This window comes from Streptomyces sp. NPDC033131 (assembly GCF_055578365.1).
Genome location: NZ_JBVIPA010000011.1, coordinates 168,799 through 224,322 on the forward strand (window position 1 = coordinate 168,799; position 55,524 = coordinate 224,322).

The 55,524-nt window shown below is 71.5% G+C and carries 51 protein-coding genes and 3 pseudogenes (2 of these 54 cut by a window edge); 26 read left to right on the forward strand and 28 right to left on the reverse strand.

Going from position 1 to position 55,524, the window contains the following annotated elements:
- From pcaDC to ACZ5XS_RS16945, 3 genes and pseudogenes are all read left to right on the forward strand, one after another.
- Window positions 1–331: the 3' portion of a bifunctional 3-oxoadipate enol-lactonase/4-carboxymuconolactone decarboxylase PcaDC gene (pcaDC, locus tag ACZ5XS_RS16935; protein ID WP_468651951.1), read on the forward strand. 797 nt of this gene lie to the left of the window's left edge; 331 of the gene's 1,128 nt are visible here — the last part of the coding sequence; the start codon falls outside the window, past its left edge; its stop codon occupies window positions 329–331.
- Window positions 332–563: 232 nt separating this feature from the next.
- The gene (locus ACZ5XS_RS16940; protein ID WP_468651953.1) at window positions 564–2,204 is read left to right on the forward strand and encodes a nuclease/transposase family protein; all 1,641 of its coding nucleotides are present in this window, start codon (window positions 564–566) and stop codon (window positions 2,202–2,204) included.
- A 64-nt stretch (window positions 2,205–2,268) separates the two neighbouring features.
- Window positions 2,269–2,793 (forward strand): annotated as a pseudogene (locus tag ACZ5XS_RS16945) (SDR family NAD(P)-dependent oxidoreductase); the annotation flags it as partial.
- A gap of 137 nt (window positions 2,794–2,930) precedes the next feature.
- Here the strand turns inward: ACZ5XS_RS16945 and ACZ5XS_RS16950 are convergent.
- Entirely contained in the window at window positions 2,931–3,563 is a 633-nt protein-coding gene (locus ACZ5XS_RS16950; protein ID WP_468651955.1) for a TetR/AcrR family transcriptional regulator, read from the reverse strand.
- Between the two features lie 52 nt (window positions 3,564–3,615).
- On the opposite strand from ACZ5XS_RS16950, the gene ACZ5XS_RS16955 reads away from it, so the two are divergent.
- The 3 genes and pseudogenes from ACZ5XS_RS16955 to ACZ5XS_RS16965 form a co-directional block, all read left to right on the forward strand.
- Window positions 3,616–4,380: an SDR family oxidoreductase gene (locus ACZ5XS_RS16955; RefSeq protein ID WP_468651957.1), complete on the forward strand. Its 765-nt coding sequence runs from the start codon at window positions 3,616–3,618 to the stop codon at window positions 4,378–4,380.
- Between the two features lie 62 nt (window positions 4,381–4,442).
- Window positions 4,443–4,991, forward strand: coding sequence for a recombinase family protein (locus ACZ5XS_RS16960; RefSeq protein WP_468651959.1), 549 nt, complete (start codon window positions 4,443–4,445; stop codon window positions 4,989–4,991).
- A gap of 44 nt (window positions 4,992–5,035) precedes the next feature.
- A pseudogene (locus tag ACZ5XS_RS16965) lies at window positions 5,036–5,301 on the forward strand (3-oxoacyl-ACP reductase); the annotation flags it as partial.
- 160 nt (window positions 5,302–5,461) lie between these two features.
- Here ACZ5XS_RS16965 and ACZ5XS_RS16970 read toward each other — a convergent pair.
- Window positions 5,462–8,143, reverse strand: a complete 2,682-nt coding sequence (locus ACZ5XS_RS16970) for an ATP-binding protein (protein ID WP_468651961.1) — start codon at window positions 8,141–8,143, stop codon at window positions 5,462–5,464.
- A gap of 276 nt (window positions 8,144–8,419) precedes the next feature.
- Between ACZ5XS_RS16970 and ACZ5XS_RS16975 the strand changes: the two genes are divergently transcribed.
- Window positions 8,420–9,478, forward strand: coding sequence for a DUF2510 domain-containing protein (locus tag ACZ5XS_RS16975; RefSeq protein WP_468651963.1), 1,059 nt, complete (start codon window positions 8,420–8,422; stop codon window positions 9,476–9,478).
- A gap of 190 nt (window positions 9,479–9,668) precedes the next feature.
- On the opposite strand, the gene ACZ5XS_RS16980 is transcribed toward ACZ5XS_RS16975, so the two are convergent.
- Window positions 9,669–10,283, reverse strand: a complete 615-nt coding sequence (locus ACZ5XS_RS16980) for a TetR-like C-terminal domain-containing protein (RefSeq protein ID WP_217236582.1) — start codon at window positions 10,281–10,283, stop codon at window positions 9,669–9,671.
- A gap of 212 nt (window positions 10,284–10,495) precedes the next feature.
- Here ACZ5XS_RS16980 and ACZ5XS_RS16985 point away from each other — a divergent pair, with 212 nt between their 5' ends.
- Together ACZ5XS_RS16985 and ACZ5XS_RS16990 are read left to right on the forward strand one after the other, a co-directional pair.
- On the forward strand, window positions 10,496–11,293 hold the full coding sequence (locus ACZ5XS_RS16985) for a phosphatase PAP2 family protein (RefSeq protein ID WP_468651966.1): 798 nt from the start codon (window positions 10,496–10,498) through the stop codon (window positions 11,291–11,293).
- Window positions 11,290–12,276 (forward strand): DMT family transporter, encoded by a 987-nt coding sequence (locus ACZ5XS_RS16990; protein ID WP_468651968.1) that lies wholly within the window; start codon window positions 11,290–11,292, stop codon window positions 12,274–12,276. Before ACZ5XS_RS16985 ends, ACZ5XS_RS16990 begins: the two co-directional genes overlap by 4 nt.
- Before the next feature lie 18 nt (window positions 12,277–12,294).
- Here ACZ5XS_RS16990 and ACZ5XS_RS16995 read toward each other — a convergent pair whose 3' ends face one another.
- Entirely contained in the window at window positions 12,295–13,110 is an 816-nt protein-coding gene (locus tag ACZ5XS_RS16995) for an LURP-one-related family protein (protein WP_468651970.1), read from the reverse strand.
- Window positions 13,111–13,174: 64 nt separating this feature from the next.
- Window positions 13,175–15,226 carry a phosphocholine-specific phospholipase C gene (locus ACZ5XS_RS17000; protein ID WP_468651972.1) on the reverse strand — a complete coding sequence of 684 codons (2,052 nt, stop codon included), beginning with the start codon at window positions 15,224–15,226 and terminating at the stop codon, window positions 13,175–13,177.
- A gap of 165 nt (window positions 15,227–15,391) precedes the next feature.
- On the opposite strand from ACZ5XS_RS17000, the pseudogene ACZ5XS_RS17005 reads away from it, so the two are divergent.
- Window positions 15,392–15,548 (forward strand): annotated as a pseudogene (locus tag ACZ5XS_RS17005) (MFS transporter); the annotation flags it as partial.
- Window positions 15,549–15,585: 37 nt separating this feature from the next.
- On the opposite strand, the gene ACZ5XS_RS17010 reads toward ACZ5XS_RS17005, so the two are convergent.
- Genes ACZ5XS_RS17010 through ACZ5XS_RS17045 form a run of 8 tightly spaced genes read right to left on the reverse strand, consistent with a single transcriptional unit; the run spans window position 15,586 to window position 24,385 of the window.
- Window positions 15,586–16,518: a sugar phosphate isomerase/epimerase family protein gene (locus ACZ5XS_RS17010; protein WP_468651974.1), complete on the reverse strand. Its 933-nt coding sequence runs from the start codon at window positions 16,516–16,518 to the stop codon at window positions 15,586–15,588.
- A complete protein-coding gene (locus ACZ5XS_RS17015; RefSeq protein WP_468651975.1) occupies window positions 16,515–17,126 on the reverse strand; it encodes a tRNA-specific adenosine deaminase in 612 nt (203 codons plus the stop codon). The genes ACZ5XS_RS17010 and ACZ5XS_RS17015 overlap by 4 nt, the downstream gene beginning before the upstream one ends.
- A gap of 14 nt (window positions 17,127–17,140) precedes the next feature.
- The gene (locus ACZ5XS_RS17020; protein WP_468651977.1) at window positions 17,141–18,667 is read right to left on the reverse strand and encodes a GMC oxidoreductase; all 1,527 of its coding nucleotides are present in this window, start codon (window positions 18,665–18,667) and stop codon (window positions 17,141–17,143) included.
- A 56-nt stretch (window positions 18,668–18,723) separates the two neighbouring features.
- Window positions 18,724–19,854, reverse strand: a complete 1,131-nt coding sequence (locus ACZ5XS_RS17025; RefSeq protein WP_468651979.1) for an ROK family transcriptional regulator — start codon at window positions 19,852–19,854, stop codon at window positions 18,724–18,726.
- An 8-nt stretch (window positions 19,855–19,862) separates the two neighbouring features.
- Entirely contained in the window at window positions 19,863–21,290 is a 1,428-nt protein-coding gene (locus ACZ5XS_RS17030) for a carboxylesterase/lipase family protein (RefSeq protein WP_468652074.1), read from the reverse strand.
- A 5-nt stretch (window positions 21,291–21,295) separates the two neighbouring features.
- The gene (locus ACZ5XS_RS17035) at window positions 21,296–22,177 is read right to left on the reverse strand and encodes a carbohydrate ABC transporter permease (protein WP_468651981.1); all 882 of its coding nucleotides are present in this window, start codon (window positions 22,175–22,177) and stop codon (window positions 21,296–21,298) included.
- Entirely contained in the window at window positions 22,174–23,076 is a 903-nt protein-coding gene (locus ACZ5XS_RS17040; protein WP_468651983.1) for a carbohydrate ABC transporter permease, read from the reverse strand. Before ACZ5XS_RS17040 ends, ACZ5XS_RS17035 begins: the two co-directional genes overlap by 4 nt.
- Before the next feature lie 7 nt (window positions 23,077–23,083).
- The gene (locus ACZ5XS_RS17045; protein WP_468651985.1) at window positions 23,084–24,385 is read right to left on the reverse strand and encodes an extracellular solute-binding protein; all 1,302 of its coding nucleotides are present in this window, start codon (window positions 24,383–24,385) and stop codon (window positions 23,084–23,086) included.
- A gap of 290 nt (window positions 24,386–24,675) precedes the next feature.
- Between ACZ5XS_RS17045 and biuH the strand changes: the two genes are divergently transcribed.
- From biuH to ACZ5XS_RS17080, 7 genes are all read left to right on the forward strand, one after another.
- Window positions 24,676–25,410, forward strand: a complete 735-nt coding sequence (gene biuH, locus ACZ5XS_RS17050) for a biuret amidohydrolase (protein WP_468651987.1) — start codon at window positions 24,676–24,678, stop codon at window positions 25,408–25,410.
- 121 nt (window positions 25,411–25,531) lie between these two features.
- On the forward strand, window positions 25,532–26,272 hold the full coding sequence (locus tag ACZ5XS_RS17055; RefSeq protein ID WP_468651989.1) for a cysteine hydrolase family protein: 741 nt from the start codon (window positions 25,532–25,534) through the stop codon (window positions 26,270–26,272).
- Window positions 26,273–26,471: 199 nt separating this feature from the next.
- Window positions 26,472–28,181: a regulator gene (locus ACZ5XS_RS17060; RefSeq protein WP_468651991.1), complete on the forward strand. Its 1,710-nt coding sequence runs from the start codon at window positions 26,472–26,474 to the stop codon at window positions 28,179–28,181.
- A gap of 94 nt (window positions 28,182–28,275) precedes the next feature.
- Window positions 28,276–28,692 (forward strand): AtzH-like domain-containing protein, encoded by a 417-nt coding sequence (locus ACZ5XS_RS17065; RefSeq protein WP_468651993.1) that lies wholly within the window; start codon window positions 28,276–28,278, stop codon window positions 28,690–28,692.
- 191 nt (window positions 28,693–28,883) lie between these two features.
- Window positions 28,884–29,951 carry an aromatic ring-hydroxylating dioxygenase subunit alpha gene (locus ACZ5XS_RS17070; protein WP_468651995.1) on the forward strand — a complete coding sequence of 356 codons (1,068 nt, stop codon included), beginning with the start codon at window positions 28,884–28,886 and terminating at the stop codon, window positions 29,949–29,951.
- Window positions 29,948–30,118: a hypothetical protein gene (locus ACZ5XS_RS17075; RefSeq protein ID WP_468651997.1), complete on the forward strand. Its 171-nt coding sequence runs from the start codon at window positions 29,948–29,950 to the stop codon at window positions 30,116–30,118. Before ACZ5XS_RS17070 ends, ACZ5XS_RS17075 begins: the two co-directional genes overlap by 4 nt.
- Window positions 30,115–31,050 carry a PDR/VanB family oxidoreductase gene (locus tag ACZ5XS_RS17080; protein WP_468651999.1) on the forward strand — a complete coding sequence of 312 codons (936 nt, stop codon included), beginning with the start codon at window positions 30,115–30,117 and terminating at the stop codon, window positions 31,048–31,050. The genes ACZ5XS_RS17075 and ACZ5XS_RS17080 overlap by 4 nt, the downstream gene beginning before the upstream one ends.
- On the opposite strand, the gene ACZ5XS_RS17085 is transcribed toward ACZ5XS_RS17080, so the two are convergent.
- Window positions 31,001–31,819 carry an IclR family transcriptional regulator domain-containing protein gene (locus tag ACZ5XS_RS17085; protein WP_468652001.1) on the reverse strand — a complete coding sequence of 273 codons (819 nt, stop codon included), beginning with the start codon at window positions 31,817–31,819 and terminating at the stop codon, window positions 31,001–31,003. The two genes, ACZ5XS_RS17080 and ACZ5XS_RS17085, sit on opposite strands and share 50 nt — an antisense overlap.
- A 160-nt stretch (window positions 31,820–31,979) precedes the next feature.
- On the opposite strand from ACZ5XS_RS17085, the gene ACZ5XS_RS17090 reads away from it, so the two are divergent.
- Genes ACZ5XS_RS17090 through ACZ5XS_RS17105 form a run of 4 tightly spaced genes read left to right on the forward strand, consistent with a single transcriptional unit; the run spans window position 31,980 to window position 35,327 of the window.
- Complete coding sequence (locus tag ACZ5XS_RS17090) at window positions 31,980–32,948, forward strand: ABC transporter substrate-binding protein (protein WP_468652003.1); 969 nt, start codon at window positions 31,980–31,982, stop codon at window positions 32,946–32,948.
- Window positions 32,945–33,718 carry an ABC transporter permease gene (locus ACZ5XS_RS17095; protein WP_468652005.1) on the forward strand — a complete coding sequence of 258 codons (774 nt, stop codon included), beginning with the start codon at window positions 32,945–32,947 and terminating at the stop codon, window positions 33,716–33,718. Before ACZ5XS_RS17090 ends, ACZ5XS_RS17095 begins: the two co-directional genes overlap by 4 nt.
- Complete coding sequence (locus ACZ5XS_RS17100; RefSeq protein ID WP_468652007.1) at window positions 33,715–34,494, forward strand: ABC transporter permease; 780 nt, start codon at window positions 33,715–33,717, stop codon at window positions 34,492–34,494. The genes ACZ5XS_RS17095 and ACZ5XS_RS17100 overlap by 4 nt, the downstream gene beginning before the upstream one ends.
- Window positions 34,495–34,514: 20 nt before the next feature.
- Window positions 34,515–35,327: an ABC transporter ATP-binding protein gene (locus ACZ5XS_RS17105; RefSeq protein ID WP_468652009.1), complete on the forward strand. Its 813-nt coding sequence runs from the start codon at window positions 34,515–34,517 to the stop codon at window positions 35,325–35,327.
- Window positions 35,328–35,377: 50 nt separating this feature from the next.
- On the opposite strand, the gene ACZ5XS_RS17110 is transcribed toward ACZ5XS_RS17105, so the two are convergent.
- From ACZ5XS_RS17110 to ACZ5XS_RS17140, 7 genes are all read right to left on the reverse strand, one after another.
- A complete protein-coding gene (locus ACZ5XS_RS17110) occupies window positions 35,378–36,073 on the reverse strand; it encodes a GntR family transcriptional regulator (protein WP_468652011.1) in 696 nt (231 codons plus the stop codon).
- A gap of 102 nt (window positions 36,074–36,175) precedes the next feature.
- Entirely contained in the window at window positions 36,176–37,177 is a 1,002-nt protein-coding gene (locus ACZ5XS_RS17115; RefSeq protein ID WP_468652012.1) for a proline racemase family protein, read from the reverse strand.
- A 37-nt stretch (window positions 37,178–37,214) separates the two neighbouring features.
- The gene (locus ACZ5XS_RS17120) at window positions 37,215–38,111 is read right to left on the reverse strand and encodes a dihydrodipicolinate synthase family protein (protein ID WP_468652014.1); all 897 of its coding nucleotides are present in this window, start codon (window positions 38,109–38,111) and stop codon (window positions 37,215–37,217) included.
- Between the two features lie 74 nt (window positions 38,112–38,185).
- Entirely contained in the window at window positions 38,186–39,583 is a 1,398-nt protein-coding gene (locus ACZ5XS_RS17125; RefSeq protein WP_468652016.1) for an FAD-dependent oxidoreductase, read from the reverse strand.
- Complete coding sequence (locus tag ACZ5XS_RS17130) at window positions 39,576–39,878, reverse strand: (2Fe-2S)-binding protein (protein ID WP_468652017.1); 303 nt, start codon at window positions 39,876–39,878, stop codon at window positions 39,576–39,578. Before ACZ5XS_RS17130 ends, ACZ5XS_RS17125 begins: the two co-directional genes overlap by 8 nt.
- A complete protein-coding gene (locus tag ACZ5XS_RS17135; protein WP_468652019.1) occupies window positions 39,875–41,026 on the reverse strand; it encodes an NAD(P)/FAD-dependent oxidoreductase in 1,152 nt (383 codons plus the stop codon). Before ACZ5XS_RS17135 ends, ACZ5XS_RS17130 begins: the two co-directional genes overlap by 4 nt.
- A 139-nt stretch (window positions 41,027–41,165) precedes the next feature.
- Window positions 41,166–41,837 carry an MmyB family transcriptional regulator gene (locus ACZ5XS_RS17140; RefSeq protein WP_468652021.1) on the reverse strand — a complete coding sequence of 224 codons (672 nt, stop codon included), beginning with the start codon at window positions 41,835–41,837 and terminating at the stop codon, window positions 41,166–41,168.
- A gap of 224 nt (window positions 41,838–42,061) precedes the next feature.
- Here ACZ5XS_RS17140 and ACZ5XS_RS17145 point away from each other — a divergent pair, with 224 nt between their 5' ends.
- Together ACZ5XS_RS17145 and ACZ5XS_RS17150 are read left to right on the forward strand one after the other, a co-directional pair.
- On the forward strand, window positions 42,062–42,718 hold the full coding sequence (locus tag ACZ5XS_RS17145) for a helix-turn-helix domain-containing protein (RefSeq protein ID WP_468652022.1): 657 nt from the start codon (window positions 42,062–42,064) through the stop codon (window positions 42,716–42,718).
- 32 nt (window positions 42,719–42,750) lie between these two features.
- On the forward strand, window positions 42,751–43,281 hold the full coding sequence (locus ACZ5XS_RS17150) for a toxin-antitoxin system, toxin component (RefSeq protein ID WP_217236623.1): 531 nt from the start codon (window positions 42,751–42,753) through the stop codon (window positions 43,279–43,281).
- A 71-nt stretch (window positions 43,282–43,352) separates the two neighbouring features.
- Here the strand turns inward: ACZ5XS_RS17150 and ACZ5XS_RS17155 are convergent, their stop codons facing one another.
- On the reverse strand, window positions 43,353–44,393 hold the full coding sequence (locus ACZ5XS_RS17155) for an alpha/beta fold hydrolase (RefSeq protein WP_468652024.1): 1,041 nt from the start codon (window positions 44,391–44,393) through the stop codon (window positions 43,353–43,355).
- A 233-nt stretch (window positions 44,394–44,626) separates the two neighbouring features.
- Here ACZ5XS_RS17155 and ACZ5XS_RS17160 point away from each other — a divergent pair, with 233 nt between their 5' ends.
- The gene (locus ACZ5XS_RS17160; RefSeq protein ID WP_468652026.1) at window positions 44,627–44,866 is read left to right on the forward strand and encodes a hypothetical protein; all 240 of its coding nucleotides are present in this window, start codon (window positions 44,627–44,629) and stop codon (window positions 44,864–44,866) included.
- Between the two features lie 33 nt (window positions 44,867–44,899).
- On the opposite strand, the gene ACZ5XS_RS17165 is transcribed toward ACZ5XS_RS17160, so the two are convergent.
- Window positions 44,900–45,709: a 4'-phosphopantetheinyl transferase family protein gene (locus ACZ5XS_RS17165; RefSeq protein WP_468652028.1), complete on the reverse strand. Its 810-nt coding sequence runs from the start codon at window positions 45,707–45,709 to the stop codon at window positions 44,900–44,902.
- Window positions 45,706–46,566: a metallophosphoesterase family protein gene (locus tag ACZ5XS_RS17170; RefSeq protein WP_468652030.1), complete on the reverse strand. Its 861-nt coding sequence runs from the start codon at window positions 46,564–46,566 to the stop codon at window positions 45,706–45,708. Before ACZ5XS_RS17170 ends, ACZ5XS_RS17165 begins: the two co-directional genes overlap by 4 nt.
- Window positions 46,567–46,883: 317 nt before the next feature.
- Here ACZ5XS_RS17170 and ACZ5XS_RS17175 point away from each other — a divergent pair, with 317 nt between their 5' ends.
- A complete protein-coding gene (locus ACZ5XS_RS17175) occupies window positions 46,884–48,071 on the forward strand; it encodes an ATP-grasp domain-containing protein (RefSeq protein WP_468652032.1) in 1,188 nt (395 codons plus the stop codon).
- Between the two features lie 57 nt (window positions 48,072–48,128).
- Here ACZ5XS_RS17175 and ACZ5XS_RS17180 read toward each other — a convergent pair whose 3' ends face one another.
- The 4 genes from ACZ5XS_RS17180 to ACZ5XS_RS17195 all read right to left on the reverse strand — a co-directional run bounded on the left by ACZ5XS_RS17180 (window position 48,129) and on the right by ACZ5XS_RS17195 (window position 54,661).
- The gene (locus ACZ5XS_RS17180; protein ID WP_468652034.1) at window positions 48,129–49,379 is read right to left on the reverse strand and encodes an alpha-L-fucosidase; all 1,251 of its coding nucleotides are present in this window, start codon (window positions 49,377–49,379) and stop codon (window positions 48,129–48,131) included.
- 77 nt (window positions 49,380–49,456) lie between these two features.
- The gene (locus ACZ5XS_RS17185; protein ID WP_468652036.1) at window positions 49,457–52,516 is read right to left on the reverse strand and encodes an alpha-mannosidase; all 3,060 of its coding nucleotides are present in this window, start codon (window positions 52,514–52,516) and stop codon (window positions 49,457–49,459) included.
- A gap of 34 nt (window positions 52,517–52,550) precedes the next feature.
- Complete coding sequence (locus ACZ5XS_RS17190) at window positions 52,551–53,888, reverse strand: 6-phospho-beta-glucosidase (protein ID WP_468652037.1); 1,338 nt, start codon at window positions 53,886–53,888, stop codon at window positions 52,551–52,553.
- Window positions 53,885–54,661: a DeoR/GlpR family DNA-binding transcription regulator gene (locus tag ACZ5XS_RS17195; protein ID WP_468652039.1), complete on the reverse strand. Its 777-nt coding sequence runs from the start codon at window positions 54,659–54,661 to the stop codon at window positions 53,885–53,887. Before ACZ5XS_RS17195 ends, ACZ5XS_RS17190 begins: the two co-directional genes overlap by 4 nt.
- Window positions 54,662–54,812: 151 nt before the next feature.
- Between ACZ5XS_RS17195 and ACZ5XS_RS17200 the strand changes: the two genes are divergently transcribed.
- Window positions 54,813–55,524, forward strand: partial view of a carbohydrate kinase family protein gene (locus tag ACZ5XS_RS17200; RefSeq protein WP_468652041.1) — the 5' portion only. It continues 308 nt past the right edge of the window; the window shows 712 of its 1,020 coding nt (coding positions 1–712); its start codon is at window positions 54,813–54,815; its stop codon lies beyond the right edge, outside the window.

Sequence of the window (55,524 nt, forward strand, 5' to 3'; positions counted from 1 at the left end):
CGCCCACGTGGACCGGGCGCAGGCCCGGCAGACGCCCTTCACCGCGCGCTTCCAGGACTTCATCTCGCGCTACGCGTGGGGCGAGATCTGGACCGACCCGACGCTCAGCCGCCGCGAACGCAGCATGATCACGCTGACCGCGCTGGTCGCGCACGGCCACTACGACGAGCTGGCGATGCATGTGCGGGCGGCCCGGCGCAACGGCCTCACCCCCGAGGAGATCGGCGCGGTGCTGCTCCAGACGGCCGTGTACTGCGGGGTCCCGGCGGCGAACTCGGCGTTCGCGGCGGCCCAGCGGGTGCTGGCGGAGGAGGACGGCTCGGAAGGGTGAGCCGGAGGGTGAGTGGGAGGGTTTGGAGCTGTTGCCGCTGGAGTGTGTTCAAGAGGGTTTTGGTGAGCGGGAGTGAGCGTGCGGGGTCTGTGTCGTGTCGCGCGACTGGGCCGTGGGGCTGGTTCTCGGTGAGGAACTGACGTTCTTGCATCGAATGTGTGACTTTTCTGGGTGGCGCTCGTTTCTCACGGCGACAGGGTTCTTCGAGTGCGGGCCGGGCGGGGGGCACGGGGTGGATGAGCTGAGGAGCATCGCAGAGCCGTTCGTCGCGTCCGGTCCCAGTGGTGCGGCCGTCCGGACCTGCCTCAAGCACCTGACGCCGGACGATGAGAAGGTGCTGCGCCTGGTGGGGGCGCATCTGGGGCCGCTGGCTTCCAGGGATCTCAAAGCGCGTTGCCGGGACGGCCTTTCGCATTCCGGTGAGGCGTGGGCGGTGCGTAAGCGGGAGTTGACACCGCTGTCGTCGTCGCGGTGGGTGGGCAGTATCACCAAGGCGTCGCATGACCAGTGGGCGCTGGCCCGCCGCTGCCAGTCGGCGCACCTGCAAAACCTGGAAGCGGGGGTTCGCACCATCGAGGACCGCCTGTCGCTGCCGGTCGGTCAGAATGGGACGAAGAAGGCGCCCGGGGGTTACTGGTCGCAGCGGGAATGGCATGCCAAGTCGCGGCGGCTGCGGGTACTTCAGGACCGCCTGGCTTCCGTGCGGGCCGACCGCGAGGCCGGCCTCGTGCACGTCGTCCGCGGCGGGAAGCGGCTGGCCCGCACCCGGCATCACCCAGAGGCGGCCCAGCTCACGGAGTCCGGATGGCGGGGGCGCTGGGAGGCGGAGCGCTGGTTCTGCCAGGCGGACGGGGAGTCCGGCAAGCGCTACGGCAACGAGACCATCCGCATCAGCCCGGACGGCGAGGTGGGCATCAAACTCCCCGCACCGCTCGCGCATCTGGCCAACGCCCCGCACGGTCGCTACGTCCTCGCCAGCAGGGTTGTGTTCGCGCACCGGGGCGGCGAGTGGGCGGATCGCGTCGCGGCCGACCGGGCCATCGCCTACCGCATCCACCTCGATACCGGCCGGAACCGCTGGTATGTGACCGCGTCCTGGCAGACCCCGCCCACCCCCACACTCCCGATCGAGGCTGCCCTCGCGCACGGGGTGATCGGCGTCGACATGAACGCCGACCACGTCGCCGCCTGGCGCCTCGACACCCACGGCAACCCGACCGGCAGCCCCCGCCGCTTCTCCTACGACCTGACCGGCACCGCCCAGCACCGCGACGCCCAGGTCCGCCACGCCCTCACCCGCCTCCTACACTGGGCGAAGACCTGCGGCGTGAAGGCGATCGCGGTGGAGGACCTGGACTTCGCCGCGGAGAAGACCCGCGAGAGACACGGACGACGTAAGCGGTTCCGGCAGCTGATTTCCGGTATGCCCACCGGGAAGCTCCGTGCCCGGCTGGCGTCGATGGCGGATCAGCCGGGTATCGCGGTCCTCGCCGTCGACCCGGCCTACACCAGCCGGTGGGGTGCCCAGCACTGGCAGAAACCCCTCACTACGACGACTCGCACCACCACTCGCCATGATGCTGCTGCAGTGGCGATCGGAAGGCGCGCCCAGGGACACCCGATCCGGCGACAGACGGCACCGCCCCCACAGCACCGGAGTGATGCGGTGGGGCATCGGACCGTCCAGGCCGATCGGCGTTTTCCTGGGCGTGAGGAAACCCGCCCCCGCATCCCCGGACCACGGACACGATCCGTGCCGCCCGGACGCGGAGCGAACGCGGGCAACCAGAACGCCCAACACCGTCCGGGGCGTTCGACTGAGCATGATTTCTGGCAACAGGACTCACTCCCGCCCAGTCTTCAGGAACGGTGACCCTGCCGGTCGTAGCCTCACCAGCATCACGCCGACGTCCCCGCCGCGCGCCTACGGTGCGGGCATGTCCACGATTCTGATCACCGGCGCCACCTCCGGTCTCGGCCGCCATGTCGCCTTCGAACTGGTCCGCTCCGGACACCTGGTCCTCGCCCACGGCCGTGACGCCGCCCGCACGCGCCAGCTCGTCGAGGAACTGCGCGGCGAGGGTGCGGCCGAAGGGTTCGTCGCCGATCTGGCCGCACTGACGCAGGTGCGCGAGCTGGGCGCCCGGGTCGCCGAGGCGCACCCCGAGCTCGACGTCCTGGTCAACAACGCGGGTGTGGGCGGCGGTTCGCCCGGCTCGGGGCGGGAGGTGAGCGCCGACGGACACGAACTCAGGCTGGCCGTAAACTACTTGGCGCCGGTCGCGCTGACCCGCGCGCTCCTGCTGGCGAACCCGCCCGCGCGGATCGTCAACGTCGGCTCGGCCGGCCAGGAGCCCCTCGATGTCGACGATCCCGAGCTCATTCGGGGCTACAGCGGCCTCTCGGCGTACTGCCGCAGCAAGTTCGCGCTCGCCGCGCACACCTTCGCCCTGGCCGAGGAGGCCGTGGAGTCCTAGCTCAGACACCAGCCGCAAAGTAGGTCTCGGGTAGCCGGACGAGCCCCGTTTCCCCGTCCTGGGCGCAGTCGTTGGTCTGATCGAGTGATTCGGGCCTGTCCCAGGGGCGGGCGTGGGCCGCCTCAGTCCCTCCGGTAGGTGGCGACGGCGTCATCACCGAAGGACGCGGCGAGCGCCCGCGTGATCAGGTCGGGCAGCTTGGTGTGTCCGTCGTCTTCGGTCCAACGCGTCAGCGCCGTGTGCATCGCGGCCATGCAGGCGCTGGTCGCCGCCTGGGCGCGGAACGCGGCGTCGGGATCGGTCGCGTCATCCCCGAGGGCGTCGACGATGGCCTGTTGCAGCGCGTACTGGCTGTCCAGGTGCCGGGCCCGCAGCGCAGGCGTCGAGACCATGAGCCGGAGGCAGTCCAGCAGGAACCGCTCGTTCGCCCCCGGTTCGTCCCCGTTGTCGCCGGTCAAGGCCATGGCCGCGTCGATGAGCGCGCCGCCGACCCGGCGCACCAGGGGTTGCGTCGCGGACGACGCGGCGACCTGCTCGGCGATGAGTTGGGCGGGCTGGTCGATGAGGACGAGGTCCTCCTTGGTGGGAAAGTGCCGGTACACGGTCATTGCCGAGACGCCGGCGGCCTCGGCGACGTCGGCCACCGTCACCGCGTCGTAGCCGTGGTCGGTGAACAGCCGCACCGCGTGCGCTTGGACCAGGCGCCGCGTCTCGGATCGCCGTCGTCCCCGCAGGGTTGGTTGCCGCTCACTCATGTGCTAGACACTACCATCATGTTAGTGACTAACATTTAGATGGGGTGAAGACATGGGCGATCTGACGGGCAGAACGGCTTTGGTGACGGGCGCGTCGCGCGGCATCGGGCAGACAATCGCCGCTCGGCTCGCGGCCGAAGGGGCCACGGTCATCGTGCACTTCGGCACGGATGAGAGCGGGGCGGCTGCGACGGTCGACGCGATGGAACGCGCCGGCGGGACCGCCTTCTCCGTCCGAGCCGAACTGGGCGTGGACGGCGACGCCGAGACACTTTTCGCCGGCGTGGAGGCCGGCTTGGCCGGTCGGCCGCTCGACATCCTGGTCAACAACGCGGCGGCCGCACCGGCCGGCCCGCTCGGCGTGACGACCCGGGCAGAGTTCGACCACTTGTTCGCGGTGAACGTGCGAGCGCCATACTTCATCATCGAGCGGGCGCTGCCTCTGTTGAGCGAGGGCGCCCGGATCGTCTCGGTCTCGTCGGTGGCGACCCGGATGGCCAACTCGGCCCAGACATCCTTCGCCATGACGAAGGGCGCGATCGAGACGATGACCAAAACCATCGCCGTCCAACTCGGCCCCCGAAGGATCACGGTGAACGCGGTCGCTCCTGGGGCCACCAGGACGGCGACCAACGGAGCTGTCTTCGACACGCCGGGCCTCACCGAACAGATATCCGGTATGACGGCACTCAACCGGCTGGGCGGGCCCGACGACGTAGCCGATGTGGTCGCCTTCCTCGCCTCCCACGCCGCCCGCTGGGTCACTGGTCAGATCATCGACGCGAGCGGTGGCCTGTTCCTCGGCCCACGCGCCTGACCAACGAGGGCTAAGGGGTCCTTTCACTATGAGCGTCCGATCAGGTCGCGTGATCTGGTGCCGTGCATCGCAAGGCGCCGGAGCGGCCTCGTGGCGGAGGTGCTACCAGGCGCCCCGAGCTGGAGGCCGCCGTGAGGCTCGCCGGGGAGATCCGCTCTTCCGGTGTCGCCGTCACCCTCGTCGTGCACGAACACAAGCGGCTCGGCCGCGGCATCGAACTGGCCATGCTCGCCGAGGAGCTGAAGGCCGGCGACGTCGGCCTGGAGTTCCTCACCGGGGAGCTGAAGGGCTCGCACGACCTGTCCGGCATCGTGTTCACCGTGCTCGCGGCCATGTCCGGCATGGAACGCGAGTACATCCGCGACCGCACCCTGGAAGGCCACGAGTCCGCCCGCAGGCGCGGCAAGACCATCGGCGGCGCGGGCGTGACCGACGGCGACATGCTGTCCATGGCCCTCCATCTGCGCGACCAGGAGATGAGCCTGCGCGACATCGCCAAACGGCTCGTCATCACCACGGGAGCGAAGAAGGGCCACAACCCATCGCCGGCGACGGTCCTACGGATGCTGCGCGAGCATGACGAGCAGGCCGCCACGGCAGCGGGCGCGTGATCACCCGGCTAGTTTGCGGCTGGTGTCTGAGTTAGGACTCCAGGGCCGAGGAGCTGGACGGCACCGGTGTCTCGGTGAACGTGCTGCACCCGGCGACCTACATGGACACGGCGATGGTCCGCGAGGGCGGCATCAGCCCCTGGAACACGGTGGCCGACGGCGCTCCGGGCGTCCTGGCCCTGGCCACCCGGGACCTGGGCAGCGGCGGCTACTTCGACGGGACGCGGGCGGCAGGGCGCACCCGGCGGCGTACGACGAGGACGTGCGCAAGCGTCTGTCTGCCGTCACCGACCGACTGCTGGACACCTGACCTACCGCAGCCCACGGCCCGTCTCCAGCACCGCCCTCGCCTGCGCCACCAGCCCGTCCGCTCCGCAGGACCGCGCCGACGCCAGGCCCCGGCGACCGAACGGGCAGGAACGTGCACAAGCGCCTGTCCGCCGTCACCGACCGGCCACTGGACACCTGACCTACCGCAGCCCACGGCCCGTCTCCAGCACCGCCCTCGCCTGCGCCACCAGCCCGTCCGCTCCGCAGGACCGCGCGAGCGCCAGGCCCCGGTTCAGTTCGGCGACCGAGCGGGCGAGGATGCCGTACTCGACGCGGGCCGCCGCGTGTTCGTACTGGCAGGGCGAGGCCTCCAGGTACGCGACCGCCCGCGCGGCCAGCCGGACCGCGCGCTGGCCGGTCTCCAGGGCGGCGGCGCAGCGCAGGGCCTCGCCTATGGCCGTGTCGGTGCCGAGGCGTTCGGCGTGTCGGCGGACGTCGGTGGCGAGCCGGCCGGCACGGTCCGGGTCCTCGGTGGCGAGGGCGCGGGCGAGGTCGACGGCCCAGGGGACGAGCACCGGGTTGTGGTGGCCGCGGACGGCCGCCGCCTTTTCCGCGGCCTCCAGTTCGTTGATGCCGTCCTTGGTGCGGCCGACGGCGAGCAGGAGGCGGCCGCGCACGGAGCGTGGGTCGGGCAGCACGATCGTGGAGGGGTAGGGCGGGGCGAAGCCGCACTGCTCGGCGATCGCCCAGGCCTCCTCGACGTGGCCGCGGGCGAGCAGGGTGTCGACGAGGTTGCAGGTCGCGGTCCAGTACAGGGGCAGTCCCCGGCCGACGCGTTCGGCCAGGCGCAGCGCCTCGCGCAGGGACGTCTCGGCCTCCCGGAGGCGCCCGCGGCGGCGGTGGCCGAGTCCGACGTAGGCGTGGGCCAGGGCGAGGTGGCCGCCGCTCCAGCCGGCGGACTCGTAGGCACGCAGCGCCTCGGAGTAGAGGGCGTCGGCCCGGTCGAGCCGGTCGGTGTAGGCGTACGCGTTGGTCAGCATCAGGAGCAGTTCGACGCCCCACTCGGTGTCGGTCCAGCCGAGGCCGGGTGCGAGCCGGCCGTTGACGAGGGCGCGGTCGCACAGGTCGACGACCTCCTCGGCGCTCTCGCCGTGGGTCATGGCGTCGAAGCCGCGCAGCATGAGCAGGGCGCGTTCGGAGTTGTCACGGCCGGTGCAGGTGCGGGCGAGTTCGGCGAGGCGCTCGGAGCGGCCCGGTGAGGCGGCCTCGCCCGCGTGGATGCCCTCCCACATGTACTGCACGGCCTGCAGCCGCATCCGGGCGGGTCCGGGCGCGTGCCGGGCGGCCTCCGCCTCGACGGTGAGGACGGCCTCCTCCAGCTGGTCGTTGTGCAGGAGTGCCTGGGAGAGGCGGAAGACGGCGTCGACGCGCGCGTCGCCTTCGAGGCCCGGCATGGCGAGCGCGGTCTGGAGGTGGTCGATGGTCTTCGCGGGCGCGGTGAGGAGGGTGGCGCAGCCGAGTTCGAAGAGCACGTGCGCGTGCACCTCGGGCTGCGGGGGTTCCAGCAGGGCGCGTTCCAGGCAGCGCCGGGCGGCGTCGGGGGCGCCGACGGCGAGGTGCTCGCGGGCGGCCTCACGCAGCTGCTCGACGAGTTCCTCGTCGTCGTCCGGGTGGACCTGCAGGAGGTGGCGGGCGGCGGCCGCGGCGCCGCGCCCGGAGTCGGTGACGACCTGGGCGGCGATGCCGTGCATGGCGGTGCACAGGGCGGGCGGGATGGAGTTGTAGACGGCGGTGGCGATCAGCGGGTGGACGAACTCCAGGTCGCCCTCGTCGGCCGGTCCGTTCGCCGGGTCGGGTGCGGTGAGGATGCGGGCGCTGCGCAGCAGTTCGGCGCAGCGCCCGGCGTCGTCACGGCCGAGGGTGGCGAGCTTGGCCACCAGGTCGACGGAGATACCGGTTCCGAGGATGGCGGCCGCCCAGGCGAACCGGGTGGCGTCGATGCCGAGTTCCTCGAGGCGGGCGACGAGGCCGCCGCCGCGGGCCGCGCGGTTCAGGGCCCGCAGTTCTCCGGCCGCGCTCTCGGTCGGCTCCAGTTCGCTGTCCTGGACCTTGGCGAGGAGTTCGACGGCCTCGTACGGGTTGCCCGCGGTGACGGCCCAGACCTCGCGGCAGAACGCGGCGTCGGCGTGCCCGCCCAGGGTGGCGCGGGTGAGTCCGGCGGTGGCCTGTGGGGTCAGGGCGCTCAGGGTGGTGGCGGGGAGGCCCGTGGCGGCGACCGCGTCGAGGAGCCGGGCGCTCTCGCCGGTCATCTCGCCGGGGCGGCGGGCCACCACGACCAGGACGGACAGGTCGTCCAGGCGTTCTGCGAACGCGGCGAGCCAGCACAGGGTCTCCTGGTCGGCCCAGTGGGCGTCGTCGATCAGCAGGACCAGTGGCCAGTCGCGCCGGGCCAGCCGGCGCACCGCGGCGACCAGGCCGTCGGTGACGCCCTGCGGGTCGGCCTGGCGCCCGCCGGGGTCCGTGAGGCCGAGGGCCGGGCCCGCGATGTCGTACCAGTCGCCGAGGTATTCGCGGGCCTCTTCCGGCATCAGCGACATGAGGGCGGGTTGCAGCAGTTGTCGTACGACGTTGAAGGGGACGGACCTGAGGGTTTCGCCGCCGCGCGCCGACCACACCGTGCAGCCGCGTGCTTCGGCGATACGGCGGGTCTCGGCGAGCAGGGCGGTCTTGCCGAAGCCGGCTTCGCCGCTGATCATCAGCAGGCTGCCCGAGGAGGAGCTGTCCGCGCCCAGAGCGTCGATGGCTCGTACGACGGCGGCGACTTCCTCGTCACGCTCCCACAGCGAGGCCGGGGCGGCCGCCAGGGGCCGTACCTCCGTCATCGCGCTACCTCCCCAAGTCGCCCGTACGACGTACAGACTTGAGCGTAGCCGTCCCGATGCCGGAGCGGAGGCCGGTCAGGGCACCTGTTGTCGTGACGGGTGCCGCCGGATGCGCGAGGGCGACGGGCGCCGTCCGTGACCGGCACCCGCCCAGCGCCCTGCGCGGGTCCGGTGGTCGACTTCACCGGCGAATGCACACGACTCGTCCCGCAATGGGGCGAATTCGGAGCCGGACCTTCTCATGCCTCTTTCACCGAGGCCTCATACGGTGGGGACATGACGCAGGCGACTCCCTCCGGGTGGTACCCCGACCCCGGGCAGACAAGTGACGGTCCCGCCACCGAGCGCTGGTGGGACGGCAAGGCATGGACGGACCAGACCCGGCCCGCGGGGTCGGCCGCCGCGTGGGGCCCTCCGGAGGTGGCGGGTGCCGGTCCGTTCCCGGCGCATCCGGCGTATCCCGGGCATCCGGGCTATCCGGGGTATCCCGCGCAGCCGCCCGCCCGATCGCGGCGCGGTCTGCACACGGGCATAGCCGTCGCGGCGGCCGTCGTGGTCCTGGCGTGCATAGGTGTGGGTGTGTACGCGCTCTCCGGCGACGAGGGCGGCAACGGCAACACCGCGAACTCGCAGGGGCCGGGCGGACCGGGCGGCTCGGGTGGCCAGGACGGCCCCACGGGCGGCCCCTTCGGCGGCAACGGCGGACCCGGGGGCGACGGTGGGTCCGGTGGCTCCGGGGGGTCCGGTGGCTCCGGGGGGTCCGGTGGCCAGTCGCCCTCGCCCGACCAGTCCGAGGCGCCGAGGATCGAGAGCGGTTCGGTGACCGACGCGATCGACGGGATCAGCCTGCCGATACCCAAGGACTGGTACGGCCAGCAGATGTCGGTGGGGGCGTCGGTCACGTCGAACGACTCCTACGACTGCCCCGGCGACACCTCGAAGTCCTGCACGAAGGGCGGCGCCTACTCGGCTCCCGCCCTGGCGCTCGGCACCAAGGGCACCACGGCCGAGGAGATCGCGAAGGCGGACATCGCGGCCAACGCCGAGGACTCCTACGGCGGCTCGACCTATGGCGCGATCACCTCGCACGACGTGCTGGCCTCCAAGGCGGTGACCGTGGCCGGGCAGAAGGGCTACCTGGTCCGCTGGAAGGCGGTCACCAGCAAGGGCTCCGACGGGTACGTGCAGTCGCTGGCCTTCCCCTCCCCCGCGAACTCCCAGCAGATGGTCGTCGTCCGCTTCGGCGTCGACGTGGAGGAGACGCAGGCCGTGCTCGACGAGATCACCAAGGGCATCAAGGTGTCGACGGGCGGCGGCAGCGGCCAGGACGTCTGACGTCAGACGGTCGGCGGTCGGCGGTCGGCGGTCGGCGGTCGGCGGTCGGCGGAAGAACGTGCCGGCCGGGCGGGGCTCCCCTCCGCTCAAGAGGAGTCCCGCCCGGCCGGGGGTGCGCGCCGCCCCCGTCCCCACGGTGCGGCGCGGGCAGGTCGCCGTCCCGGTCATCCCGTGGACGGCGGCCTGGGTCTCAGGTCAGGCCGAGTGCCGGGAGCACGGCGGCCTCCACGAACCGGACGAGGTAGTCCGGGTCGGCGTACTTGCCCTCCAGGACGGGCCGCGCGCGCAGGACGCCGAACATCTGGGCCGGGATGTACTCCACCGCCGGATGGCCGGCGGCGATCTCGCCGCGTTCGATGCCGCGCCGCAGGATCTCCTGCAAGGCCGCGATCTCCGGTTCCACCAGTGCCTCGCGCAGTGCCAGCGCGAGTTCCTCGTCCTGCGTGACGGCGTGGCCGAGTGCCTGGACCAGTTGGGTGTCGCTCGTCGACCAGGCGCCCGCCGCCCGTGCGGCCTGGCGCAGGTCCTCGGCGAGTGAGCCGGTGTCGATGCCCGCGAAGCGCACCCGACGGCTGCCGCGCAGGGCCGCCGCCACGAACTGGGGCTTGGTCTTCCACTGCCGGTACAGGGTGGACTTGCTGCAGCGCGTGCTGGTCGCGACGCCGTCCATGGTGACGGAGTCGTAACCGCACGCGCGGATCTGCTCGAGCACGGCGTCGAAGAACTCCCGCTCACGCTCTGGCGTGATCTTGGAGCGGCGCGAGGCGGCGACCGCTTCCGGTCCGTCTGCGGCCTGCGACGTCATCAACTCTCTCCTCGCTCGTGTCCGTGGCCGGGGGCTCACGTTCCAGTGTGTCGTACGCCTATCGATACTCGAGTGTACCGATACGGATTCGTATCGGTACACTCCAGTATCGGTACGCGACAGTATCGATGAGTTTCCGCGGCCGGACGAGTCACCAGCCCGTCCGGAACAGCACCAGCACACACGCACCACGTCAGCGAAAGGGCCGGGGGATGAATGCCCGCACCGAGCCTTCACCAGCGGCGCCGAGCGCGACAGCGCGACCGCCGCTCGTCCGTGAGCTCCTGCTCGTCGCAGGGTTCTTCCTCGTCTACAAGTTCGGCCGCCGGCTGGCGACGGGCCACACCGGCGAGGCCTTCCACAACGCGCACCGCGTGTGGGACCTGGAGCGAACCCTCCGGCTGCCGGGCGAGGACTCGGTGCAGTCCCTGCTGCTGCACGGCGACACGTTCGCGCACCTGGCGAACACCTACTACGCCACCGTCCACTTCCCGGCCACCGCCGCCTTCCTGGTCTGGCTCTACCTGCGCCGCCCCGCGCACTACGTCTGGGCCCGCCGCGTCCTGGCCGCGCTGACCGGCGCCGCGCTGGTGGTGCACCTCCTGTTCCCGCTGGCCCCGCCGCGCATGCTCGCCGCCACCGGCCTGGTGGACACCGCACGGATCTACGGACCCTCCGTGTACGGCCCGCCGCAGACCGACCACCTCTCGAACCAGTTCGCGGCGATGCCGTCGCTGCACTTCGGCTGGGCGCTGGTGCTGGCGATCGGCCTGATCGTCGCCACCCGCTCCCGGCTGCGGTGGCTGTGGCTGCTGCACCCCCTGCTGACGCTGCTGGTGATCGTCGGCACGGCCAACCACTACTGGCTGGACGCGGTCATGGCGGGGGCGCTGCTCGGCCTCGCGCTCGCGGTGATCCACCTGCCGCACCGGACGGTCACCACCGCCGGACGCGGTCAGGGCCGGCCCGTACCCGCCGAGAAGCCGTCTCTCGTGGGGGCGAACCGATGAACGCCACCGTTCTCGCCGTCGTCCTGTCCCTCTTCTCCTCGGTCGCCTACGCGGCCGCGGCCGTCGCCCAGGAGAGGCTGGCCTCCCGCAACCCGGCTTCGGGCACGCTGCGGCTGCTGCGCTCGGGTCCCTGGTGGGGGTCGGTCGTGCTCAACGCGTCGGCCGCACTGCTGCATGTGGTCGCCCTGAAGTACGGGCCGCTGACCGTGGTCCAGCCGCTCGGTGCGCTCACCCTGGTCGCGGCGGTGCCCATGGGGGCGCGGGTCGCGGGGCGGCGGGTCAGTGCCGCGGAGTGGCGGGGCACCGCGCTGACGCTGCTCGGTCTGTCCGCGATCCTGGTCACGGCGTCCGGGCCGGCGCCCGAGGACGTGCTGAGCGTCCCCGAGGCGGTGGCGGTCGCGGCGGTGACGGCCACGCTGATCGGCGCTCTGGCACGGCGGGGTGCCCGGCCGGGCCTGCGGCACGCGTCCGCGTCGGGCTTCGCCTCCGGAGTCGCCTCGGCGCTCACCCAGACCGTGACGGTGGCCGTGACGGACCGCACCCAGTCCCTGCTCAGCGTGGAGGTGGTCGGGGTGGCGCTGCTGGTCGCGGCCTTCGCGACCGGCGGACTGCTGCTGTCCCAGACCGCCTACCGGGGCGGCCTCGGCGCCCCGCTCGCCGTGGTGACGCTGGCGAACCCGGTGGCCGCCGCGGCGATCGGCCTCGCGCTGCTCGGCGAGCGGCTGCAGGGCGGCGCGGCGGGCATTCTGCTCGCGCTGACGGGGGCGGGGATCGCCGCGTGGGGCGTGGTGCTGCTCTCACGGGTGCCGCACGCCGGGGCCGCCGGGGATGCGGACGGACCCGGCGACGAGGAACACCCCGTGGCCGCGGTGCTGGCCCTGAGGCCGGAATCGGCGACGGCCGAGCCGGCGTTGACGCCCCGGCCGGCCGCACCGGCGCTGGTGCTCCGGCAGTCCGAGCCGGGACACCTCACACCCCTGTGAGCGCCGTCGCGGGCGGACTCAGCCGAGTCCGCGCGAGTCCTGCTTGAGCGCCGTGTCGACGGTCAGTGCCGTCGCCACGACCAGGCTCAGCAGCGGCTCGGGCAGCTGGTAGTGGATCTGCAGGACGTAGTTGTCCGCGGTCGTGAACATCGTCTTGGCGAGGCCTTCCCAGGTCTTGGTGATCCGGGCGACCTCCTTCTCGGTGTGGTCGACGATGGCGAAGTTCCACGCGCGCCAGTTCTCCGCCTTGATCGCGCCGACCTGTTGGCCGTTCACGTTCATCGCGAAGTTGATCTTGCCGATCATGTTCTGCTGGACGATCTCGCCCACCGGCTGACCGTCCGGACGTGCCACGAGCACCCGTGACTTGAGGAACTTCGCCGGGCGCGTCAGCAGCAGTACGGGCCGGTCGTGCGCGTCCCGGATCTCCAGCCTGTGCGTCAGGAACTGGTCGACGCTGGCGACGAGGCGCAGGGCCTTCTTCAGCGTGCTCTGCCCGACCTGGACGACCGAGCCGAGCTGGTTGCCGTTCTGGTCCATGACCTTGTACTCGTTGGTCAGCTCGATCAGCTTGGCCTTCTGGTTGACCACCAGGACCGGCTCGCTGAACAGGCTGCCGCCGCCGGGGCCGCCCGCCGCGACCCCGGCCTGCTGCTGCACCTGGTGCTGGACGCGCTGGTCCGGGCCGGCCGGCTGCGGCGGCACCTGCGGTGCGGCCTGGGCCTGCTGGTTCGTGTGGTCCGTCCACTGCGCGCCGTCCCAGTAGCGGAGCGTCTGGGCCGCTCCGTGCGGATCCGGGTACCAGCCTGCAGGTGTGTTCGATTGCGTGGTCACCGACGCACACTATCCCGAGGGTCCCCGGCCCCGACCAGCCCGGATCCGCCCTCGCCGGAAGGCTTTACCCAGTCATGACAGCCGGGTCGCTCACCCCCGGCCGCCCGTTCTCCACGTGGCCGGCGAACCTGCGCAGGAACGCCGGCTCGGCCCCGGACGTGACGGTCAGGTCGTACCAGCGCCTGCTCGCCGCGAGGTCGAAGGTGTGCTTCACGGTGGCGCCGGCGCGCACGGTGAAGGTCCTGGCCCGGTCGCCGTATCCACTGGTGACCTTCAGCCGCACGGTGCCGGAGCCCTTGTTGGCGAAGGCCAGCTCGACGTCGTCGCCGCTGTGGCGTGCGGTGACCTCGAGTCCGGCGCTGCCGTTCGGGCCCTTGAAGACGCGCAGGAACCCGTTCGGGCCGTGCACGGTCAGGTCGTACGAGCCGTTCGAGTACGCCGAGTTCCAGGTGTCGGCGATGCTCTTGCCGGCCTCGGTGGTGTACGTCCACGGACCGTCGGCGCGGTTGCCGGAGGTGACGTGGAAGGCGGCACCCGCCTTCGCCCCCGAGGCGAAGGTGAGCGTGTACGTGCCCGCCACCGCGTCCGCCGAACCGTTCACCGACGGGGCGTACTTCAGGGGGCGGGCCGGGCGCAGTCCGCGCTCCTGCACGGGCATGTCGGGGTCGGCCGGCGGCGTGGGGCGGTAGTCGGGGTGACGCTCGCGGTCCGGCGGCTCGTAGCCGTCGGTGTCCGGCAGCGCGGCCGGCCTGGCGTCCTTGCGGGAGAAGTCGAACGCGGACGTCAGGTCGCCGCAGACCGCGCGCCGCCAGGGTGAGATGTTCGGCTCGCCGACGCCGAAGCGACGCTCCATGAACCGGAGGATCGAGGTGTGGTCGAGGGTCTCGGAGCAGACGTATCCGCCCTTGCTCCACGGCGAGACGACCAGCATCGGCACGCGCGGGCCGAGGCCGTAGGGGCCGGCCGGGCGCTTGCTGTCGCCCGGGTAGAGGTCCGGGGAGACGTCGACCGTGGACCTGCCCTGCGCGGCGGACGCCGGCGGCAGCGGCGGCACCACATGGTCGAAGAAGCCGTCGTTCTCGTCGTAGGTGATGAACAGGGCCGTCTTCGCCCACACCGCCGGGTTGGAGGTGAGTGCGTCGAGAACCTGTGCGATGTACCAGGCGCCGTAGTTCGAGGGCCAGTTGGAGTGCTCGGAGAAGGCCTCGGGGGCGGCGATCCAGGAGATCTGCGGCAGTCGGCCGGCCTTGACGTCCGCCTTCAGCCGGTCGAAGTAGCCGTCGCCGTTCTTGACGTCGGTGCCGGTGCGGGCCTTGTCGTACAGCGGGTCGCCGGGCGCGGCGCCTCGGTAGCTGTTGAAGTACAGCAGCGAGTTGTCGCCGTAGTTGCCGCGGTAGGCGTCCTCGATCCAGCCCCAGCTGCCCTTCGCGTCGAGGCCGTCGCCGGTGTCCTGGTAGATCTTCCAGGAGATCCCGGCCTTCTCCAGCCGCTCCGGGTAGGTCGTCCATCCGTAGCCCAGCTCGTCGTTGCCGAGGACCGGGCCGCCGCCCCGGCCGTCGTTGCCCGTGTAGCCCGACCACATGTAGTAGCGGTTGGGGTCGGTCGAGCCGATGAACGAGCAGTGGTACGCGTCGCAGACGGTGAAGGTGTCGGCGAGGGCGTAGTGGAAGGGGATGTCCTCGCGGGTCAGGTACGCCATGGTCGTGGTGCCCTTCGCGGGCACCCACTTGTCGTACTTGCCCCCGTTGTAGGCGGCCTGCCCGTCGGGCCAGCCGTGCGGCAGGCCTTCCAGGAACTGCATGCCGAGGTCGTCGGCGTCCGGCCGGAACGGCAGCACGTCCTTGGCGCCGTCCGACTGGTGCCATATCGACCTGCCGTTGTCGAGCGTGACCGGACGCGGGTCGCCGAAGCCGCGTACGCCTCTGAGCGACCCGAAGTAGTGGTCGAAGGAACGGTTCTCCTGCATCAGGACGACGATGTGCTCGACGTCCTCGATCGTCCCCGTGCGGTGGTGGGCCGGGAGCGCGGCGGCTCGCTGGATGCTCTGGGACAGCGCGGTGAACGCCGTGGTGGCGCCGGTGAGCTGAAGGAAGCGGCGCCTGTTGACGTCGGGCATGGGTGGGGCCTCTCATCCTGAGTACGGATGGCCGGAGCGTGACGGAAGGTGCGCGAAAGGAGTGTTCCAAGAGCACCAAACGTCAGGGAAGGGTCTGGTGGCGCTGATGTGAAAGTCGTGAGTACGGGGGGTGTGCCGGGCCGGAGCGCGGGGAGGGCCGCGCTCATGACAGAGACGCACACCTCGGCGTCCACGCCGACGAAACGGCCCGCACGCCGGCTCGGCGCCGCTTCCGCGGGCAACGCCGTGGAGTGGTACGACTTGGTACGCCTACACGTTTCTGGCCACCTACATCGCCGCCCAGGTCTTCCCCAAGAGCGCTTGGTTACCTGCGACCGCCGGAGACGGCACACACGGAGCTACGGCGCTGAGGTCCACCGCTGCGCCACGGCCCGTCCCGCCCGGAGCGCGGCCACGGGGTCGGCCGCCTCGTCCAGTTCGATGAGTACGGTGCCGGCGCCGGGGGTGCGGGACATCGCGTCGGCCCAGCCCTTCCAGTCCACGATGCCCGCGCCCAGCTGGGTCATGTAGGGCTGCTGCCGGGCGAAGACCGTGTCGTCGATGGTGAGTTGCACGTCGATCGGTCCGACCGCGTCCTTCCAGTGCGCCAGGGCGATGCGCGGGGTGTGGCGGCGCGCGACGGCGACCGGGTCGCCTCCCCCGAGGGCGATGTGGCAGGAGTCGGGGCACAGCCACACGTAGCGCGGGTCGGTGAGGGCCATGAACAGGTCGATGTCCCGCTCGTACCAGAGGGTGCTGTGGGACTCCGTGTGGAAGGCGAGTTTCACGCCGTGCCGGGACACCGCCTCGCCGACCGCGTGCGCGATGCCGGCCATGCGGGTCATGTACGCGGCGTCGACGAAGAAGGGCGGCCGCATCCCGTACGTCGTCCGCATGGGCAGTCCGGCGACGAGGAGTTCCGCCCCGGCCTCGGCGAGGAAGGCCGCGCGGCGTTCGGCGTCGGCGACGATCGCGGCCAGGTTGTCGCCGTGCCGCCAGTCGGGGCAGTCGCTCCCGGCGATGAAGGCGCTCACGACGGACAGGCCCCGGTCCGCGAGCTCGCGGCGGAACGCCGGTGCGCTGCCGAAGGCCCGCAGGGCGGAGTCGATGTCGCCGGGCGCGAAGGTCAGCTCGATGCCGGTGACCTCGGCGTCGGCCAGTGCGTCCATGACGCGTTCCCAGAACCGCTGCGGGTGCCGCCGGGCCCAGTCCCGCACGGCGTCCGCGGAGGCCAGACCCCAGAAGGCCGGGTGGTGGAAGGTGATGATGTCGGTCGCGAAGCGAGGCGTCATTCGGCACCGCCACGGGCGTTGTAGACGACGATGCCGTCGGCGCTGTCGACGGCCTTTCGGTAGTCGCGGAACACGGTGAGCGCCTCGTCGCGGAGCACGTCCTTGACGACCTCGATGCCGCGGGCCTGGAACTGCTCGGCCCAGTCCGCGCCGAGCGGGCCCTCGTCGAAGGTGGTGATCTCCTCCAGTTCCGGGCCTTCGCCGGCGACCACGAGGGCGCGGACCCCTGACCACATGGTGGCGCCGTAACACTGGACGCACGGGCGCCAGTTGACGACGAGTTCGTGCGCCGGCAGGCCGTCGCCGCCGAGGTCCCAGCCGCCGGTCGCCGTCTGGGCCAGGCCGAGGGCGACGACCTCGGCGTGGGCGCTGGAGACGCCGGAGGCGAGGACGACGTTCACGCCGACCGAGACGATCCGGCCGCTGTCCCGTTCGGCGACGAGCGCCGCGAACGGGCCGCCGTCGCCCGCGCGCCAGTTGCGGTCGGCGAGGCGGTGCACGAGGCGCATGCGGTCCTCGCGGTCGGGGACGACGGCGGGCACGTCGGCCAGTTCGTCGTCGATCCAGGCCGGCAGAGCCACCTGGTACTGCCTGGCGATGTCGATCATGATCGTGCTTCCTGTCAGTGGGTGGTGAGCGCGGTGTGCCGCCGGGCTACGGCACGGGCGGCCCGGACGGCGGTCACCGCTCCGGTCAGGGTGACGTTGGCGGCCATCGCGGTGGGAATCACGCCGTTGCCGGCGAGGTACAGGTTGTCGTAACCCCACACCCTGCCGTCCGGGTCGCACACGCTGGTGCCGTCGTCGGCGGCGCCGGCCCGGACCGTGCCGGTCTGGTGCAGCGAGGAGCCCGGCGGCAACAGCGCGCTTTCGGTCGCGGGGTCGAAGGGGCCGAACTCCTCGGCCGTGCAACGGACTTCGTCCAGTGCCCGGGCGATCAGCACACGGTCCGCCTCGCAGTAGCCGAACTCGACGGTGATCCGCGGCATCCCGGCGAGGTCGGTCCGCGTCTCGGAGAACACCAGCCGGTTCTCGGGGCGCGAGGCGACGGGGGCGTACAGCGAGAGGCCCACGGAGTGAGCCAGGGGCCGGCCGTCCTCGTCCAGGTACGTGCGGTTCATGATCTGGCCGTGGAAGGGCTGCGCCGCCCCGTTCTGCGGCAGCCAGAGCGAGTCCGTGCTGAACTCGCCGGGGCGCTGCAGGGGCAGGTCGTCGAGGCCGATGCCGAACCGGTCGAGGTCGAGCAGGACCCGGGCGGTGATGAACGCGTGCTCGTTGAGGTGACGGCCGAGCGCGTGGGGCCGTATGCCCGAGGCGAACAGCAGCTGCGGGGTGCGCAGCGCGTCGGCGCACACCACCACGGTGTCCGCGAGGAGCACGGACGCGGCGCCGTCGGCGACGCGGCGCAGCCAGGCGCCGGTGACGCGGTCGTCCTCGACGAGCAGGGCCGTCGCGAGCGTGCCGGTGGCCAGGGTGAAGGCCGGGTCACCGCCGACTGCCAGCGCCGGGAAGATCGTTCCCGGTGCCGTGCGGGGCATGGGACCCGCGGTCGTCGGGGTGACGGCCATCGGCATCGGCTGTGTCCGCCGGTCCTCCGGTCCCGCGCCGTCGAAGCGTCGGCTCAGGACGTCGAGCACCGTCCGGCCGACCTCGGTCGGGCCGATCGCGGCGGGCGTGACGGCGAGGATCCGGCGCGCGGTGTCCAGGTCCGCCGCCCAGCGGGCCGGGTCGCCGAAGTCGAACACCTCGTGTCCGGCGGGCCAGGGTGTCGCGGCGGTCCAGTGGACGCCCATGCCGCCCGCGTTCCAGGCGAGCGCCGTCGCGGGCATCGCGTCGGCGTCCTCGCCGAAGGCCAGGGCGTGGACCATGCCGGGCGTCAGGCCGGTGAGGCCGGCGGGGACCTCGCGCACCACTTCGGCGCCCGTGTACATGCCCTGGACGCCGGTGGCGACCTGTTCGTTGTAGCGGGCCCACAGGAGCGGGTCGTCGAGGTCGTGCAGGTGCAGGCCGGGACTCTCGCCGATCGCGCTGCCGCCGTCCACCATGGTGATGTCCAGCGCCGGATCGGCGTCCCGCAGCTGCCGGGCGACGACGGATCCCATGAGGCCGCTGCCCACGATGAGGACGTCGGTGCGGGGGGTGTCGGTCAAGGTGAGACTCCAGGTGTCGGGCCACGGGTGCCGGAGCAGGGGGGTGGGGTGTGCGCTCACGTGCGCGGGACGAGCGGGCCGAACAGCTCGGTGTCCATGCGGTCCAGGGCCAGCTTGACGGCGCCGACGAGGGCGGCGTCGCGGCCCAGGCCGGTGGCGCGCAGCTCGATCGCCGGGGTGCGGGCGTCACGCATCGCGGCACGCACCCGGGGCAGCAGGACGTCGGCCGCGTCCTCCAGGCCGCCGCCGAGCACGATGAGCGAGGGGGCGACCGTCCACGACAGGATGGTGAGGATCGACGCGATGTTCTCCACGAACTCGTCGACCTCGGCGAGTGCGCCCGCCTCGCCCGCGCGTGCGGCGTCGAACCGGGCGAGGGCGATGTCGCGTTGGGCCGCGTCCGGTGACGTCAGCCAGGCCACCGGGTGGTGCTCGACCGAGCCGGCCGGTATGGAGCGGGCCTCGACTATCTCGCCCGCGGCGCCGTCGAGACCGCGGTGCACGGCGCCCCGGATGAGGATGCCGAGGCCGGTGCGGTTGCCGAGGATCGCCCATACGACGTTGTCGTGGTCGCCGGCCACGCCCCGCCAGCGCTCCGCGAGGGCACCGAGGTTGGTGTCGTTGTCCGCGAACCAGGGCACCGGGATGCGCCGGCCCAGTTCTTCGGGCAGGTGTACGCCTTCCCAGCGTGTGGTGTGCACCAGGCGCCGTACGACCCCGTCGTCGTCGATGGCGCCGCCGCCCGCGACCGCGCCGGCGCGCAGCCGGCCCGGCGGCCCGCCCGCGTCGTCGAGCGCCGCCCGGACCAGGGCGGCCGCGTCGTCGAGGGTGACCTGCGGGTCCTGGTAGGCGCGCAGCGGGCCGTGGGCCCGGCCGAGGATGCGGCCTCGTACGTCGGCGACAACCGCGGACGCGTCCGAGGTGGTGATGGTCACGGCCGCCAACAGGGCGTGTTCGGCGCGCAGTTCGTAGCGTCGGGCGGGGCGCCCGGCGGAGCCGCTGACCGGCACCCGGTCCAGCTCCGCCACCCGCCCGGCCTCGACCAGCGAGTCCAGGATCAGCTCGATGGTGCGGCGGGAGAGCCCGGCCCGCTCGGCGAGCGCGGTCAGCGTCGTCGGCCCGGCGGACACCGCCAGCGCACGCAGGACGACGGAGGTGTTGACGCGCCGGACGGCGCTCTGGTTCATCCCGGGCATCAGCACGCCCCCGCCGCCTCGGACACCGACGGTACGACAGGGTCGAACACGCCCGTGGAGTCGGTCACCAGGGCCGCCCCGGGCTGGCCGTACTCGCGCGCCGGATCGCCGAGCCTCCCGCTCGCCCGTGCCCAGGCGGGTTCCTGCCCGCGGATGAACGCGACCAGGTCGGCGTGCATCGAAGTGGCCAGCTCCTGCGGCGGGTTGGGGCCGAGGGCCGGGGTGACTCCCGGTGCGTCGAGGACGTCGAAGAAGTACGGGAGGTCGACGCAGTGCGCGGCGCCGCCCAGCACGGGCGAGGGCCAGGCGAAGGAGTACAGCCAGGTGCCGGCGGTGGCGTGGCGACGGGCGGCCGCGCTGCGCGGGCAGGCGGCTCGGAACAGGGTGTCGGTCAGCCGGGTGCCCGCCGTGCGGGCGGCGCCGCCCGGGTCGGTGCCGCTGTCGAACTCGTCCGCCGTCGCCCCGAGCAGCAGCGGTACCTCGTGCCCGTGCCCGGCGAGTCCGTCGGCGACCGGCACCGGGAGGAGGTCGTCGCCGACGAACGGGCCGAGGACGAGGGTGTCGTGGTCGCCCCTTTCGTCGCGCAGGTCGAGCACGGCCCGCTGGAGCTCCGCCACGGCGCGGTCGGCGAATCCGGCGCGGGTCGGCGATACTCCGAGCCTGTCCGCCAGTTCGTCGAGGAAGTCCGCTGCCGCCTCGGCTCGGAAGAAGCCGCCGGACAGGCTGACCGCGCGGTGGAAGCGGCCGCGGCCCGCGGGCGAGGAGAGCAGCGCGAGCACCGCCGCTCCCCCGGCCGACTGGCCGGCGACGGTGACCCGGTCCGGATCCCCGCCGAAGGCGGCGATGTTCTCCTGTACCCAGTCGAGGGCGAGCAGCAGGTCCCGCAGGCCCACATTGGTGGGGACGTCGTCCAGGACGGCGAACCCGTCGACGCCCAGCCGGTAGCCGACGGTGACGCAGACGACGCCGTCACGGGCGAAGGCGCGCCCGTCGTACCACGGACTGGCCGGGCTGCCGGCCAGGAACCCGCCGCCGTGGATCCACACCATGACGGGGAAGGGGCCGCGGTCGTCGTCCGGGGCCGGGGCGACGACGCCGAGGTTCAGTACGTCCTCTCCCGGCACCGACGGCTCCGGCACGGTGGTCGTGGCGAACAGCGGCACGCGCTGGGAGGTGGGGCCGTGCCGGGACGCGTCGTACGGCTCGGTGAACCGGCCGCGTCCAACGGGTGCGGCGAACCGCCGTGGTCCGGTGGGGGGTTGGGCGAAGGGGATGCCGAGGAAGCGCCGGGTCCGGCCGTCTCGCCGGCCGATGACCGTGCCCGCGGGGGCGTGTACGCGGTCCGGCTCTCCTGGCGCGTCGGGACAGTTCGTCCCGGTCACCGCGTCGAGGGGGTTCATGTCGGTCACCATGTCGAGGGGGTTCATCTCGCTCACCGCATTCCCGTTCCGGAGATGCCCTGCACGAAGTAGCGCTGCAGGAAAAGGAAGAGCAGCAGTACCGGCAGCATCACGACGATCGCACCGGCGAGCATGAGGCCGTAGTCCGTGACGTGGGCGGCGGCCTGACTGGTGGCGGCGAGGCCCACCGGCAGCGTGTAGGTGGACATGCTCTGCGCGACGATGAGCGGCCAGATGAAGTTGTTCCACGAGGTGAGGAACGACATGATCGTGATCGTCGCGACGGCGGGGCCCGCCAGCGGGAGGAAGATCCGGAAGAAGATCCGGAACTCGCCCGCACCGTCGATCCGGGCCGCCTCCAGCAGTTCGTCGGGAATGGACATCGCGTACTGCCGCACGATGAACACCGACAGGGGCATCGCCACCCCGGGCAGGGCGATACCGGTGAGGGTGTCCGCCAGGCCGAGGTCGACGGTGATCACGAACTGTGTGACGAAGACCGCGGTGAAGGGCACCATCATCGCCGCCATGACCGCGCCGAACGCGAGCCTCCTGCCCGCGAAGTCGAGTTTCGCGAGCGCGTAACCGGCGGCCGACGCCGCGACGATGTTGCCGGCCACCACGATGACCGCGACCACGACGCTGTTGACCATGAACCGGCCGAAGCCCTCGGTGGCGAACAGCCGCACGAAGTTGTCGAGGGTGACGTGGTGCGGGAGCCAGGCACCGGGATCGGAGCGGATCTCGTCGAGACTGCGCAGCGAGCCGCTGATCACCCAGACGAACGGCAGCATCGTGAGGAGCGCGCACAGCACCAGCGCGCCGTACAGCAGCGGCCGGGCGACGGACCGGGGGCGCGCGGCGGCCCGGTGGGTGGCGGTTTCGGCGTTCCGCAACGCGGCGACGGCGCTCATGTGCGGGACCTCAGCAGCCGGAACTGGACCAGACTCACCAGGGCCACCATGACGAGCGTGACGAAGGACGCGGCCGAGGACATCCCGAACTCGCCGGCCCCGAACTGGTGGTAGGTGTACAGCGCCACGGATTCGGTGGAGCCGAGCGGGCCGCCGTTGGTGAGCAGGTACGGCTCGTCGAACACCTGGAGGTAGAACACGGTCAGCAGCACCGACACCATCAGGGTGGTCGGCAGCAGCAGCGGCAGGGTGATGTGCCGCAACTGCCGCCATCGTCCTGCCCCGTCGAGGGAGGCGGCCTCGTACACGTCGTCCCCGATCGACTGCAGTCCGGCGAGGAACAGGACCATCGCGGTGCCGAAGTTGCGCCAGACGCCGAGCAGGATCACCACCGGCATGGCAAGGTCCGGGTCGTCCAGCCAGTTCGGTCCGGCGAGGCCCATGGCGCCGAGCACCTTGTTGACGGTGCCGTCGGCGTTGAAGGCGTACTGCCAGATCAGGGCGACCGCCACGACGTTGGTGACGACCGGCGCGAAGAAGAGGGTGCGGAAGGTGCCGCGCAGGCGCCGGATGCCGGAGTTCAGCGTGAGGGCCAGCCCGAAACCGATCGCCATGGTCAGGGGCACCCCGACGGCCACGAACAGGGCGGTGTTGCGGATGTCGCGCAGGAAACTCTCGTCCTGGAACAGACGGACGAAGTTGTCCAGGCCGGTGAAGTCGACCGCGAGCGGATGCCGCAGATCGGTGCCGCGCAGGTCGGTGAGGCTGAAGCCGAGCGCGGCGACGGTGGGAATTGCCGTGTAGAGCAGGAACACGAGGGCGAACGGCGTGAGGAACAGCCAGGCGACGGCCGTACGGCGGGTGCGCCGCCGGGTGTCCAGGGCAGGTGTGGTGGTCATCCGCGGCTCACTTCGCGCCCGTGCCGAGGCTCACGGCGTACGCCTGGATGTTCGCGGCGGCCTTCTCGGCGGTCGCCGTCTCCTTGGCCACGGCTTCCATCTCCTTGCCCATCCGGGTCGCGACCTGCTGCCAGGTGGTGACGCGCGGGAACGTCCGGGTGTTCTTGAGCTGTGCGAGGAAGGCGTCGAGCAGTGGCTGGTTCTTGATGGCGGGGTCGTCCCAGGCGGAGATGACCGCCGGCAGCGAGCTGTACGCCTCGTACTGCGCGACCTGGGTGCTGGGCTTCGCGATGTGCCGGACGAGCTTCCACGACGCCTCCGCGTTGCCGCTGTCCGCGAGCACGCCCCAGCTGCCTCCCGCGGAGAAGGACGCGCTGCCCGACGAACCGGCCGGCAGCGGTGCGGTGGCCACGTGGGACGCCGTCCAGCCGTCCTTCTTCGCGGCGGTGTCGAGCTGCCCGACCACCCACGGGCCGGTGATCATCGTGGCGGTCTTCCCGCTGACGAAGTACGGCTGCGCGTCGAGGAACGTGGGCGTGGCGGTGTCGGCGACGCCCGAGGTGAAGAACGACGCGTTGTACCTGAGCGCGTCGACCATCGCGGGTGTGTCGAGTGTCCATTTCCCGCCGGCGGAGAGCAGCGAGCCACCGGCCTGCCAGGCGTACATCGCGACGTCCTGGCCGTTGAAGAGATCCCAGCCGTTGTCGGCGCCGAGGCCGCGCCGGGCGCCGGCGCCCTGGAGCGCCTTGAAGAACGGCACCATCTCGTCCCACGTGGTGGGCGCCTCGACGCCCGCCTTCTCGGCCAGGTCGGAGCGGTAGACGAGGGCGTACGTGTAGGCGTACCAGGGCACCGTGTAGGCCACGTCGTCGACCACACCCGCGTCCCACAGGCTCTTGAAGAAGCCGGCCGGGTCGACGAGGCCGTCCGGAACGGCCCGCAGGATCGACGGGTCGAGGAACTGCGCCTGCGACTCGGGGAAGAACTGGGCCACGTCGGGACCCTTGCCCGCCGCGATCGCCGCCTGGAGCTTGGTGTAGTACTCGGCGTTCGGGATCAGCGTGAACGTCACGGTGACGTCGGGGTTCGCGCTCTTGAACGGCTTGATGACCTTCTCCAGCACGTCGGCGTCGCCCTGGGCGGCCCAGACGCTGATGGTGCCGGTGGCCGGGGAGTCGTCGATCGGCTTGGCGGAGGTTCTCGCGGCGGCGGTGTCGTCCTCGCGCCCGCAGCCGGTCAGGCCGAGGGTGCCGAGGACGGCCATGCCGGCGGTCAGCTTCAGGGCACCGCGTCTGGAGAGGTTGGGCACCTTGGGCTCCTGAGATTTCGGGGGGAAGTAGCTTTTTCGGTCCGACGGACCCAGGAGCGAAGCTATGAGCGATGCATTTCGGCCACATGCACGGAGCCGTCCCGAATAATTTCGGAACTTGTAGCGAATTCGGTCAGGCCCTGGGGCCTGCGCCCACCCGTGCTCGCGTCATTTCTCGGTAACGCGGCGATCGTCTGGCCGAAACTAATTTCCACATAATCACCATGTACGGAATGCCAGAAATATTGTGGCTACTTCCCCATACACCGATTCACTGGCTTGGGGTGTCAATGACTGACAGTACGCTCATAAGTCCGCACAATCCGACAGTAATCGTCGGCCCGGTCACCGCGAAGCCCTACGCGTGGCCGTACGACACATCTGTGCCTGCCGACCGTGTCGCCGTGCTCTGCATCGACTGGCAGACGGACTTCTGCGGACCCGGCGGTTACGTGGACACGATGGGATACGACATCTCGCTGACCCGGGCCGGGCTCCCTGCGACGCAGAAGCTGCTCGCGCACGCCCGCAGCACGGGCATGCTCGTGGTCCACACCCGTGAGGGGCACGCCCCCGATCTGGCAGACCTGCCGGCCAACAAGCGCTGGCGGTCCGCGCAGATCGGCGCCGAGATCGGCGCCGCCGGACCGTGCGGCCGCATTCTGGTCCGGGGGGAACCCGGCTGGGAGATCGTGCCCGAAGTGGCCCCGTTTCCCGGTGAGGTGATCGTGGACAAGCCGGGCAAGGGGGCGTTCTATGCCACCAACCTCGACCTCGTACTGCGCACCCGGGGCATCACACATCTGGTCCTCACCGGCATCACCACGGACGTGTGCGTCCACACCACCATGCGCGAGGCCAACGACCGCGGCTACGAATGTCTGATCCTCTCCGACTGCACCGGCGCGACGGACCCTTCCAACCATGAAGCCGCGCTGCACATGGTGACCATGCAGGGCGGCGTCTTCGGATGCGTCTCCACCGCCGACGACCTGATCGCCGCCACGACTGAGGCCACCTCCTGAGCTGACCCGCCGGACGGGCCCTGCACAGTTCGAACAGTCCCGCACATCCGGGCGCATGGTCCGCATCCGTCCGAGCCGACCGCGTCGACTCCCACTCCCCTCGACGAAAGCAGGAACCGCCATGGCAGTCCCAGAATCGCTCAGTGTCGAGGCCGCCCCGTACCCGTTCCCCTTCGACCCCGCCGAGACGGCACTCGTTCTCATCGACATGCAGCGGGACTTCCTCGAACCCGGCGGATTCGGCGAGAGCCTGGGCAATGACGTGGAACAACTACGCAGAACCATCGCTCCGCTGCGGGCCGTACTCGACGCCTGCCGCGCCGCGGGCATGGCGGTCATGCACACCCGCGAGGGACACCTGCCGGACCTGTCCGACTGTCCCCCCAGCAAGCTGCTGCGAGGAAACCCCAGCATGCGCATCGGCGACCCGGGCCCCAAGGGCCGGATACTGGTCCGCGGTGAGGAGGGCCACGACATCATCGAGGAGCTCTACCCGGTGGCGGGTGAGCCGGTGATCGACAAGCCGGGCAAAGGCGCCTTCTACGCCACCGGCTTCGGTGATCTGCTCACCGCCCGCGGCATCCGCCGTCTCGTGGTCACCGGCGTCACCACCGAAGTGTGTGTGCATACGACGGTCCGCGAAGCCAACGACCGTGGCTACGAGTGCCTGGTGCTGTCGGACTGCGTCGGCTCGTACTTCCCTCGATTCCAGCAGGCGGGCCTGGAGATGGTGGCCGCGCAGGGCGGCATCTTCGGCTGGACCGCGGAGTCGGCCGCGTTCCTGGCGGCACTGGCCACCGCATCGCCCGCCGGCCCCGACGCTCCGGAAGCCGTCCGCGAACCGGCGCGCCAGCCGCTCTGACAGGGCCGCGGACCAGCGCCCCGGCCACACGCGCGCCGCGCCCCCGACCGACCCGACCGCACCGCCACCTCAGCGGTGCCTCGGTCCGCCAACACCCCGTTACCCGGCGTACCCCACGCCACAACCACCGCTCCACCCGACGAAGGGTGATCCCACCATGCTGTCGCTCCGCCGCACCGCCCCCGCCGAGAAAAGACCCATGCCCCTCCCGCTGTGGGTACGGGGCGACACCAACGCGTTCTTCGGACTGGGCGTCAACGTCCTGGTCAATGTGCTCACTTTGACCGGGTTGTGCCTGGGAGTCCTCAAGATTCCCGCCGACGATGTCTTCCACACCATCCTGCCGGCGCTGGGCATCGCCCTGATCGCGGGCAACATCTACTACGCCTACCTCGGCCGCAGACTCGCGCTGCGGGAGGGGCGGCAGGACGTCACCGCGATGCCCTACGGGCCGAGCGTGCCGCACATGTTCATCGTCGTGTTCGTCATCATGCTGCCGATCTACCTCAAGACCAAGGATCCGCTGCTGGCCTGGAAGGCCGGTATCGCCTGGGCCTTCATCATCGGCGTGATCGTCATCATCGGGGCCTTCATCGGCCCGTACATACGCCGGTACGCACCCCGGGCAGCCCTGCTCGGCACTCTCGCCGGTATCTCTGTCTCCTTCATCTCCATGCGGCCCGCCGGCCAGATGTGGGACAACCTGTGGATCGCCCTGCCGGTCTTCCTGCTGCTCCTGATCGGTCTCATGACCGACCTGAAGCTGCCCGGCAACATCCCCGTCGGGCTCGCCGCCCTGCTGGTGGGCACCGCGATCGGCTGGGCCGGCGGCGCGATGGACGGCTCCGCGGTCTCGGCGGCGGCCGACGACATCACCTTCGCGCTCCCGGGTCTCCACCTCGGCACGCTGTTCTCCGGCCTCTCGGACGTCGCACCGCTGCTCGCGACCGCCATCCCCCTGGGCGTCTACAACTTCACCGAGGGCATGAGCAACGTCGAGAGCGCCGCTGCCGCCGGTGACAACTACAACCTGCGTTCGGTGCTGCTGGCCGACGGCGCGGGCGCCGTCATCGGCTCCGCGCTCGGCTCTCCCTTCCCGCCCGCCGTGTACGTCGGTCACCCCGGGTGGAAGAAGGCCGGCGGGCGCACCGGCTACTCGCTGGCCACCGGCGCGGTCATCGCCCTGATGTGCTTCCTGGGCATGTTCAGCCTGTTGGGTGCGATCCTCCCGGTCGCCGCGATCGTGCCCATCCTGCTCTACATCGGCCTGCTCATCGGCGCTCAGGCCTTCCAGCTCTCACCCAAGGCACACGCCGCGGCCGTGGTCGCCGCACTCGTGCCGAACCTGGCCTCCTGGGCCGTCGGCCAGATCGACAACGCCCTCGCGGCCGCCGGCACCAGCGCGACCAAGGTCGGGGAGGCCGGTCTGGAGTCGTCCGGTGTCGTGTACCACGGGCTGATGGTCCTCGGCCAGGGCGCGATCCTGGCCGGCCTGGTCCTGGGAGCGCTCGTCGCGTTCGTCATCGACAAACGGTTCGTCCCGGCGGCAGGGGTGGCCCTGGCCGGAGCGGCGCTCTCCTTCATCGGGCTCATCCACGCCCCGAAGATCGACTGGAACGCCAGCGGGAGCGTCAGCCTCGGTTACCTCTTCGCCGCCGTGCTGTGCGGAGCCTTCGCTCTGACCCGGCCGGCACCCCGCGAGCCGGACGCCGAGGAACTGGCACTCGAGCGGCTGCACGGCGGCGGCTCCTCCGCGGCTGCGGCGCCAGAGCCGGAGGACGGGCAGGGACCTGACCCGGTCCCGGGAAATGTGCTGGCCGGCGCCGGCGCTGCCGTCCTGCCCGCCGCCGTCCTGCCGGACGAGGCCACCGAGACCGCCGAGCCGGACAACTCGGCGGCCACCGACTGACGATGGCTCACCACAACTGACGACGACTGAAGGCGACTTCCGTGCGGCCGGGTGACCACCTGGCTGCACGGCCGCGCGAGGACGGAACGGACCCATGACGAACGGAGAGCGGATGAATGTGGACCTGCCACAGACGGTCGCCGAAGTGACGGCGGCCTTCGCCGGCTACGAGGAAGCCCTGGTCACCGACGACCACGAAAGCATCACCGGGTACTTCTGGACCTCACCCGACACGGTCCGCTTCGGTATCGCCGATCGGCAGGCCGGGATCGAGGAGATCCGTGACTGGCGACGGCAACAACCGCCGTTTCCCCCGGGCAGAAAACTCTTCGACACCAGAATCAGCACGTTCGGGACCGACTACGCGGTGGTCACCACGCTGTTCGCCTATCCCGGGGGTAACGCCGTCGGCCGCCAGACGCAGTCGTGGACGCGTTTCCCCGTAGGCTGGCGCATTGTCAGCGCCCATGTGTCGGAGGTGCCGGACGAGAACTCCCGGCCGGGCACGTGAAGGGCCTTGGCGGTCATGCCGACGAGACGGGCGCCTGACACCTCGCCGGGGACGGTGACCGGATCGCCCCAGAGAAAATGCTCCTGCGCAGGCAGTTGCTCCCTCCTCTTCCGTGGGACGGAAGAGGCATTGCCGTGCCGTGACGCTCTTCCGGATGATGTCGCCATCACCAGAGAGACGGAGCCGCTTCCATGCCTCACACCACCGCCTTCGCCAGGAACCAGTGGTACGTCGCCGCCTACAGCCACGAGGTAGGGCGCGAGGAGTTGCTCGGCCGGACGATTCTCGGTGAGCCGCTCGTCTTCTACCGCACCGAGCAGGAGGGGACGCCCGTCGCGCTGCACGACCGGTGTGTGCACCGCCGGTACCCGCTCTCCAAGAGCGGACTCGACGGCGACCGCATCGTCTGCGGCTACCACGGCTTCACGTACGACAAGACGGGCGCCTGCGTGTACGTGCCCGGTCAGAAGCGCGTCCCGCGCACCGCCCGCGTGGCCTCCTACCCGGTCGTCGAGCAGGACTCCCTGGTGTGGGTGTGGATCGGCGACCCGGCGCTCGCCGACCCGCAGACCATCCCGCGGGCCCGCCACCTCGACTCCCCCGGCTGGGTGACCGTACGCGGCATGGAACCGATCGACGCCGACTACGGCCTGCTGGTCGACAACCTCCTCGACCTGTCCCACGAGACGTATCTGCACGGCGGCTACATCGGCACCCCCGAGGTCGCCGAGACGCCGATCACCACCGAGGTCGACGAGGGCGCCGGGATCGTACGGGTGAGCCGGCACATGGACGACGCGGAGTGCCCACCGTTCTACGCCAGGTCCACCGGCATCGAGGGCCGGATCACGCGCTGGCAGGACATCGAGTACCACGCGCCCTGTCTGTACCTGCTGCACAGCCGGATCGCGCCGGTCGGTGTGGCGCCCGAGCCGGACGGCAGCGACCCGAACGGCTTCCACACCGAGATCACGTACGCCATCACGCCGTCCGCCGACGGCAAGGTGTACGACTTCTGGATGGTCTCGCGCGACTGGGCCACGCAGGACGACGAGGTCACGGAGTTCCTGCGGGGCAACAACCACACGGTCGTCATGCAGGACGTCGACGCGCTCAACCTCCTCCAGGAGACGCTCGGCAGCGAGCGCACCGGCTACCAGGAGCTGAGCATCAACATCGACACCGGCGGCCTCGCCGCCCGCCGTATCCTCGCCCGCCTGGTCGAGGAGGGCGCGAAGCCGATGGAGAAGGTCCAGTGACCAGCCCCACCGGCGAGGTCTACCGCATCGACTGGCTCCCCGGCACGGACATCCTGCACGGCACCTGTCACTGCGGCCGCGAGCACACCTCGCAGGACCCGATCGAGATGTGGGAGTGGATGCTCGCCCACCCACAAGGACACGAGCCGCGAGGAAACAGCTCATGACCCTGTACGAAGCCGAACTCGTCGTCGACGGGCTGGAGTTCGCGGCCGACGGCGTACTCGCCGTGACCCTGCGCCACCCGCTGGGAGAACCGCTGCCGGTCTGGGAGCCCGGCGCGCACATCGACGTCGTGCTCGGGCCGGACCTGGAACGCCAGTACTCGCTGTGCGGCGACCCGGCCGACCGGGACGCCTGGCGGATCGCCGTCCTGCGCGAGCCGGACGGGCGCGGCGGATCCGCCCATGTGCACGGGCAGTTGGGGCAGGGCGACAAGGTGCGGGTGCGCGGTCCGCGCAACCACTTCGCCCTGCGGCCCGCGCCCCGCTACCGCTTCGTCGCGGGCGGCATCGGCATCACGCCGATCCTGCCGATGCTGGCCGCGGCGGAGGCTGCGGGCGCCGAGTGGACGCTGCTGTACGGCGGGCGCAGCCGTGAATCCATGGCGTTCGCCGAGGAGTTGGGCCGCTACGGGGACCGCGTCACGATCGCGCCCCAGGACGAGACGGGCCTGCTGGACCTGGCCTCGGTGCTCGACGACGTCCCCGAGGGCACGCTCGTCTACTGCTGCGGTCCCGGGGCGCTTCTCGACGCGGTGGAGGCCCGGTGCCCGGCCGGGGTGCTCCATGTCGAGCGGTTCCAGCCCAAGGAGCAGGAGACCGGCGAGAACACCGAGTTCGAGGTCGAACTGGCGCAGAGCGGCCGTACGCTCACCGTCTCGAAGGACGTCTCGGTACTCGACACCGTGCGCGCCGCCGGCGTCGAGGTGCTGTTCTCCTGCACCGAGGGCACCTGCGGCACCTGCGAGACCGATGTCCTGGACGGCACGCCGGACCACCGGGACTCGGTGCTCACCGACGAGGAGCGGGAGTCCGGGGAGACCATGCTCATCTGTGTGTCCCGGTGCCGGGGGAAGCGGCTCGTCCTCGACCTGTAGACAGCCCGAGGTCGGTCTCGATCCCGGCGACCGCCGCCAGCAGGGGCGGCAGCAGGTCCCGGCGCACCGACGCGAGGGAGTTGCGGCTCACGTGCACGGGGATGTTCACCGCCGCCACCACCTCGCCGCCCCGGTCCCGCACCGGGGCGGCGATCGAGCGCAGCCCCTCCTCCAGTTCCTGGTCGACGAGGGCGTATCCCTGCCGGCGTACCCGGTCGAGCTCGGCCCGCAGCGCCCTGACCGACACGATGGTGCGGGCGGTCAGCGGACGCAGGTCGGTGCGGGCGAGCCGCGCCTGAAGCTCCTCGTCCGGCAGATGGGCGAGGATCACCCGGCCCACGGAGGTGGCGTGGGCCGGGAAGCGGGTGCCGACGGTGATGGCCGCGGTCATGATGCGGCGGGCCGGCACCCGGGCCACGTACACCACGTCGTCGCCGTCGAGCACGCACAGGGATGACGACTCCCTGGTGCGTTCGACCAGTTGCTCCAGATGCGGTTCGGCGATCTGCGGCAGGGAGAAGCTCGACAGGTAGGAGTAGCCGAGCTCCAGCACGCGCGCGGTGAGCCGGAACGTCCGGCCGTCCTGGCGGACGTAGCCGAGGTCGACGAGGGTCAGCAGCAGCCGGCGGGCGGCCGCGCGCGTCAGGTCGCAGGTACGGGCGACCTCGCTGAGCGTGCGCACCGGATGTTCGGCGTCGAAGGCGCGGATGACGGCGAGCCCGTGCTCGAAGGACCTGACGAAGTGCGCTGCGCGAACCGGTCCGGACATCGTGGGGCCTCCAGCACTGTCGGCAACGTGGTCAGCCGGCCCAATTGACCCTGAACGGTTGCGAGTTCCACCTTCCCGCTGGGCAGGCCTGCGCACTACTGTGCGGTCTGCGCACAACCTGTCGGAACACCGCTGCACCGCTGTCTGCACAGGAGGAGCCATGCGTCGCCTGTTCGCCGGTCTCACCGCCGGCACCTTCCTGCTCGCCGGGACGGCCTGCGGCTCGTCCGAGGGTGGTTCGTCGGACGCGAGCGCCTCGCCCGGCGGCACCACCACGGTCAAGGTCGGGCTCATCCCGATCGTGGATGTCGCGCCCCTCTACCTCGGCCAGAAGAAGGGCTTCTACGAAAAGCGCGGTCTGAAGCTGGAGTTGACGGCCGCTCAGGGCGGTGCGGCGATCGTGCCGGCCGTGGCGTCGGGTCAGTACCAGTTCGGGTTCTCCAACGTCACCTCGCTGATGATCGCCCAGTCCAACAGCGTCCCCGTCAAGGCCGTCGTCAACGGCATCGCCTCGACGGGCGTGCAGGGCAAGGACTTCAACGGCCTCGTGGTGAAGAAGGGCAGCGCCATCAAGTCGCCCAAGGAGCTGGAGGGCAAGAAGGTCGCCATCAACACCCTCAAGAACATCAACGAGACCGCGGTGCGCGAGTCGGTGCGCAAGGCGGGCGGCGACCCCGACAAGGTGAACTTCGTCGAATTGGCCTTCGACCAGATGCCCGCCGCCCTCGACAAGGGGCAGATCGACGCCGCGAGCGTGGTCGAGCCGGCGCTCGCCACCGTCAAGAGCCAGGGCGGGGTGGAGATCGACTCGCCGCTGATCGACGTGGCGCCGGACCTGACCGTCGCCATGTACTTCACGTCGGCGCAGTACCTCCAGAAGAACCCGGACGTGGTGAAGAATTTCCAGGAGGCCACCGCCGAGTCCCTCGCGTACGCCGACACCCACCCGGACGAGGTCCGCGAGGTCGTCACGACGTACACCAAGATCCCGGCGCCGGTGCTGGCACAGGCCACCCTGCCGAAGTGGCCGGCCGAGGCGAACCGCGCCTCCATCGAGGCACTGGCGAAGCTCGGTGAGCAGGACGGGCTCTTCAAGAAGACCCCCGACCTGGACGCGCTCCTGCCGTGAAGGGGGAGAACGCGGTCCTCGGCGCCGCCGGGCTCGCGGCCTTCCTCGCCCTCGGCGAGGCGGTGCCGCGGCTCGGCCTCGTCAAGGAGGCCTACTTCCCGCCGACCAGCCGCATCGCCGGCGCCTTCGCGGACGAACTCGCCGACAGCGCCTTCTGGTCGGCGCTCGGCGACACCCTCACCGGCTGGGCGCTGGGCCTCGCGATCGCGGCCTGCGCGGGAATCGTCGCCGGTGTGGTGATCTCCGTGGTCCCGTACCTGCGCGAGGCGACCGCCTCGACGATCGAGTTCCTGCGCCCGATCCCCTCGGTCGCGCTGATCCCCCTGGCGGTGCTGCTGTACGGCACCGAACTGCGCTCGGTGCTCCTGCTCGTCGTGTACGCCTCCTTCTGGCAGATCCTCATCCAGACCCTCTACGGCGTCCAGGACGTCGACCCGGTCGCCGAGGAGACGGCACGGTCGTACGGCCTCGGCACCTGGGCGCGGATCCGGCACGTGCTGTGGCCGACCGCGCTGCCGTACGTGATGACCGGGCTCCGGCTGGCGGCGGCCGTCGCCCTGATCCTCACCATCACCGCCGAACTCGTCATCGGAGCACCGGGGCTGGGCGCGCGGATCGCGGTCGCGCAGACCTCGCAGGCGGTGCCGGAGATGTACGCGCTGATCGTGGTCACCGGTCTGCTGGGGCTGTTCATCAACGTGGGCGCCCGGACGGTCGAGCGACGGGCCCTGGCCTGGCACCAGTCGGTGCGCGGGGAGGTGGCGGTGTGAGGAGCGTCCTGCTGCGGCTGTTCTTCGTGCTCGCCCTGCCCGCGCTGCTCGTCGCCCTCTGGTGGCTCGCGTCCGACAACAGCACGGACGTGTTCTGGCCGCCCCTGCGCACGATCATGCAGACCTTCCCGGAGGTGTGGACCGGCGATCGTTTCCGGGACGACGTCCTGCCCAGCGTGCTGCGGCTGACGGGCGGCTACGCGCTCGCGACCGTCGTGGGGGTCGCGCTCGGCACGGTCATCGGCTCCTACCGGCGCGTCCGCGCGGTGTGCGAACCGGTCCTGGAGTTCCTGCGGGCGGTGCCGCCTCCGGTCCTCGTTCCGGTCATCATGCTGTTCGCGGGCATCGACGACACGATGAAGGTCACGGTGATCGCCAGCGGCTGCGTGTGGCCGATCCTCCTCAACACCGTCGAGGGCGTCCGCGCGGTCGACCCGGTGATGGCCGAGACGGCACGCTCGTACGGCATCAAGGGACCCTCGCGCCTGACGAACCTGGTGCTGCCCTCGGCCGGCCCGCAGATCTTCGCCGGCCTGCGCCAGGCACTGTCCATCGGCATCATCCTGATGGTCATCAGCGAGATGTTCGCTGCCAGCAACGGCCTCGGATTCACCGTCGTCCAGTTCCAGCGCAGCTTCGCGATCCCCGGCATGTGGACCGGGATCCTCGTCCTCGGCCTGCTCGGCTTCCTGCTCTCCGTCGTCTTCCAGCTGGTCGAGCGGCGGGTCCTGGCCTGGTATCACGGCCTGCGCGTCTCGGCCCGGCGGTCCTCATGAGCCTCGTGAAAGGGCGGTCCATGCACTCGCTTCTCGCCGTATCCGGCCTGCAGAAGGTCTACGAGCAGTCCGGCCGCCGGGTGGAGGCGGTGCGCGACCTCACCTTCACCGTCGAAGCCGGCGAGCTCGTCTGTCTCGTCGGACCGTCGGGCTGCGGCAAGACGACGCTGCTGAAGTGCATGGGCGGACTGCTGACGCCGACGAGCGGTGAAGTCCTTCTGGAGGGACGGAAGGTCAACGGCCCGCCGCCCGGGATGGCGCTCGTCTTCCAGGAGTACGGACGCAGCCTGTTCCCCTGGATGCGGGTCGCCCAGAACGTCGAACTTCCGTTGAAACAGAAGGACTTGACCAAGGCGAGGCGGCGGGAGCTGGTCGCGGACGCGCTGGAGTCGGTCGGGCTCGCGGACGCCGCCGACGCCTACCCCTGGCAGCTGTCCGGCGGCATGCAGCAGCGGGTCGCGATCGCCCGCGCCCTGGCGTACGAACCCCGGGTACTGCTGATGGACGAGCCGTTCGCGGCGGTCGACGCGCAGACCCGCGCCGACCTGGAGGACCTTGTCCGGGGTCTGTGGCGGCAGCGCGGCATCACGATCCTGTTCGTCACCCACGACATCGACGAGGCCGTGTACCTGGGCCAGCGGGTGGTCGTCCTGTCCGCCTCCCCCACCGTGGTGCAGGAGCAGCTGAAGGTCGACCTGCCGGACGAGCGGGACCAGTTGCACACCCGGGTCGCCCCGCGATTCGCCGAGTTGCGGACCCATGTGTACGAGCAGATCCAGGCGGCGAAGCGCGGCGCGGGTGCCGCCAAGGCGGACACGGCACCACCTCACTGAACCGGCTGTGAGGGGCCAGGGCCCGGTCCTCGCAGCCGCGGCGCGTCTCCTCAGCCGCGGGCCGCCCACAGGTTGCGGACATGGCCGAGATGACGGGCCATGACGTCGCGTACCGCGTCCTCGTCACGGGCCAGCAGGGCGTCGAGGAGTTCGAGGTGCTCCTCGGCCGAGCCCAGCAGGCGGCCCTTCTCCAGCAGCGCGGTGAGGCCGTACAGGCGCGAGCGCTTGCGCAGGTCGCCGACCACCTCGACGAGGTGCGCGTTGCCCGCGAGAGCGAGCAGCCCGAGGTGGAAACGCGTATCGGCCTCGACGTAGGCGATCAGGTCACCGGCCGCGGCGGCGTGGACGATCTCCCGGGCGGCCGGGCGCAGCGCCTCCAGCAGGACGGGGTCGGCGGTGCGGGCCAGCTCCACCACGGTGGGGATCTCGATGAGCGCGCGGATGTGGGTGTACTCGTCGAGCTGTTGCTCGGAGACGGCCGTGACCCGGAAGCCCTTGTTGGGGACGGTGTCGACCAGGCCCTCCTTGGCCAGGTCCAGCATCGCCTCGCGCACCGGCGTCGCGGAGACGCCGAAACGGGCGGCGAGCGTGGGCGCCGAGTACACGTCTCCCGGGCGCAGCTCACCGGCGATCAGCGCGGCCCGCAGGGCGTCCGCGACCCGCTCGCGGTAGCTGCTCTTCTTGCCGCCCAGCACCGGCAGGGCGGGAGCGGCGGACGGGGCGCTGGTGCGCTGGGCGGCGGCCAAGGGGTGTCTCCTAGCTGTGCAATGTCACGCGATACCGGTCATTGTCGTCGACGTCCGGACCTCCAGATCTCCAGATACCAGGTCTCCAGATCCTCAAGACGTCTAGAGGACGAACCCCGCCGGGAAGGGGTCGGCCGGGTCGAGCAGGTACTGGGCGGTGCCGGTGATCCAGGCGCGGCCGGTGAAGCTGGGCAGGACGGCGGGGAGCCCGGCGACTTCCGTGGTGCCGAGGAGACGGCCCGTGAACTGTGTCCCGATGAAGGACTCGTTCACGAACTCGGTGTGCAGGGGCAGTTCGCCGCGCGCGTGCAGTTGTGCCATGCGCGCGCTGGTTCCGGTCCCGCAGGGTGAGCGGTCGAACCAGCCGGGGTGGATCGCCATCGCGTGCCGTGAGTGGCGGGCGGTCGCGCCGGGCGCGTACAGGTGGACGTGGTGGCAGCCGCGGATGGACGGATCCTCGGGGTGGACGGGCTCCGCCTCGGCATTGATCGCGTCTATGAGGGACAGGCCGGCCTTGAGGATGTCGTCCTTGCGGGCACGGTCGAAGGGCAGGTGGAACCGCTCCAGCGGCAGGATGGCGTAGAAGTTGCCGCCGTACGCCATGTCGTAGGTCACCGTGCGCCCGTCGGCGAGCGTGATCTCGCGGTCGAGCCCGACGGCGAAGGACGGGACGTTCCTGAGGGTGACGGCCGTGGCGGCGCCGTCCTCCACCGCCACCTCGGCGACGACCACGCCCGCCGGGGTGTCGAGCCGGATCGTGGTGACCGGCTCGACGACCTCGACCATCCCGGTCTCCACGAGCACCGTCGCCACGCCGATCGTGCCGTGTCCGCACATGGGCAGATAGCCCGAGACCTCGATGTAGACGACACCCCAGTCGCAGTCGGGGCGGGTGGGCGGCTGCAGGATGGCGCCGCTCATCGCCGCGTGGCCGCGCGGCTCGTTCATCAGGACCTGCCTGATGTCGTCGCGGTGCTCACGGAAGTACAGGCGCCGCTCGTTCATGGTCGCGCCGGGGATCGTGCCGATGCCACCGGTGATCACCCGGGTGGGCATGCCCTCGGTGTGCGAGTCGACGGCGTGCAGGACGAGTTTGCTGCGCATGACGCTCCTGGTGGACGTGACAAACCGATGAGGACCGTTACGCGAGTCCCGCCGCGACCGCCTTCCCGGTGGCGGCGCGGACCGCGGCCTCCTGCTCGGGCAGCAGCGGGACGCGCGGCGGGCGCACCGGGCCGCCGTGGCGGCCGACGATGTCCATGGACAGCTTGATGGCCTGTACGAACTCGACCTTGGAGTCCCAGCGCAGCAGTGGGTGCAGCTGCTCGTACAGCTTCCGGGCCGTGCCCAGGTCGCCGCCGACGGCCGCGCGGTACAGCGCGACGCTCGCGGCGGGCAGTGCGTTCGGGTAGCCGGCCACCCAGCCCTTGGCGCCGGCGACGGCGAGCTCCAGCAGGACGTCGTCGGCCCCGATCAGCAGGTCGAGTTCCGGGGCGAGTTCGGCGAGCTGGTAGGCGCGGCGCACATCGCCGGAGAACTCCTTGACGGCGTGGATGTACCCCTCGCCGTGCAGCGTGGCGAGCAGTTCGGGCACCAGGTCGACCTTGGTGTCGATGGGGTTGTTGTAGGCGACGACCGGTACGCCCGCCTCGGCGACCTCGGCGTAGTGGGCGAGGACGGAGCGCTCGTCGGCGCGGTAGGCGTTGGGCGGCAGGAGCATGACGGCGGCGCAGCCCGCGTCGCGCGCCTGCTCGGCCCAGCGGCGGGCCTCGGCGGATCCGTAGGCGGCGACGCCGGGCATCACGCGCGCGCCGCCGATGGCGGCCACGGCCGTCTCGACGACCCTGGACCGCTCCTCGGGGGTGAGGACCTGGTACTCGCCGAGGGAGCCGTTCGGTACGACGCCGTCGCAGCCGTTCTCGACCAGCCAGGCGCAGTGCTCGGCGTATCTGCCGTGGTCGACGCGGAGGTCGTCGTCCATCGGGAGGGCGGTGGCGACGAGGACGCCGCGCCAGGGGCGGGTCTCGGTGGTGGTCATCGGGGGTCCCATCTGGAATAGGATGTGACATTTTACTGAGGGGTCCGGGTCTGGAACAGCGGGCCGGGGTGGGCTCAGTCCTCCTCGGACTCTCCGGCGCGCGCCAGCACCCCGAGCGGCACCGGGCGGGCGAACGGCCCCCGGGACGGCCTGAGTTCGCACCCGGCGAGTCGCGCGACCGCGGGTCCGCACACCCGGCCCTGGCACCAGCCCATCCCGGCGCGCGTCAGCAGCTTCACGGTGCGCAGGTCGCCGGCGCCGAGTTCCGCCACGGCCTCGCGGACCGCGCCGCCGGTGACCTCCTCGCAGCGGCAGACGACGGTGTCGTCGGTGACCTGCTCGGTCCAGTGCGCGGGCGGCGCGTACACCCCGTCCAACGCGGCGGAGAAGGCCCGCAGTCGGGTGCGGGCCCGCACGGCCGCCGCCCCCTCGCGCGGGTCGGGTGCGGTGCCGTGCAGGCGGGCCGCGGCGGAGCGGCCCGCGATGTGTCCCTCGGCGAGGGACAGGGCCACGCCACCGATGCCGGTGGTCTCGCCCGCCGCCCACACGCCGGGGACGCCGGTGCGCTGTTCGTCGTCGACGTGGACGTTCAGCCCGTCCAGGCGACAGCCCAGGGTGTCGGCGAGGTCGGTGTGCGGCAGCATGCCGTGGCCGACGGCGAGGGTGTCGCAGGGGATGCGCCGCCCGGAACCGGGCCGCACACGCCCTTGCCCGTCGAGCGCTGCGACGGTCACCGCCTCCAGCCGCTCGGTGCCGTGCGCCTCGACGACGGCATGCCTCGCCAGGAGCCGCACCCGATGGCGCAGCAACCGGGTCGCGTACCGGGCGCCTTCGGCGACCTTGCCCGGCTGGGCGGCCAGTGCGCGGGCCCGCCGCAGGAACGCCTTGGGGTCGGCGGACTCGACCAGCGCGGCCACCTCCACCCCGGCCGCGGCGAGACCGGTCGCCACGGGCAGGAGCAGTGGCCCGGTCCCGGCGACGACGGCGGCAGCGCCGGACACCGCGAGGGTGCCCTTGAGCATGGCCTGGGCACCGCCCGCGGTGATGACGCCGGGGAGGGTCCAGCCGGGGAACGGGAGCACCTTCTCGTAGCCGCCGGTGGCGAGGAGAACGGCGTCGGCGCGCACCTCGACCGGTTCCTCCTGGCCGGGGCCGAACAGGGCGTGGACGGTGAAGCCGTGGTCACGTCGTTCCACCAGCCAGACGTGATGGTCGGGCAAGTGCCGTACGGCGCCGGTCTCCTCGTGGGTGCGCAAGGCGTTCCGCAGTCGCTCCCAGGTGCGCCACTGGTGGTGCAGGGCCTGCGGGCGGCGGGCGCGCAGTCCGGCGGCGGGCCTGCGGTAGAACTGCCCGCCCGCCTCCGCGGCCGAGTCGAGCAGCGTGACGCGTACCCCTTGAGCCGCCGCCGCGACGGTGGCGGCGAGACCGGCCGGCCCCGCGCCGATCACGGCAAGATGCGGCCGGTCAGTCATCGTGGCCCGTCTCCTTCTGCGTACGGATGGCGTCGCCCGGGTTCAAGGGCATCAGGCAAGCGCGCCGGTTCGGGCGGCCGTTGACCGTCACCAGGCAGTCGAAGCAGATGCCGATCCCGCAGAAGACCCCGCGCGGGCGGCCCGCGCCGCGGGTGGTGCGCCAGGAGGTGACCCCGGCCGCCCACAGCGCGGCGGCGACCGTCTGCCCGGGCAGTGCCTCGATCTCGCGGCCGTCCAGGGTGACCGTGAAGGCGGGGCCGGGGCGGGCCCCTGCCAGGTCGCGGGGAGAGGTCACGCGGCCTCCTCGGTGAAGCGGTCGGGCCGGAACGGCGTCAGGTCCACATCGGGCGTCTTCGCGGTCAGCGCCTGAGCGATCAGGTGCCCGGTGCCGGTGGCGAGGCCGATGCCCGCGCCCTCGTGGCCGCAGGCGTGGTGCAGGCCGGGGACGCGGGGGTCTGGGCCGATGGCGGGCAGGTGGTCGGGCAGGTAGGGGCGGAAGCCCAGGTAGGCGCGCAGGGCGCGGACGTCCGAGAGGAACGGGAACAGCCGGGTCGCGCCCGCCGCCAGGGCCCTTGCGACCGGCAGCGAGAACGAACAGTCGAACCCGACCCGTTCCCGGCTCGCGCCGATCAGGATCGGCCCGGCCGCCGTGCCCTCGACGACCGGCGAGGTCTGCAGGGCCGCCGAGTCGCTGGCCACGTCGGCCACGTAGTCGGCGGCGTACACCTTGTGGCGGACCATGCGCGGGAGCGGTTCGGTGACCAGGACGAAGCCGCGGCGCGGGAGGACGGGCAGGGACGTTCCCGCGAGGGCGGCCAGGTCGGAGCCCCAGGTGCCGGCCGCGTTGACGACCGCCGGGGCGTGGATGTCGCCCCGGTCGGTGCGGACTCCGCGCACGGCTCCGTCGGGGGTGCGCGGCACGCCGGTCACGGTCCGGCCGGTGAACAGGCGCGCCCCCGACGCGCGGAGCAGGTGGGCGGCGGCCAGCGCGGGCATCACCTGGCAGTCCTGGGGGTAGTGCACGGCACCCGGCAGGCCCGGGGCGAGGTGGGGTTCCAGGTCGTACAACGCGTCGCCTCCCACCGGTTCGGCGACGACTCCGGCGGCACGCTGCCCTTCGGCGAACCGCTCCAGGGCGGCGAGTCCACCGGGGGACGAGGCCACGACGACACCGCCCTTGGCCTCGTATTCGACGAGCCGTCCGAATTCCGCGGCGAGTTCGCTCCACAGGCGGCCGGACAGCAGCGCGAGATCCAGCTCCGGGCCCGGTTCCTTGTCGGAGACCAGAAGGTTGCCCTCCCCGCCGCCGGTCGTGCCGCCGGCCACCGGTCCGCGGTCGACGACGGTGACGTCGAGCCCGGCCCGGGCCGCGTACAAAGCGCAGGCGGCGCCGACCATTCCGGCTCCGACGACCACGACATCGCAGGTCAGTGGCTTGCTCACAGCAGTACTATGTCACATACCGCCGTGTCGGGGAATGCGGCCGATCCAATGCGCCAACCCGCGGAAGAGACACGGATCGACGCGAAGGACACGCGCGTTGACGAGGCACCGTCGGCGACCTGAACGCCGACGGTGCCTGTCAGACCTCGGGGACGGCCACCACGCTGAGGTGGCTCGCCGTGCGGCGCGCACGCACCGTCCGCCGTGCCGGGGACGCCGCGCGGCGGGCGGGGCGCAGGACCAGCGTCAGCCGGCTGTAGCCCATGCCCGCCAGGGTCCTCGGCGTCTCGTCGACGACCCGGCACTCGGTGGCGCCCCAGCGCGGGTCGGGGTGCTTCAGCGGGCGGACCGCGCCGTCGTGCGCGACGGCCTGCTCGCCGACCGCCCGGATCCAGTGCGGCAGGCCCTGCCGGTAGGCGGCCTCCATGATCGGGTCCTGGGCGATGTCCCGGCGGATCGACTGGAGTCCGTGGTCGTGGCCGTGGCGCTCCACGGCGGCGGCGAAGTGCGCCAGCATCGGCAGGCACCAGCGCGACTCGTGCTCGCCGAGGACCTCGCTCGCGTCCGGGTGGAAGAGGACGAATCTCAGGAAGTTGTCGTCCGGCATCGCCGTCGGATGGGGACCCACGCCGCCGAAAAGTGACGCGAAAGCGGTGTTGGCCAGGACGACGTCCCAGCGGTGGTCGACGACGACGGACGGAAAGGAGACGGCCTCGAGAAGGGTGGCGTAGTCCTGGAGATACGCCTGCGCCTCGAGACTCTCGGGGACGGGTCGCGGTACCGACCGCTGCCCACCTGCCTGATATGCCATCGGGAGGTCACCCCTCTTGCCTATGCGGCCTTCTCGCGGCGGTGCTGATCCTGCTGCCCCGACGCAAGTCGTGTCAACTATCGTGGCATTCCGCGGCTGTTGACGGCTGAAATTGGCCACAGTTGTGGCGAGACCTGGATGTGAGTTCGAACAACCGGCTACTCTCCGGGATGTTCACGGCAACCGCTTGTGAGAAGCCAGTGAGATACGTAGGAGATCTGTCGGTGTCGGAAGGCTTCGAGGGTCCGGGCGACGTGGCGTCGACTGTGCTGCCGGCCGTCGTCGTCCGCGTCACCGCGCTCGCGGACCGGCTCGGCGTGCCGCACGCGGAGGTCTTCGACACCCGCCGCCTGTCGGTCGCCTCCGGCGTGACCGAACCGGTGGTCAAGGCCCTGCTGAGCGGCCGGCCCGCGGGCGAACCCGACGTGCAGGCGCGGTTCCTGCAACGCCTGGACCTGCTGCGCCGCACCCGGCTCAAGCCGAACGGACGCAAGTACACCCAGCAGGAGATCGCCGACGGCGCCGGCATGTCCCGGCAGCAGGCCGGAGCGCTCATCAATGGCGACCGGCGCCCCACCATGGAGCACTGCGACGCGATCCAGCGCTTCTTCCGGGTGCACGCCGGCTTCCTCACCGCCGAGGACCCCGAGGCGCTGGCGGGCACGCTGCAGCGCACCGAGCAGGAACTCCTGCAGAAGCTCGCCGACCGTGAGCGGGAGGCGGCCGCGGCCGCCGTCGATCCGCTGGAGCGGCTGTTGCAGGACCACGGCGTCCGCGGGATCGCCTGGCGGGCCGCACAGCTGCCCACCGACCAGCACCGCGACAAGGTGGCGGAGTGGCTGGACATGCTCTTGGAGAGTGTCAAGCGGCCCGAGTCGTGATCCGGGGGAGAACTGTGGGCATCGGTAAGGAAATGCGCCGCCTGTGCGGCGAGCTGGTCGCGGAGCTGACCCTTCCGGCACCGGCGCGACCCGCGGACCTGTACGGCGCCCTGTGCGGCGCGATGAGCAGACGGCGCGGCCGCCCGGTCCATTTCCGTACGTCCGCCTTCCCGCCCGGCACGGCCAGCGGACTGTGGCTCGACATGGCCGACCAGGACCTCGTGGTGATCGAGGAACGCACCGCGCCCGACCACCAGTTGGTGATCCTCGGCCACGAGCTGTGGCACATGAAGGCGGGGCACTGCAGCCATCACGTCCAGGGCGCGGCGGTCGCGGCCCGTTTACTGTGCGACGACGCGGACCTGCAGGCGACGGTGCTGAAGGTGGCCGCCCGCAGCCGCTTCGACCAGGCCGACGAGAGGGAGGCCGAACGCTTCGGCCTGCTCCTCGCCAGCAAGTGCCGCACCTGGCTCGCCGGTTCGTCCCTGCGTGGCCCGGTGCAGCGCGATCATCTGGCGGGCCGCATCGAGGCGTCGCTCGGATACCTGGGCCCGCAGGGCTGACGCCGAAGGGCTGAGCACGACCGCCGTGGCGGCACCGGCGAAGAGCACCCCCGTGGGCGACCGAGGCGTCCTCACGTGGCGCTGCGTTCGCTGGCTTCGCGCAGGCCGCGTTCCACGGCCCGGCTGCGGGCGGTGTCCGGGTGGCCGGCGGTGCCGCCGCGGCCGGAGCGGAGCAGGGCGCGCCAGTGTTCGCGGCTCCAGTGGGCCGGTTCCGTGCCGGCGGTGAACTCCTCGACGAGGGCCACGAAACGGGCCGGGTCGGTGTGGAACGGGAAGTGGCCGGCCTGCTCGAAGATCTCCAGGCGGCTGCCCGGCATCGCCTCGTGCGCACCGTACGCGTGCCGTACGGGCACCACGCTGTCCCGGTCGCCCCACAGCAGCATGGTCGGCATGCCTTCGGTGAGGTAGCAGCGGTCGAGCATGGTCACGACCTGGCCGCGCCAGTCGACGACCGCGCGCAGGGTGCGGATGAAGGCGTTGCGGGAGGTCTCGTCGGGCAGCGCGTCGACGAGGGTGAGCAGTTCGGGGGCGTCCTGGCCGAGGTCGGTGTCGAGGAGCTTCATCAGCCGCACCGCGAGGCCGACCTGCAGGCGCATGCCGGGCAGGCGCAGCCCGGCGAGCATGAGGTGGGCGCCGGGCAGGGACACCATCCGCAGGACGGGGTTGACCTCGCGGCCGACGCCGCCCGCGCTGACCAGGATGAGCCGTTCGGTGCGCTCGGGGAACTGGTAGGCGAACTGCATCGCCACGCCTCCGCCCAGCGAGTGCCCGACGAGGGTCGCGGACTCGATGCCGAGGGTGGTGAGCAGGTCGCGCACCCCGTTGGCGTACGCGGCGACCGAGTAGTCCGCGCGCGGTTTGTCCGAGTCGCCGTGGCCGAGGAGGTCGGGGGCGATCACGGTGTGGGTGCGGGCGAGGTCCGGGATCAGTTCGGCCCAGGTCGCCGAGGAGTCGCCTATGCCGTGGATGAGCACCAGCGCGGGGCCCTGGCCGGCCACCCGGAAGGCACGGCGGTAGCCGTGCACGACGCGGTACTGCAACTCGAGTTCTGCGTCGCCCACCGAGCGCAGCCGTACGGTGCGCGCGGGGTGCCGTCGCGGGGCGTCGACCACGCGCTCCCCTCCCGTTCCCCGGCCGCGTCTCGGCGGCCGAAAGCCCTTCACTCGCAAGCCCTGCACCCCAGCGTAGGGGCGCATTCCCCCAGGGGATTTCGGTGAGGTTTCGCCTCCGCTAAGCGGGCGAACCGACCCGTAGCGGGGCCCGATTGTCAGTGGTGGGCGGCAAGCTGGACATGTGCCCCGTCCGGGGGCGCGACCGACAACGCCGACATGGGGAGAGCCGCGCGATGCCCACCGCTGTACTGACCGACCGTGAGCGCACCGCCGTACAGGCCTATCTGCGGCTGCTGCACACCGTGCGAGCGGCTTTCGACGTGCCGTCCGGCCCGCCGGAGGCCGCCCGGCCACCTGTCGTCGCGCCCGCCGCGCTCGCCGAGGCGGAACAGGCCCTGGCCCGGGCGGGGCTCGCGGGCAACGAGGAGGCGTTCTTCCGGCTGCTGCACTCCTGGTGTCCGCCGGAGTCGTAGCGCGGAAGGTGCCGCTCGTGCCGCATGCGGACCTCAGCCGTGCGGCACGGCGACCGCCGTCGCCACCAGCCCCCGCCGGACGGTCCAGCGGCCCTCGAAGGCCCCGAGCCGCCGGCCGCCCACCGAGGGCCCCGGTACGAGGAGTTCGGCGCGGAAGGTGCCGCTCAGCAGCTCGCCGCGGCCGGAGTCGGGGACGGGGGTGGGGGTGGGGGTGGGGACGGGGACGGGACCAACGGATGGGACGGGACCAACGGATGGGACGGGTCCGACGGGCTGGACGGAGCCGGCGGGCTGGACGGGTCCGGGCGTTCCTACGGCGAACGCGATATCGGCCTCGCTGAAGTCCAGCCACTGCCCGGTGAGGGGGAACCACGCCTTGTAGACGGACTCCTTGGCGCTGAACAGGAGCCGGTCCCAGTGGGTGCCGGGATGGTCCCGGCCGAGCCGGAGCAGCCGGTCCAGCTCCGCGGGCAGCGCCACCGCGGGCAGGACGCCGTCGGGGAGCGGCCCGTCGGGTTCGGCGTCGATGCCCAGCGAGGCCAGGTCGGTGGCGCGGACCAGTGCGGCGGCGCAGTATCCGTCGCAGTGGGTCATGCTGCCGGTGAGGCCGGCCGGCCAGCGCGGGGCGCCGCGTTCCCCGGGCAGGACGGACTGCGGCGGCACGCCGAGCTTCTCCATCGCCCGGCGGGCACAGCTGCGTACGGCGGCGAACTCGCGGCGCCGCTTGGGCACCGCCTTCACCAGGAGGGCCTCTTCCTCGGGGTACAGCCGCGCGTTCGCCGGCTCGTCGTGGCCGTACGCCTCCACGGTCACCACGGTCGCCGGCAGCAGTTCCTCGATCACCGCGCCCCGGCCTCCTCCGGCATGATCCGGCGCAGCCGCCCCGGCGCCTGTGTGCGCTTGCGCCACTCGCGGGGGTAGCCCACGGACACTTCTTCGAAGCGGACGCCGTCGTGCCAGGTGGTCCGCGGGATGTGGAGATGGCCGTAGACCATGGTCCGGACGCGGAATCGGCGATGCCAGTCGGCGGTGCGGCTGGTGCCGCACCACATGGCGAACTCGGGGTGCCACAGGACGTCCGTGGGGTGCCGGTCCAGCGGGTAGTGGTTGACGAGGACGGTGGGCAGGCCGTCGGGCAGGGCGGCGAGTCTGCGTTCGGTCTCGGCGACCCGGGCCCGGCACCAGGCCTCGCGGGACGGGTACGGGTCGGGGTGCAGCAGGTACTCGTCGTTGCACACGATGCCCGTGCCGTGGGCGTACTGAAGTCCCTGTTCCTTGGTCGCGCAGCCGGCCGGCAGGAAGGAGTAGTCGTACAGCAGGAACAGGGGGGCGACGACGACCGGGCCACCGGGGCCGTCCCAGACGGGGTAGGGATCCTCGGGTGTCGTCACGCCGAGTTCCCGGCACAGGGCGACGAGGTGCTCGTAGCGGGCGACTCCGCGCAGGGTGACGGGGTCCTTCGGATGGGTCCACAGTTCGTGGTTGCCGGGGGCCCAGAGGACCTTGCGGAAGCGGCCGGCGAGGGTTTCCAGGGCCCAGCGGATGTCGGACACGGTCTCCGAGACGTCGCCGGCCACCAGGAGCCAGTCCTCGTCCGTCCCGGGGCGCATGCGTTCGACGAGCGCGCGGTTCTCCTCGTACCCGATGTGCAGGTCGCTGATGGCCAGCAGCTGTCCGGCACTTCCGGCCGTCGACGTCACTTCCAGCCCCCTCCGAGCACCCGAGGGAACCACGAGAACACAGTCGCCCTCCCGAGGACAAGGGCGGATCGAGTGGGCCGATCTTCGGCGCACCGCAGGTGACGTGCTCCTGCTCCCTGCGCCGCACCACCGGAAGGATCATGACCGGGGAATCCGTAACACGCGCGTTGCACGCGGCACCCCTTCGAAGCCGTATGATCGCCCCAACACCACCCATGAACGTCCCCTCACACGGGGGCGGTTTGGTGTCCCTCCAACCACCCTGCCCGGGCACGGGCGTGCTCCGCCCTGCCCACAAACCGTGAAAGGCGGCCTGCATGGTCTCTCGCGTACGCGTCTGGCTCAACCGCACGTACGCGGAGAACGTCTTCTTCATGGATCAGCTGCGGCGAAATCCCAGCGACCGCGCCGTCGCGATCCATGCCACGCACGGAGACGCGGACTCCCCCGTACTGGCCGCGGCCGACACCGCCGACCTGGAGCCGGAGGGCCTGTCCCCGGCGGCGTACGTCGAGTACGCGCTCGACCAGTGCACCCGGCGCGGCATCGATGTGTTCGTGCCCCGGCTGCATCAGTCGGCGATCGTGGCCCATCGCGCCGACTTCGAGGCGGCCGGTACGGCCCTGCTCGCACCGCCGCCCGAGGCCGTGGCCGTCTTCCACGACAAGGTGATCGCCTACGAGGCCGTCCAGGCGATCGGCGCGCCGGTGCCACCGTGGTGGCGGGTCCGCAACGCGGACGAACTCGTCGCCGCCGTCGAGGAGTTGGAGGCGGACGGCCACAAGGCGTGCTTCAAGCCGGCGTCCGGCGCGGGCGGGGTCGGCTTCCGTGTGATCACGCGTACCCCCTTCTCGCTCATGCACCTCAACGGCTTCCCCAGCCCGTACATCCCGATGGACCTGGTGCTGGGCGCCCTCAAGGAGGCCGACGAGCAGGAAGAGCCGGTCGACTGGCTGGTCATGCCGAGGCTGGAGCAGCCGGAGGTGTCGGTGGACTGCCTCACCGGCCCCGACAACCGGATCCGGATGGCCGTGGGCCGTACGAAGAACGGCCGCCGCCGTGGGTTCACGCTGCACGAGCAGTGGCTGGAGCCGGCGCGCCGGATCGCGGAGGGCTTCGGGCTGCACTACCTGTCCAACATCCAGTTCCGGATGTACGGCGACACGCCCGTCCTCATGGACGTGAACACCCGTCCGGCCGGCGGGCTGCACCAGCTGTCCCTGTGCGGCGTCAACGCCCCCTGGGCCGCGGTGCAGTTGGCGCTGGGCGAGGACCCGGGCGAGATCGTTCCGCCGTTCCTGGGGCAGGACTACACGGTGGTGTCAGGCCCGCGCCAGCTGCGTCCGGTGTCCCTCCCGCAGCAGCGCGCGGAGGTCCACGACCCGCTGCCGGCGGTCCCCGCTCCGGCCCCGCAGTCGGCGGAGCCGGTCACCGCGGAGTCCGACACCACGGCTTCCGCGACGGCCTCGGCCTCCGCTTCGGCTTCGGCGATCGCACCGGCCTAGTCCTCGCCGTCGCGCGCACGGACACGGACGGGAACTGCTTGCCGGGGGTCGGGCCCATCAGGAGCGGCCCGACCCCCGGTACAGCTCCACCTCGCCGTCCAGCTCGACCGCGAGGACCGTGGCGTGCGGATCGAGGTCGGCCGCTGCGGGCGGGTCGATCCACAGCACGCCGACGGCCTCGTGCAGCCCGCCGACCACGCGGTGGGCGAGTTCGGTGCCGGTACCGAGGACGGTGACCCTGCGGACCGGCGTGACCAGGCCGCGTACTCCGATCTCGGCGCGCGGGATGTCGTACAGGGTGAGATAGAGCGTGCGGCGGTCGGCGGAGAGGGTGCTGGGTCCGTAGTGGTGCCCGGCCGGCAGCCCGCGCACCGTGCCGTACACGGCCTCGGAGTGCTTGCGGATCCACTCCCCCAGGCCTTCGAGGCGCTCGGCCTGCGGCTCGGGGATGGTGCCGTCCTCCATCGGGCCGACGTCGAGCAGGAGGTTGCCGCCCCCGCCGATGGTCTCGGTGAAGTAGCGGATCAGCTGGGTGAGCGACTTGTGGTTGTGGTCGTGGTGCTGGTAGCCCCACGAGTCGTTGATGGTCAGGCACAGCTCCCAGGGCCCGTCCGGGGGTTCGATGGGGGCGCCCTGTTCGGGGGTGGCGTAGTCGCCCTCGCTGAGCATGCGGGCGTTGAAGACGACGTCGGGCACGTACGAGCGGATGAGCGCGGCGAGCTCCTTGATGCGCCACTGCTCCTCGCTGCGGTCCCACTCGCCGTCGAACCACATCAGGTCGGGCCGGTAGCGGGAGGCCAGCTCGCGGATCTGGCCGTCCCGGTAGGCGATGAACCGCTCCCAGGCCGCCAGGTCCTCGTCCTCGGCCGAGCACTCGGAGTAGCGGTTGTCCTCCATCTCCGGCGGGCGGCCCGGCTTGCGGGTGGTGGCGTAGTCGGGGTGGCTCCAGTCCGAGTGCGAGTAGTACAGGCCCACCTTGAGGCCCTGGTCACGCAGGGCGTCGGCGTAGCCGGTGAGGTAGTCGCGGCCCAGGTTCAGATCGCCGTACGCGGTGTCCCACAGGGCGACGCCGTCGTGGTGGCGGCTGGTGAGGACGGCGTACCGGGCGCCCGCCCGGGCGAAGAGGGCGGCCCAGGCGTGCGGGTCGTAGTGGGCGCCGGTGAAGCGGTAGAGCTGGGACATGTACCGGTCGTGCGGCACGATGTCGTCGTAGAACGACCAGGACTCCTGGACGCCGTCGACGGCGTAGATCCCCCAGTGGACGAAAATCCCCAACTTGGCGTCGGTGAACCACGGCTGCATGGGCACGGCTGAACTCCTCGGCGAAAGAAGGTCACTTCGGTGAAGGGGCGGGCGCGCCGGCGCCCGCCCCTGGGGGCCGGTTGCTACCGGCCGGTGGTGCCCCGCCGCAGACGGAGCGTCAGGACCTGGAAGGGGCGCAGCGAGACCGCGACCGCGCCGTCCTCGATGTGCGCCGTCTCGTCGGGCAGGGGCCGCTCCAGCAGGTCGGTGACCTGGGCGCCGGCGAGCGGGAATCCGGTGCTCAGCACGCCCTGGGCGCGGCCGCCGCGCGACTCGTACAACCGCACGACCACATCACCGGACGCGTCGTCGGCGAGCTTGACCGCCTCGACGGTCACGCCCTCGCCGGCCACGGACACGACCGGCTCCGGCGTGCCCGCCGCGTCGGCCACGCGCAGCGGCAGGTTGAGGGCGTAGCCCTCGGCGACCGCGTCGCCGATCGTGGCGCCCGGGAGCAGGGAGTACGTGAACCTGTGGGTGCCCTGGTCGGCCTCGGGGTCCGGGATCCGCGGGGCGCGTACCAGGCTGAGGGCGACCGTGGTCGTCGTACCGCCGTCCTCGCGGACCGTGCGGGTGACGTCGTGGCCGTACGTCGAGTCGTTGAGGACCGCGACGCCGTAGCCGGGTTCGCCGATGTGCACCCAGCGGTGGCCGCAGACCTCGAAGCGGGCCGCCTCCCAGCTGGTGTTGGTGTGGGTGGGCCGCTGGACGTGGCCGAACTGGATCTCCGCGGAGGAGTGCGCCGCCCGGACGTCCACCGGGAAGCCCGCCTTGAGGATCTTCTCGGCCTCGTGCCAGTCGATCTCGGTCTCGAAGTCGATGCGGGCGCTGTCGGCGCGGACGGTGATGGTCTGGATGATCGTCGAGTCCTTGCCGAAGGACCGGGTGACGCGGATCGCGCCGAGCAGGGGGTCCTGCGAGACGACCTCGATGGAGTCGGGGGCCAGCAGGTCGTTGTAGCGGTTCTTGTAGTGCTTGTCGATGTCCCAGGCGTCCCAGTAGTTCGGGAGGTCGGTGTGCAGGCGGAGCAGGTTGCCCTTGCCGGCGAGCACTTCACGGTTCGACCGCACATCGTATACAGAAGACAGTGTGCCGTCTTCTGCGACCTGTACCCGCACGAGACCGTTGTCGAGGACCAGCCCTTCGGCCCGCACCGGCTGCGCGGGCCCGGCGTCGGCCAGGGGAGCGCTGCCGTTCGCGGGCACCTTGACGTACGCCGGTGCCCCGTCGGCCGTGTGGACGACCTCCGCGCGGTCGTACGGGCTGGTGTTGAACACGCGTGTCGCGCCACCGCCCAGCGCCGCGACCGCCTCCGCCGTCAGGGCCTCGAGCTCCTCGGCCACGCGGGCGTACTCGGCCTCCGCCTCGCGGTGCACCCACGCGATCGAGGAGCCCGGCAGGATGTCGTGGAACTGGTGCAGCAGGACCGTCTTCCACAGCCGGTCGAGCTTCTCGTACGGATACGCGTAACCCGGCGCGTGCAGCGCGGCCGTCGTGGCCCACAGCTCGGCCTCGCGCAGCTTGTGTTCGCTGCGCCGGTTGCCCTGCTTGGTGCGGGCCTGGGAGGTGTACGTGGCACGGTGGAGCTCCAGGTAGAGCTCGCCGTTCCAGACCGGGGCGTCCGGGTACTCCTCGCGGGCCTTGGCGAAGAACGCGTCGGGGTGCTCGACGACGACCTTCGGCGAGCCCTCCAGGTCGGCGAGCCTGCGGGCCCGTTCCATGATCTCGCGGGTCGGGCCGCCACCGCCGTCGCCCCAGCCGAAGGGCGCCAGCGAGCGCGTACCGCCGCCCTTCTCGCGGTAGTTGCGCACCGCGCGGTCCATCTCCTCGCCGCTGAAGCGGGCGTTGTAGGTGTCGACCGGCGGGAAGTGGGTGAAGATGCGGGTGCCGTCGATGCCCTCCCACCAGAAGGTGTGGTGGGGGAACTTGTTGGTCTGGTTCCAGGAGATCTTCTGGGTGAGGAACCACTCGTTGCCGGCGAGCTTGGCGAGCTGCGGGTAGGCGGCGGTGTAGCCGAAGGAGTCCGGCAGCCAGACGCCCTTGGTCTCGACGCCGAAGTGCTCGATGAAGAACCGCTTGCCGTGGATCAGCTGGCGGGCCATCGCCTCGCCGCCGGGCAGGTTGCCGTCGGCCTCGACCCACATGCCGCCGACCGGGGCCCACTGGCCCTTCTTCACCGAGTCCTGGATGCGGCCCCAGACCTGGGGGTAGTTGTCGCGCACCCACTCGTACTGCTGGGCCTGGGAGCAGGCGAAGATGAAGTCGTCGTACTCGTCGGCCAGGGACGTCACGTTGGAGAAGGTGCGGGACGTCTTGCGCTTGGTCTCGCGGATCGGCCACAGCCAGGCGGAGTCGATGTGGGCGTGGCCGACGCCGGAGACGGTGTGGGCGCTGGCGTGGGCGGGCCTGGCGAGGGCGGGGGCCAGGACCTCGCGGACGGCGGCGGCGCTGCCGGAGACGTCGTCCAGGTCCAGGGTGTCCATGGCCCGGTCCAGGGCGTGCATGATCTCGTGGCGGCGCGGTTCGTGCTCGCCGAGGTGGACCATGAGCTCGCTCAGCACCTGGAGGTCCAGGTCGAGGTGGAAGACCTCCTCGTCGAGGACGGCGAGGTCGGCGCGCCGGAAGGTGTACAGCGGCCTGTCGCCGGCCGTCAGGATGTCGCCCATCGGGGTCGGGGCCGAGAAGTTGTTCGCGAGGATGTCGGGGTTGGAGGCCGCCTCGACCAGGTAGTCGATCACCTCGCCGCCCGTCGCGGGGTTGGCGATCGCCACGTACTGGTTGAGCGGGTTGACGGCCTTCAGGGGCGTCCCGTCCGTGAGGTGGACCAGCGCCTCTGCCTGGTTGCCGGGCCAGTCCCCGACGAAGCCGAGGTCGATGACCGCCTCGACGCGCTTTCCGGCCCACTCGGCGGGCACCTGGCCGCGCATGCGGAACCAGGTGGTCCCCCAGGGCGGGCCCCACGGGGTGTCCATAGCGAACGGCTCGTACGGCGCGGCGGCGGCCTCCGCGAACGGTACGGGCTCCCCCGGCGCCTGCCAGGCCTCGACCTCGAAGGGGACGGTGGCCGCGTAGATCGCGGGCTTGATGCGCTGGGTGTGGACGCGCTCGACGCGCTCCTCGATCCGGCGGCGTTCGTCGTGCATGGAAGTCTCCAGGAAACCAGTATGGGGAAAGCGCTTACTTCAGGTACGCCAGGCCGGGATGGACCGAGGTGTATCCGTCCACCAGTTTGCGGGCGACGTTCACGGAGTCGACGAGCGGGTGCAGCGCGAACGCCTTCACGGCCGTCGTCCGCGAGCCGGCCTCGGCGGCGGCCAGCACCTCGCGCTCGACCGCCTTCACCGAGCAGACCAGGCCGGTGGCGTGGTCGGGCAGCGGGTCTACGGCGACCGGATGGGCGCCGTTGGCGTCCACCAGGCAGGGCACCTCGATGACGGCGTCCGCGTCGAGCACCGAGAGCGTGCCCTGGTTGCGCACGTTGAGGATCAAGGTGGTGCGCTCGTCGCGGGCGATGGCCCGCATCAGGGCGAGGGCCACCTTCTCGTAGCCGCCGGACAGGTCGTCGGCGTCGCGCTCGCCGGCGCCCGCCGTCTCCCGGTTCTCGGACATGTAGGTGGCCTCGCGCTCGGCGCGGGTGCGGTCCCAGGCGGTCAGGGCCGCCGCGTCGGGGCGCTTCATCTCCTCGTAGAAGCGGGCCTGCTGGTCGGCGAGGAAGGCGCCGCGGGTCTTCTCGGCCTGCTGGTAGGAACGGACGGCTTCCCGGTTGAAGTAGTAGTAGTGCAGGTACTCGTTGGGGATCGCACCCAGGGACCGGAGCCAGTCGACGCCGAAGAGCTTGCCCTCCTCGAAGGAGCCGAGCAGGTCGGGGTCGGCGAGCAGGCGCGGGAGTTCGTCGCGGCCGGCGACCCGCAGACCGCGGACCCAGCCGAGGTGGTTGAGACCGACGTAGTCGATCCAGGCCTCGCGGGGGTTGGCCCCGAGGACACGGGCGATACGGCGGCCGAGGCCGACCGGCGAGTCGCAGATGCCGATGACGCGGTCGCCGAGGTGGCGGGACATGGCCTCGGTGACCAGTCCTGCCGGGTTGGTGAAGTTGATGACCCAGGCGTCGGGGGCCAGACGGGCCACACGTCGCGCGATGTCGACGGCGACGGGGACCGTCCGCAGACCGTAGGCGATGCCGCCCGCGCCGACCGTCTCCTGGCCGAGGACACCCTCGTCCAGCGCCACCCGTTCGTCGTTGGCACGGCCCTCCAGGCCGCCGACCCGGATCGCGGAGAAGATGAAGTCGGCGCCGCGCAGGGCCTCGTCGAGGTCGGTCGTGGCGGTCACCCGGGGGGCGTCGGGTACGGCGGCGGCCTGTTCATCCAGCACACGGGCGACCGCATACAGTCGACTGTCGTCCAGATCGTGCAGAACGACTTCGGTGACCCGGCCCTCGGCGCGGTCCGTCAGCAGCGCCCCGTACACGAGCGGCACCCGGAATCCGCCGCCGCCCAGAATGGTCAGCTTCACGCTGCGCCCGCCTTTCCTGGTTCTCCCGCCAGGACCACGTCGACGCCGGCCTCCTCCAGGGAGGACCGGGTCGCCGCGTTCACCGGCGCGTTCGTCACCACCGCGTCCAGGTCCTCGGGACCGCAGACCTGCGCCATGCCGGTACCCGGGAACTTCGCCGAGTCGGCGAGCAGGACGACCTTGTCACTGGACTTGATCATGGCCCGTTTCACCGGGACCTCGACGACCGTCGTGTCCATCACCTGCCCGCCCGGGCGCACTCCACTGGTGCCGAGGAAGAGCCAGTCCGCGTGCAGCTGGCGCAGGTTGTCCTCGGTGAGGAACCCGACCAGGGAGCGGTACTCCCGGCGGAGCATGCCGCCGAGCAGCACCAGCTCGATGCCCTCGTCGTCGGCCAGCTCCTCGTAGACCACCAGGTTGCTGGTGATCACGGTGAGGCGGCGGCCGTGCAGCTGTCTGGCCAGACGGTAGGCGGTGGTGCCGATGTCGAGCAGCACCGACTGACCGTCGGCGACCATGGCGGCCGCATGAGCGGCTATGGCGTCCTTCTCGGCCACCCGCACCTCGGCGACCTCGGCGAAGGGCTGGTCACCCTCGTCGGCCACGGCCCCGCCGTGCACCCGCGTCAGCAGGCCGTCCTCCTCGAGTTTGACCAGGTCACGCCTGACCGTGGCGGGGCTCACGCCCAGCTGCTCGGAGAGATCGGTCACGGCCGCGGGGCCACCGGAGCGCAGGGCCCGCAGGATGAGTTGATGTCGTCGTTCTGCCAGCACGACGTGAACACTACTCGTCATCTTCAATCATTTCTATGCTCACTTCTGCTGAGGTCTTGACCAATGTCGCCGAGCGGCGCACGATTCCGGTCACCGAAATGAAGAGTTTTGACGAGGCTCCCAGACGACTCTCGGACGAGAGGATGCGCGCGTGGACGACGACCGGCCCGAGGTGCTGCTGACCGGGCTGCTCTTCTACGACCTCGTCCTCACGGGTCTGGGCAGGCCGCCGACGCCGGGCGAGGAGGTCTGGACGGCCGGCATGGGCTGCGGCCCCGGCGGCATCGCCAACCTGGCCGTCGCCGCCTCCCGCTTCGGCCTCAGAACCTCCCTGGCCACGGTCTTCGGAGACGACTTCTACGGTGCCTACTGCCAGGAGATCCTCGCCGGTCAGGAAGGCGTCGACCTCTCCCTCTCGCGTGTCGCGGACGGCTGGCACACCCCCGTCACCGTCGCGCTCGCCCACGGACACGACCGTGCCCTGGTCACCCACGGCCAGGAACCGCCGTACACGCAGGACGCGCTGATGGGCGACCCGCCCGAGGCCCTCACGGCCCTCGTGCACCTGGAGGCCGAACCGCGCGCCTGGCTCGCCAAGGCCGCCGCGAACGGCACCCACATCTACGCCGACGTCGGCTGGGACCCCACCCAGCAGTGGTCCACCGACCTCCTCGACCAGCTCTCCCTGTGCCACGCCTTCCTCCCCAACGAGGCCGAGGCGATGGCCTACACCCGTACCGACAGTGCGGTCGCCGCCCTCGGCACGCTCTCCGAGCTGGTGCCGGTCGCCGTGGTCACGCGGGGCGGCGACGGCGCCGTCGCCGTCGACCAGACCACCGGCGAGTACGTGGACGTCCCCGCCC

What these genes read in the sequence shown, in the direction of transcription:
- ACZ5XS_RS17175 (WP_468652032.1), top strand. Translation starts at nt 46,884, where the DNA reads ATGGTCTCTCGCGTACGCGTCTGGCTCAACCGCACGTACGCGGAGAAC.
- ACZ5XS_RS17080 (WP_468651999.1), top strand. Translation starts at nt 30,115, where the DNA reads ATGACCCTGTACGAAGCCGAACTCGTCGTCGACGGGCTGGAGTTCGCG.
- ACZ5XS_RS16985 (WP_468651966.1), top strand. Translation starts at nt 10,496, where the DNA reads ATGAATGCCCGCACCGAGCCTTCACCAGCGGCGCCGAGCGCGACAGCG.
- ACZ5XS_RS17015 (WP_468651975.1), bottom strand. Translation starts at nt 17,126, where the DNA reads ATGATCGACATCGCCAGGCAGTACCAGGTGGCTCTGCCGGCCTGGATC.
- ACZ5XS_RS17060 (WP_468651991.1), top strand. Translation starts at nt 26,472, where the DNA reads ATGCCCCTCCCGCTGTGGGTACGGGGCGACACCAACGCGTTCTTCGGA.
- ACZ5XS_RS17115 (WP_468652012.1), bottom strand. Translation starts at nt 37,177, where the DNA reads ATGCGCAGCAAACTCGTCCTGCACGCCGTCGACTCGCACACCGAGGGC.
- ACZ5XS_RS16975 (WP_468651963.1), top strand. Translation starts at nt 8,420, where the DNA reads ATGACGCAGGCGACTCCCTCCGGGTGGTACCCCGACCCCGGGCAGACA.
- ACZ5XS_RS17070 (WP_468651995.1), top strand. Translation starts at nt 28,884, where the DNA reads ATGCCTCACACCACCGCCTTCGCCAGGAACCAGTGGTACGTCGCCGCC.
- ACZ5XS_RS17065 (WP_468651993.1), top strand. Translation starts at nt 28,276, where the DNA reads ATGACGAACGGAGAGCGGATGAATGTGGACCTGCCACAGACGGTCGCC.
- ACZ5XS_RS17160 (WP_468652026.1), top strand. Translation starts at nt 44,627, where the DNA reads ATGCCCACCGCTGTACTGACCGACCGTGAGCGCACCGCCGTACAGGCC.
- ACZ5XS_RS17140 (WP_468652021.1), bottom strand. Translation starts at nt 41,837, where the DNA reads ATGGCATATCAGGCAGGTGGGCAGCGGTCGGTACCGCGACCCGTCCCC.
- ACZ5XS_RS16970 (WP_468651961.1), bottom strand. Translation starts at nt 8,143, where the DNA reads ATGACGGAGGTACGGCCCCTGGCGGCCGCCCCGGCCTCGCTGTGGGAG.
- ACZ5XS_RS17125 (WP_468652016.1), bottom strand. Translation starts at nt 39,583, where the DNA reads ATGACTGACCGGCCGCATCTTGCCGTGATCGGCGCGGGGCCGGCCGGT.
- ACZ5XS_RS17120 (WP_468652014.1), bottom strand. Translation starts at nt 38,111, where the DNA reads ATGACCACCACCGAGACCCGCCCCTGGCGCGGCGTCCTCGTCGCCACC.
- ACZ5XS_RS17000 (WP_468651972.1), bottom strand. Translation starts at nt 15,226, where the DNA reads ATGCCCGACGTCAACAGGCGCCGCTTCCTTCAGCTCACCGGCGCCACC.
- ACZ5XS_RS17010 (WP_468651974.1), bottom strand. Translation starts at nt 16,518, where the DNA reads ATGACGCCTCGCTTCGCGACCGACATCATCACCTTCCACCACCCGGCC.
- ACZ5XS_RS17185 (WP_468652036.1), bottom strand. Translation starts at nt 52,516, where the DNA reads ATGCACGACGAACGCCGCCGGATCGAGGAGCGCGTCGAGCGCGTCCAC.
- biuH (WP_468651987.1), top strand. Translation starts at nt 24,676, where the DNA reads ATGACTGACAGTACGCTCATAAGTCCGCACAATCCGACAGTAATCGTC.
- ACZ5XS_RS17055 (WP_468651989.1), top strand. Translation starts at nt 25,532, where the DNA reads ATGGCAGTCCCAGAATCGCTCAGTGTCGAGGCCGCCCCGTACCCGTTC.
- ACZ5XS_RS17030 (WP_468652074.1), bottom strand. Translation starts at nt 21,290, where the DNA reads ATGAACCCCCTCGACATGGTGACCGACATGAACCCCCTCGACGCGGTG.
- ACZ5XS_RS17150 (WP_217236623.1), top strand. Translation starts at nt 42,751, where the DNA reads ATGCGCCGCCTGTGCGGCGAGCTGGTCGCGGAGCTGACCCTTCCGGCA.
- ACZ5XS_RS16980 (WP_217236582.1), bottom strand. Translation starts at nt 10,283, where the DNA reads ATGACGTCGCAGGCCGCAGACGGACCGGAAGCGGTCGCCGCCTCGCGC.
- ACZ5XS_RS17025 (WP_468651979.1), bottom strand. Translation starts at nt 19,854, where the DNA reads ATGAACCAGAGCGCCGTCCGGCGCGTCAACACCTCCGTCGTCCTGCGT.
- ACZ5XS_RS17105 (WP_468652009.1), top strand. Translation starts at nt 34,515, where the DNA reads ATGCACTCGCTTCTCGCCGTATCCGGCCTGCAGAAGGTCTACGAGCAG.
- ACZ5XS_RS17040 (WP_468651983.1), bottom strand. Translation starts at nt 23,076, where the DNA reads ATGACCACCACACCTGCCCTGGACACCCGGCGGCGCACCCGCCGTACG.
- ACZ5XS_RS17035 (WP_468651981.1), bottom strand. Translation starts at nt 22,177, where the DNA reads ATGAGCGCCGTCGCCGCGTTGCGGAACGCCGAAACCGCCACCCACCGG.
- ACZ5XS_RS17090 (WP_468652003.1), top strand. Translation starts at nt 31,980, where the DNA reads ATGCGTCGCCTGTTCGCCGGTCTCACCGCCGGCACCTTCCTGCTCGCC.
- ACZ5XS_RS16990 (WP_468651968.1), top strand. Translation starts at nt 11,290, where the DNA reads ATGAACGCCACCGTTCTCGCCGTCGTCCTGTCCCTCTTCTCCTCGGTC.
- ACZ5XS_RS16955 (WP_468651957.1), top strand. Translation starts at nt 3,616, where the DNA reads ATGGGCGATCTGACGGGCAGAACGGCTTTGGTGACGGGCGCGTCGCGC.
- ACZ5XS_RS16950 (WP_468651955.1), bottom strand. Translation starts at nt 3,563, where the DNA reads ATGAGTGAGCGGCAACCAACCCTGCGGGGACGACGGCGATCCGAGACG.
- ACZ5XS_RS17085 (WP_468652001.1), bottom strand. Translation starts at nt 31,819, where the DNA reads ATGTCCGGACCGGTTCGCGCAGCGCACTTCGTCAGGTCCTTCGAGCAC.